55 protein-coding genes (2 of these 55 running past the window's edge) are annotated in these 57,671 nt (G+C 50.1%); 21 read left to right on the forward strand and 34 right to left on the reverse strand.

The features are described 5' to 3' along the window. The 8 genes from ABD836_RS05960 to ABD836_RS05995 all read right to left on the reverse strand — a co-directional run. Nucleotides 1-10 carry the beginning of a DUF1294 domain-containing protein gene (locus ABD836_RS05960; protein ID WP_344933369.1) on the reverse strand. Its footprint begins 446 nt before the window's first position, so only the first 10 of its 456 coding nucleotides appear in the window; it begins with the start codon at nt 8-10; the stop codon falls past the left edge of the window. Further along, nucleotides 7-1,248 (reverse strand): winged helix-turn-helix domain-containing protein, encoded by a 1,242-nt coding sequence (locus ABD836_RS05965; RefSeq protein ID WP_344933371.1) that lies wholly within the window; start codon nt 1,246-1,248, stop codon nt 7-9. Before ABD836_RS05965 ends, ABD836_RS05960 begins: the two co-directional genes overlap by 4 nt. A 389-nt stretch (nt 1,249-1,637) precedes the next feature. Beyond that, nucleotides 1,638-4,751, reverse strand: coding sequence for an efflux RND transporter permease subunit (locus tag ABD836_RS05970; RefSeq protein WP_344933374.1), 3,114 nt, complete (start codon nt 4,749-4,751; stop codon nt 1,638-1,640). Then, nucleotides 4,748-5,836, reverse strand: coding sequence for an efflux RND transporter periplasmic adaptor subunit (locus ABD836_RS05975; RefSeq protein WP_344933376.1), 1,089 nt, complete (start codon nt 5,834-5,836; stop codon nt 4,748-4,750). Before ABD836_RS05975 ends, ABD836_RS05970 begins: the two co-directional genes overlap by 4 nt. A 167-nt stretch (nt 5,837-6,003) precedes the next feature. Further along, entirely contained in the window at nt 6,004-7,557 is a 1,554-nt protein-coding gene (locus ABD836_RS05980; RefSeq protein ID WP_344933378.1) for an acyl-CoA synthetase, read from the reverse strand. Between the two features lie 45 nt (nt 7,558-7,602). Next, nucleotides 7,603-8,730 carry an acyl-CoA dehydrogenase family protein gene (locus tag ABD836_RS05985; RefSeq protein ID WP_344933381.1) on the reverse strand — a complete coding sequence of 376 codons (1,128 nt, stop codon included), beginning with the start codon at nt 8,728-8,730 and terminating at the stop codon, nt 7,603-7,605. Nucleotides 8,731-8,751: 21 nt separating this feature from the next. After that, nucleotides 8,752-9,930, reverse strand: coding sequence for an acyl-CoA dehydrogenase family protein (locus tag ABD836_RS05990; protein ID WP_344933384.1), 1,179 nt, complete (start codon nt 9,928-9,930; stop codon nt 8,752-8,754). 52 nt (nt 9,931-9,982) lie between these two features. Further along, a complete protein-coding gene (locus ABD836_RS05995; protein WP_344933388.1) occupies nt 9,983-11,149 on the reverse strand; it encodes an acyl-CoA dehydrogenase family protein in 1,167 nt (388 codons plus the stop codon). A 320-nt stretch (nt 11,150-11,469) separates the two neighbouring features. Here ABD836_RS05995 and ABD836_RS06000 point away from each other — a divergent pair, with 320 nt between their 5' ends. The 3 genes from ABD836_RS06000 (at nt 11,470) to ABD836_RS06010 (ending at nt 14,007) form a co-directional block, all read left to right on the forward strand. Next, nucleotides 11,470-12,489 carry an AraC family transcriptional regulator gene (locus ABD836_RS06000; protein WP_344933391.1) on the forward strand — a complete coding sequence of 340 codons (1,020 nt, stop codon included), beginning with the start codon at nt 11,470-11,472 and terminating at the stop codon, nt 12,487-12,489. A 133-nt stretch (nt 12,490-12,622) separates the two neighbouring features. Beyond that, complete coding sequence (locus ABD836_RS06005; RefSeq protein WP_344933394.1) at nt 12,623-13,783, forward strand: Na/Pi symporter; 1,161 nt, start codon at nt 12,623-12,625, stop codon at nt 13,781-13,783. Nucleotides 13,784-13,794: 11 nt separating this feature from the next. Continuing rightward, entirely contained in the window at nt 13,795-14,007 is a 213-nt protein-coding gene (locus ABD836_RS06010; protein ID WP_344933397.1) for a DUF948 domain-containing protein, read from the forward strand. 125 nt (nt 14,008-14,132) lie between these two features. Here the strand turns inward: ABD836_RS06010 and ppk2 are convergent, their stop codons facing one another. From ppk2 to ABD836_RS06030, 4 genes are all read right to left on the reverse strand, one after another. Then, on the reverse strand, nt 14,133-15,053 hold the full coding sequence (gene ppk2, locus ABD836_RS06015) for a polyphosphate kinase 2 (protein WP_344933400.1): 921 nt from the start codon (nt 15,051-15,053) through the stop codon (nt 14,133-14,135). Between the two features lie 198 nt (nt 15,054-15,251). Continuing rightward, nucleotides 15,252-15,641 (reverse strand): DUF6285 domain-containing protein, encoded by a 390-nt coding sequence (locus tag ABD836_RS06020; protein ID WP_344933403.1) that lies wholly within the window; start codon nt 15,639-15,641, stop codon nt 15,252-15,254. Beyond that, nucleotides 15,632-16,666: a phosphotransferase family protein gene (locus tag ABD836_RS06025; RefSeq protein WP_344933405.1), complete on the reverse strand. Its 1,035-nt coding sequence runs from the start codon at nt 16,664-16,666 to the stop codon at nt 15,632-15,634. Before ABD836_RS06025 ends, ABD836_RS06020 begins: the two co-directional genes overlap by 10 nt. Continuing rightward, entirely contained in the window at nt 16,666-17,877 is a 1,212-nt protein-coding gene (locus ABD836_RS06030) for an acyl-CoA dehydrogenase family protein (RefSeq protein ID WP_344933407.1), read from the reverse strand. The genes ABD836_RS06025 and ABD836_RS06030 overlap by 1 nt, the downstream gene beginning before the upstream one ends. A 158-nt stretch (nt 17,878-18,035) precedes the next feature. Between ABD836_RS06030 and ABD836_RS06035 the strand changes: the two genes are divergently transcribed. Next, nucleotides 18,036-18,602 carry a VOC family protein gene (locus ABD836_RS06035; protein ID WP_344933409.1) on the forward strand — a complete coding sequence of 189 codons (567 nt, stop codon included), beginning with the start codon at nt 18,036-18,038 and terminating at the stop codon, nt 18,600-18,602. A 17-nt stretch (nt 18,603-18,619) separates the two neighbouring features. On the opposite strand, the gene ABD836_RS06040 is transcribed toward ABD836_RS06035, so the two are convergent. After that, the gene (locus ABD836_RS06040; protein WP_344933411.1) at nt 18,620-19,072 is read right to left on the reverse strand and encodes a MarR family winged helix-turn-helix transcriptional regulator; all 453 of its coding nucleotides are present in this window, start codon (nt 19,070-19,072) and stop codon (nt 18,620-18,622) included. Nucleotides 19,073-19,291: 219 nt separating this feature from the next. Here ABD836_RS06040 and ABD836_RS06045 point away from each other — a divergent pair, with 219 nt between their 5' ends. Continuing rightward, nucleotides 19,292-20,461 carry an alpha/beta hydrolase gene (locus tag ABD836_RS06045; protein WP_344933413.1) on the forward strand — a complete coding sequence of 390 codons (1,170 nt, stop codon included), beginning with the start codon at nt 19,292-19,294 and terminating at the stop codon, nt 20,459-20,461. 60 nt (nt 20,462-20,521) lie between these two features. Here ABD836_RS06045 and ABD836_RS06050 read toward each other — a convergent pair whose 3' ends face one another. Next, complete coding sequence (locus tag ABD836_RS06050) at nt 20,522-22,936, reverse strand: TonB-dependent receptor (protein ID WP_344933415.1); 2,415 nt, start codon at nt 22,934-22,936, stop codon at nt 20,522-20,524. A 220-nt stretch (nt 22,937-23,156) separates the two neighbouring features. Here ABD836_RS06050 and ABD836_RS06055 point away from each other — a divergent pair, with 220 nt between their 5' ends. The 4 genes from ABD836_RS06055 to ABD836_RS06070 all read left to right on the forward strand — a co-directional run bounded on the left by ABD836_RS06055 (nt 23,157) and on the right by ABD836_RS06070 (nt 26,744). Continuing rightward, nucleotides 23,157-23,876 carry a glutathione S-transferase family protein gene (locus ABD836_RS06055; RefSeq protein ID WP_344933417.1) on the forward strand — a complete coding sequence of 240 codons (720 nt, stop codon included), beginning with the start codon at nt 23,157-23,159 and terminating at the stop codon, nt 23,874-23,876. 35 nt (nt 23,877-23,911) lie between these two features. Beyond that, entirely contained in the window at nt 23,912-24,682 is a 771-nt protein-coding gene (locus tag ABD836_RS06060) for an SDR family oxidoreductase (RefSeq protein WP_344933420.1), read from the forward strand. Between the two features lie 556 nt (nt 24,683-25,238). Further along, nucleotides 25,239-26,072 carry an SDR family NAD(P)-dependent oxidoreductase gene (locus ABD836_RS06065; RefSeq protein ID WP_344933423.1) on the forward strand — a complete coding sequence of 278 codons (834 nt, stop codon included), beginning with the start codon at nt 25,239-25,241 and terminating at the stop codon, nt 26,070-26,072. Nucleotides 26,073-26,198: 126 nt separating this feature from the next. Next, the gene (locus ABD836_RS06070; protein ID WP_344933425.1) at nt 26,199-26,744 is read left to right on the forward strand and encodes a GFA family protein; all 546 of its coding nucleotides are present in this window, start codon (nt 26,199-26,201) and stop codon (nt 26,742-26,744) included. Between the two features lie 123 nt (nt 26,745-26,867). On the opposite strand, the gene ABD836_RS06075 is transcribed toward ABD836_RS06070, so the two are convergent. The 4 genes from ABD836_RS06075 to ABD836_RS06090 form a co-directional block, all read right to left on the reverse strand. Further along, nucleotides 26,868-27,281, reverse strand: a complete 414-nt coding sequence (locus ABD836_RS06075) for a hypothetical protein (RefSeq protein ID WP_344933428.1) — start codon at nt 27,279-27,281, stop codon at nt 26,868-26,870. Between the two features lie 180 nt (nt 27,282-27,461). After that, nucleotides 27,462-28,598 (reverse strand): acyl-CoA dehydrogenase family protein, encoded by a 1,137-nt coding sequence (locus tag ABD836_RS06080; protein WP_344933431.1) that lies wholly within the window; start codon nt 28,596-28,598, stop codon nt 27,462-27,464. 24 nt (nt 28,599-28,622) lie between these two features. Next, a complete protein-coding gene (locus ABD836_RS06085; RefSeq protein WP_344933434.1) occupies nt 28,623-29,810 on the reverse strand; it encodes an acyl-CoA dehydrogenase family protein in 1,188 nt (395 codons plus the stop codon). A 92-nt stretch (nt 29,811-29,902) separates the two neighbouring features. After that, complete coding sequence (locus tag ABD836_RS06090) at nt 29,903-30,040, reverse strand: hypothetical protein (protein WP_344933437.1); 138 nt, start codon at nt 30,038-30,040, stop codon at nt 29,903-29,905. 48 nt (nt 30,041-30,088) lie between these two features. On the opposite strand from ABD836_RS06090, the gene ABD836_RS06095 reads away from it, so the two are divergent. Beyond that, the gene (locus ABD836_RS06095; protein ID WP_344933440.1) at nt 30,089-30,523 is read left to right on the forward strand and encodes a Zn-ribbon domain-containing OB-fold protein; all 435 of its coding nucleotides are present in this window, start codon (nt 30,089-30,091) and stop codon (nt 30,521-30,523) included. A 22-nt stretch (nt 30,524-30,545) separates the two neighbouring features. Then, nucleotides 30,546-31,733, forward strand: coding sequence for a lipid-transfer protein (locus ABD836_RS06100; protein WP_344933442.1), 1,188 nt, complete (start codon nt 30,546-30,548; stop codon nt 31,731-31,733). 247 nt (nt 31,734-31,980) lie between these two features. Here ABD836_RS06100 and ABD836_RS06105 read toward each other — a convergent pair whose 3' ends face one another. The 3 genes from ABD836_RS06105 to ABD836_RS06115 all read right to left on the reverse strand — a co-directional run bounded on the left by ABD836_RS06105 (nt 31,981) and on the right by ABD836_RS06115 (nt 34,153). Next, complete coding sequence (locus ABD836_RS06105; protein ID WP_344933445.1) at nt 31,981-32,169, reverse strand: hypothetical protein; 189 nt, start codon at nt 32,167-32,169, stop codon at nt 31,981-31,983. A 52-nt stretch (nt 32,170-32,221) separates the two neighbouring features. Continuing rightward, nucleotides 32,222-33,112 carry a DUF1295 domain-containing protein gene (locus tag ABD836_RS06110; protein ID WP_344933447.1) on the reverse strand — a complete coding sequence of 297 codons (891 nt, stop codon included), beginning with the start codon at nt 33,110-33,112 and terminating at the stop codon, nt 32,222-32,224. A gap of 90 nt (nt 33,113-33,202) precedes the next feature. Beyond that, nucleotides 33,203-34,153, reverse strand: a complete 951-nt coding sequence (locus tag ABD836_RS06115) for a winged helix-turn-helix transcriptional regulator (protein ID WP_344933449.1) — start codon at nt 34,151-34,153, stop codon at nt 33,203-33,205. A gap of 112 nt (nt 34,154-34,265) precedes the next feature. Here ABD836_RS06115 and ABD836_RS06120 point away from each other — a divergent pair, with 112 nt between their 5' ends. Genes ABD836_RS06120 through ABD836_RS06130 form a run of 3 tightly spaced genes read left to right on the forward strand, consistent with a single transcriptional unit; the run spans nt 34,266 to nt 38,250 of the window. Beyond that, on the forward strand, nt 34,266-35,735 hold the full coding sequence (locus ABD836_RS06120; protein WP_344933452.1) for a carotenoid oxygenase family protein: 1,470 nt from the start codon (nt 34,266-34,268) through the stop codon (nt 35,733-35,735). A gap of 30 nt (nt 35,736-35,765) precedes the next feature. Next, the gene (locus ABD836_RS06125; protein ID WP_344933454.1) at nt 35,766-36,965 is read left to right on the forward strand and encodes an acetyl-CoA C-acyltransferase; all 1,200 of its coding nucleotides are present in this window, start codon (nt 35,766-35,768) and stop codon (nt 36,963-36,965) included. 43 nt (nt 36,966-37,008) lie between these two features. Then, nucleotides 37,009-38,250, forward strand: coding sequence for an acetyl-CoA acetyltransferase (locus tag ABD836_RS06130; RefSeq protein ID WP_344933457.1), 1,242 nt, complete (start codon nt 37,009-37,011; stop codon nt 38,248-38,250). Between the two features lie 56 nt (nt 38,251-38,306). On the opposite strand, the gene ABD836_RS06135 is transcribed toward ABD836_RS06130, so the two are convergent. Next, a complete protein-coding gene (locus ABD836_RS06135; RefSeq protein ID WP_344933460.1) occupies nt 38,307-38,525 on the reverse strand; it encodes a DUF2061 domain-containing protein in 219 nt (72 codons plus the stop codon). A gap of 413 nt (nt 38,526-38,938) precedes the next feature. On the opposite strand from ABD836_RS06135, the gene ABD836_RS06140 reads away from it, so the two are divergent. The 4 genes from ABD836_RS06140 to ABD836_RS06155 are packed head-to-tail and all read left to right on the forward strand — an operon-like array spanning nt 38,939 to nt 41,766. After that, nucleotides 38,939-40,243, forward strand: coding sequence for an ammonium transporter (locus ABD836_RS06140; protein WP_344933463.1), 1,305 nt, complete (start codon nt 38,939-38,941; stop codon nt 40,241-40,243). Continuing rightward, the gene (locus tag ABD836_RS06145) at nt 40,240-40,872 is read left to right on the forward strand and encodes a hypothetical protein (RefSeq protein WP_344933466.1); all 633 of its coding nucleotides are present in this window, start codon (nt 40,240-40,242) and stop codon (nt 40,870-40,872) included. The genes ABD836_RS06140 and ABD836_RS06145 overlap by 4 nt, the downstream gene beginning before the upstream one ends. Nucleotides 40,873-40,921: 49 nt before the next feature. Further along, entirely contained in the window at nt 40,922-41,158 is a 237-nt protein-coding gene (locus ABD836_RS06150; RefSeq protein ID WP_344933469.1) for a hypothetical protein, read from the forward strand. 2 nt (nt 41,159-41,160) lie between these two features. After that, nucleotides 41,161-41,766, forward strand: coding sequence for a DUF2238 domain-containing protein (locus tag ABD836_RS06155; protein WP_344933471.1), 606 nt, complete (start codon nt 41,161-41,163; stop codon nt 41,764-41,766). Here ABD836_RS06155 and ABD836_RS06160 read toward each other — a convergent pair. Then, nucleotides 41,741-42,862 (reverse strand): enoyl-CoA hydratase/isomerase family protein, encoded by a 1,122-nt coding sequence (locus ABD836_RS06160; RefSeq protein ID WP_344933474.1) that lies wholly within the window; start codon nt 42,860-42,862, stop codon nt 41,741-41,743. The genes ABD836_RS06155 and ABD836_RS06160 overlap by 26 nt on opposite strands. Nucleotides 42,863-43,167: 305 nt before the next feature. On the opposite strand from ABD836_RS06160, the gene ABD836_RS06165 reads away from it, so the two are divergent. Continuing rightward, nucleotides 43,168-44,970, forward strand: coding sequence for an acyl-CoA dehydrogenase C-terminal domain-containing protein (locus tag ABD836_RS06165; protein WP_344933477.1), 1,803 nt, complete (start codon nt 43,168-43,170; stop codon nt 44,968-44,970). 312 nt (nt 44,971-45,282) lie between these two features. Here ABD836_RS06165 and ABD836_RS06170 read toward each other — a convergent pair whose 3' ends face one another. Next, nucleotides 45,283-45,639: a hypothetical protein gene (locus ABD836_RS06170; protein ID WP_344933479.1), complete on the reverse strand. Its 357-nt coding sequence runs from the start codon at nt 45,637-45,639 to the stop codon at nt 45,283-45,285. A 254-nt stretch (nt 45,640-45,893) separates the two neighbouring features. After that, entirely contained in the window at nt 45,894-48,053 is a 2,160-nt protein-coding gene (locus ABD836_RS06175; protein ID WP_344933482.1) for an acetyl-CoA hydrolase/transferase C-terminal domain-containing protein, read from the reverse strand. A 264-nt stretch (nt 48,054-48,317) separates the two neighbouring features. Here ABD836_RS06175 and ABD836_RS06180 point away from each other — a divergent pair, with 264 nt between their 5' ends. Next, nucleotides 48,318-49,592 carry an NADH:flavin oxidoreductase/NADH oxidase family protein gene (locus ABD836_RS06180; RefSeq protein WP_344933485.1) on the forward strand — a complete coding sequence of 425 codons (1,275 nt, stop codon included), beginning with the start codon at nt 48,318-48,320 and terminating at the stop codon, nt 49,590-49,592. 217 nt (nt 49,593-49,809) lie between these two features. On the opposite strand, the gene ABD836_RS06185 is transcribed toward ABD836_RS06180, so the two are convergent. From ABD836_RS06185 to ABD836_RS06200, 4 genes are all read right to left on the reverse strand, one after another. Next, on the reverse strand, nt 49,810-50,091 hold the full coding sequence (locus ABD836_RS06185) for a DJ-1/PfpI family protein (protein WP_344933488.1): 282 nt from the start codon (nt 50,089-50,091) through the stop codon (nt 49,810-49,812). Between the two features lie 165 nt (nt 50,092-50,256). Next, on the reverse strand, nt 50,257-50,694 hold the full coding sequence (locus ABD836_RS06190; protein ID WP_344933491.1) for a DUF2721 domain-containing protein: 438 nt from the start codon (nt 50,692-50,694) through the stop codon (nt 50,257-50,259). A 30-nt stretch (nt 50,695-50,724) separates the two neighbouring features. Further along, nucleotides 50,725-51,096: a Rieske (2Fe-2S) protein gene (locus tag ABD836_RS06195; protein WP_344933494.1), complete on the reverse strand. Its 372-nt coding sequence runs from the start codon at nt 51,094-51,096 to the stop codon at nt 50,725-50,727. A 56-nt stretch (nt 51,097-51,152) separates the two neighbouring features. Continuing rightward, on the reverse strand, nt 51,153-51,617 hold the full coding sequence (locus ABD836_RS06200; RefSeq protein WP_425583011.1) for an Lrp/AsnC family transcriptional regulator: 465 nt from the start codon (nt 51,615-51,617) through the stop codon (nt 51,153-51,155). Nucleotides 51,618-51,923: 306 nt separating this feature from the next. Between ABD836_RS06200 and leuA the strand changes: the two genes are divergently transcribed. After that, complete coding sequence (gene leuA, locus ABD836_RS06205; protein ID WP_344933496.1) at nt 51,924-53,603, forward strand: 2-isopropylmalate synthase; 1,680 nt, start codon at nt 51,924-51,926, stop codon at nt 53,601-53,603. 58 nt (nt 53,604-53,661) lie between these two features. On the opposite strand, the gene ABD836_RS06210 is transcribed toward leuA, so the two are convergent. From ABD836_RS06210 to flhA, 5 genes are all read right to left on the reverse strand, one after another. Beyond that, complete coding sequence (locus ABD836_RS06210) at nt 53,662-54,102, reverse strand: DUF2802 domain-containing protein (protein WP_344933499.1); 441 nt, start codon at nt 54,100-54,102, stop codon at nt 53,662-53,664. 18 nt (nt 54,103-54,120) lie between these two features. Beyond that, nucleotides 54,121-54,852, reverse strand: coding sequence for an RNA polymerase sigma factor FliA (locus ABD836_RS06215; RefSeq protein ID WP_344933501.1), 732 nt, complete (start codon nt 54,850-54,852; stop codon nt 54,121-54,123). Further along, nucleotides 54,849-55,688 carry a MinD/ParA family protein gene (locus ABD836_RS06220; RefSeq protein ID WP_344933504.1) on the reverse strand — a complete coding sequence of 280 codons (840 nt, stop codon included), beginning with the start codon at nt 55,686-55,688 and terminating at the stop codon, nt 54,849-54,851. Before ABD836_RS06220 ends, ABD836_RS06215 begins: the two co-directional genes overlap by 4 nt. A 117-nt stretch (nt 55,689-55,805) precedes the next feature. Next, nucleotides 55,806-57,200: a flagellar biosynthesis GTPase FlhF gene (gene flhF / locus ABD836_RS06225; RefSeq protein ID WP_344933507.1), complete on the reverse strand. Its 1,395-nt coding sequence runs from the start codon at nt 57,198-57,200 to the stop codon at nt 55,806-55,808. Nucleotides 57,201-57,224: 24 nt separating this feature from the next. Beyond that, nucleotides 57,225-57,671, reverse strand: partial view of a flagellar biosynthesis protein FlhA gene (gene flhA / locus ABD836_RS06230; RefSeq protein ID WP_344933509.1) — the end only. Its footprint extends 1,668 nt past the window's final position; 447 of the gene's 2,115 nt are visible here — the last part of the coding sequence; the start codon falls outside the window, past its right edge; its stop codon occupies nt 57,225-57,227.

Here is a 57,671-nt window from a genome sequence, read left to right on the forward strand (position 1 = left end):
CGATTTTCATAGCGTGTTCGCTTTTTGCATATTCATGTCCAGCGAAGTGAATGCGCGCTGTAAATTATGGTCTAAATTTCTTGGATAAACGTCGATTAAGGCCACGGTGTCGCAGTTTTGAAACTGCTTAAACTGGCTAACGGCGTCGATAAAGGTGGCATTAACGAGTTCCTCATCAAAGCCGTGATTTTCGAAGTGCAGTGATTTGATCTCTAGATGGCGTTCCTTACGGTGGGCCTTACAGTCCATGCGGCCGATGAATTGATCACGGTAAAGCAGCGGCAAGCTAAAATAGCCGTATTTACGTTTGGCTTCGGGCACATAACATTCTATTTGATAGTCGTATTCGAACAACACTTTTAGACGCTCGCGCTGTATCACGCAGTTGTCGAATGGCGAGAGAATCAATAGGCGCTTGCTCAGTCTGGGCAAAGGCCGCTCCAATGCGCCCGCCTCGGCAATAAATACCTCGCCGCTGCTCAGCTGCAACTGCTCTAAACTACCCTGCGCCACGCGCTCATCGACCAAGGTTTTTATCGCGGCACGCAGTGTCTTATCACGGCGCAAATAACTCAAGCCTTTGAGTGACGCAAGACCGTGGCAGCGCAGCTGTTGGTCGAGCATATGGGCAGCAAATTCCTCGGTGCTTGGCATTGCTGTATTTACCTGCGCTGGCAGTACACGCTCAGTTAGATCGTAAGTTTTCTGAAATCCCTCACGATTTCTGACCATAAGATCGCCCTGCATATACAGTTGTTCCAAGGCTTTTTTGGCCGGTTTCCAGTCCCACCAGCCCGCACGTTTAGTGGTAATGGCTTCCAGATCTCGTGACCTTAGCGGGCCATCGCTCGCAATGCGGACCAACAATTCCTTCATTAGTTTTTTGTCTGGTGTTTTAAACCAGTGCGTTTGACCGCTTTTAATCGCGTGTTTGTAAGGCAGGGAAAATCGAAAATCATTAATGGGTATAAACGCCGCCGCGTGCGTCCAATACTCAAAGATATCCCGGTCTAATAGCATTTGATTGTTCATGACCGGGGTAAAGTTAGGAACCCGCGAATGCAAAACATGATGGTGCGCACGCTCGACTACCGAGATGGTATCGATTTGCACATAGCCTAGGTGCCGAATTGCCGCTCGTGCGCCGGCCAAACCACGCCCATACGGCTGGGCTTGCAGCAGACCTTGGGCGTCCAAGGCCATGCGGCGTATACGTTTGAGATCATGAGCACCTTTTATGATGATCATTGTGAGCCTTGGCTTGCTGCAAATTTAATACGGACAGGCTTACTCACTGGTGGCTTCTTTTCGGGTATGTTCATAGTCATCAAAGGAGGTACTGGCTTCCGCCATACATTGGTCATATTGCGACGGCGGTAGCGCTAAACAGGCGTTACGCTTATTCATTTGAATATTTTCATAGGCAGCTTGGTTGCTACACCCGGCTATGAATAAAGCAAATATAATCAGCAGTTTTACTCGCATGTCTTTTCTCCCTGTCGACCTATGCCTCGCTATTCACGCAGCCCTGCGGTGATTGAATTCTACTAGCAATAAAACAGAATGCCAGCAACTCGCTTTGGACAGCAAGTCGCTGGCATTCTATTTAGTGCTATGACTCTCGGGAAATCCGCTGTTTAAGCTTGCGATGATTTCTTTGCCTGAAAGAATTGTTTTAAATCCTGCTCTATGGCGTAGAGACTGGGCAAGTAAAACAAAGTAATAATACTGCCCACAATCACACCCCACAGCATCACCATCGCAATGGGGCCAATCGTCGCGTTTGTGCCAAACAGCCCATAAGCCACTGGAAACAAACCGGCAACTGTTGTCACCGTAGTAATAAAGGTTGGCCGTAACCGTGTGCGAGCCGTTTGAACCAAGGCTTCGCGCTGTAAAACGCCCTCGCTACGTGCTCGGTTAAGCTGGTCAATCATAATCAGTGAGTCGTTAACCAGTATCCCCGTTAGGCCGGTGATTCCAACCAAGGCCGACAAACTCATAGCAATGTTTTGTACCGCAAAGGCAAACATCACTCCCAAAATACCGAGGGGAATCACAAAGAGAATCAAAAGCGGCTGCGTTACCGAGTTAAACAACAAAACCAAAAGCAGGAGAATCCCAACACCAGCGATAAGCGCCGCACTGCCAATATTTCCAACCGCGTCTTGCTGCCGGTCGGCTTCACCACCAACAATGATTTTAACCTGCGGGAAACGCTCGCGTATTTGCATGGCGGTAATCGCCTCTTGCAGTGTTTGATTCACCTCAGCCACAGAGAGCTCGGCCTTATTAATTTCGGCGTAGACCGTAACGGTGCGCTCGCCAAAGTAGTGGAACAAGGTCGCCTGCGCGGGCCTTGTTTCAAATTCAGCGACACTGCGCAGCAATACCGTTTGGCCGCGACTATTAATGAGGCTAAGACCGTAAAGCGTATCGAGCTGCCCTTGCTCCGGCTGACGATACTGCAGACGAAAGCGAATGCGCTCATCGACAGTTTGCATTTCCTCAACCAGCATTCCGTCAAAGGCGACCCGCACTGCTTGAGTCACATCGCTAACGGTAAGCCCGTAATTTGCCAATAATTCGTGTTTGAGCTGCAGATCGATAACGTCTTTACCAGGTTTATAAGACGTCCAGACACGGCTAACACCAGGAATCTGTTCAAGCTCGTGCACAATCTGATCGGACACTAAATAGCGATCATCGGCATTACCAACAATATCAAGCTCGACCGCCTCGCCGGTTGGCGGTGAGTTCTCGACAGGCACCACCCTAATCATCAATAAATCCGCTTGCGTGTCGGCAAAGGCGCGCATGTCATCAATAATATGGAGCGAATCACGCGTTAGTGTCGATTGCGGCTTTAGGTATATGTCGACCAAACCCCAAGAATCCTGGCGACCGTCGGTGACCCCAGACATGTTCACCAAGTCGTGATGGCCAACGGTTATTTTACTTGCCAGTAAATCGGCGCCTACCACCTCCCGCATATCCCGCTCTAATAGCCACAGGCGTTCGCGGGTACGCTCAAACGAACTGCCCAAGGGCATTTCTATTTTTACGGATATGGCGTCGGTATCGCCGTCAGGATAAAGATCAAGCGACAAGCGATGAGCGCTATACACAGAAGCCAAACTTGCGACGAGGCTTATGAATAAAAAACTTATCACGCGGTGACGAAACATGTGCCCCATTATCCATTCATACGCTCGCTCCACAGGTTCAAACCAACGCCGTGACAAGGACTGTCCCTCTTTAGCGTGCGCACTTTCTAGAGCATGGGCAATATGCGCGGGCAGCATGAACTTGCACTCAAGCAGCGACGCCAGTAATACCAGCACCACCACTGCTGGCAACATCCATAAAAACTTACCTTCGGTGCCTGACAAAAACACCAAGGGCATAAACGCCAAGACGGTGGTCGCCGAGCTCGTAATAACCGGCGCCGCCATTGCCGTGGTGCCGTCAATAGCCGCCTGTAACGGCGATTTGCCGCGCTCGGCTTCTCTAAAAATACTTTCGGCGATCACGATCGCGTCATCGACAAGTACGCCGAGCATTAAAATTAGCCCAGAAATACTCAGTTGGTTCATTGAAATATTTAGCATGGGCATTGCGATAAAAGTCAGCATTATCGCGGTGGGAATACCAACCACCACCCAAATCGTAAACCGAAACGGAAAGAATGCCATTAGGGTAATGAACACCAAACCCATCCCCACGAGGGCATTACTGGTTAACATTTCTAATAAGTTACGCGCATAGCGGGTGGTGTCATTGAAGGTGCTAAATTCAACACCGGCGGGCACGAGAGCTTGCTGCTCCTGAACAAAGACACGTAAATCATTGGCGACCGCCAGGCCGTTCGCATTACCGGCCTTTTTAACGAGAATACTGATACCCGGCTCGCCATTGGCCAATGCCTGGACTTGCCAGTCTTCGTAGTCGACAACAACTTGGGCAACATCTTTCACCCGCAAAAAATTATCCCTGCCGACAACGCGCACTATTACATCTTCGACTTCATGGGGTTCATGGAACTGCCCTACCGTCACCACATCGCGCTCCGAGGTGGTCGATTCTAATGAACCTCCTGAGTCCCGCACATTGCGCCCACGTATCGCAGTCGCAATTTCGTCTGGATCAATTCCCAATTGCTGTAGGCGCTGGGGATTAAGTAATATTTTTACTTCCTTGCGGCGATAGCCATTGCGGTTGGAGCCAACCACGCCCGAAATTTGCCGTACATCGACCTGCAGACGGCGCGCTGTTCGCCGTAATACATCTTCGTCGACATTGCCGTGAATGAGAATTTCCATAACGGGTGTGCTATCTGGATTCTCGGCATATAAATCTGGCTTTTCTGGCACGTCGGTGGGCATACGTTGATAAGCCCGATCAACCGCCATTTGCAGATCGTTGCGAAAACTGAGGTTTTGTTCACGATTGTTACTGGGGCTCGATTGCACCAGAATATTCGACACTCCTTCCATGCTAGCCGAACGCAGTACATCAACACCTTCAATCTCGAGAATTTCTTCCTCTAGCGGTACGGTTAACGATAGCTCAACGTCTTCAACACTCGCGCCGGGCCACCCGGTAGTGACAATAAACACACCCATGTCTAGCGAGGGATAGCTACTAAATACTTGGGATCGCGTGGCGACGATACCACCCAAAAACACCATGCCTACCAGCAGGTTTACCAGCAAAGCCCGCCCAGCAAAAAAACTGATCAGCGCCTTCACTTTTGAACTCCGCTCACGCTCAATACACGGCCGTCGACCAGTGAATCTAAATGGCTCACAATTAATTCGTCGCCAGCACTCAATCCCGCTAATACCGGCAACTGATCACCCACTCCTGCGCCAAAACTGGGTTCAACTTCCCGTGCGACACCATCGCGATAGATAAAAATTACCCGGCGCCGATTGCGATCGACTAAATATTTTTTATCCACCACCAAGACGTCTTTGCGGACAATACCCCGCATATTCACCTGCGCCGACATACCTGGCCGTAATAGTCGCTGAGTATTGCTGACCGTAAGTTTAACGGTGAAATTTCCGGTTTCGAGGTCGGCAGCCGAACTCACGAGCTCTACCCGCGCACTCATCAATTTACCGGGGACAGCGGGCGACGATACGCTGGCTTCGTCGCCAAGACGCAATTGATTGACCTCGCGCTCACTCACATAGGTAACCACTCGCAGGGTATCGGCCACTTGCACAATGGCTAAGGGGTTGCCCGGCATTACGGTTTGTCCTAACTCAACCAAGCGTTGTTCGACCACCCCATCAACTGGGCTGATAATGCGCGTTTCACGCAGGTCTTGCTCCGCTAGCGCCAAGGCCGCTTCGGCCTCTTCTACCGAGGCGCGGGCCCGCTCATAATCCGATTCGCCCTGTTTGAGTTGCTCACGCGACAGCGCACCGGTTGTCATCAAGTCTCGATAACGAAAGAAGGTAGTTCGCGATTTTTCAAGTTCAGTGCGCGCCTTCAGCAAGCTGGCCTGCGACTGCCTGACTCTAAGTTGCTGCTTTTGGTCGTCGAGCTCAATGAGTAAGTCCCCCGCGCGAACGTTCTGTCCATCGCGAAACAGCACTTTCTCTACCGTGCCCGAAAAGTCGACACTGATGGTCACCTCCTCCGTGGATTCAAAATGACCGTAGGCGGTGAACTGAAGTTGCCAGTCGCTGGCTTGCAGAGTTTTAGTACTCACTTGCAGTTCAGTTACTTCGCGAGCCAGCGTTGCAGCAGGTTCAACTTGTTCACAGGCAGAGACGAGGATAGCCAGTAAAACAACTATGGCCCCCAAGGCGCGATGCAGCATTAGAGCGTATCCTAAATTCCATTAATACGAGGAGTTTAGAACATACTCAGCAGTGAATGGCCTAGGTTACAAAGTATTAACATTATGTCGTAAATGCCGAGGAGACGTAGAGCGAGGAGCTAGCTAGCCGCCACTGAATCCTATCCGGATTGTGGCGGCTGAGCTGATTAGCTAATTGGCGGGTATTTTTCGGCCATCATTACCCGGATGTCTTTTTTAAGGACTTTACCGGTGGGGTTACGAGGCAAGGCCGCAAGGTATTCTACCTTGCGCGGAATCTTGTAACCGGCCAGTTTTTCGCGACAGAATTCAGTCAGTTCCTCCGCGCTCAATTCTGGCTGACCACCCGAAACCAGCACGGCTAGAGGCACTTCACCCCATTTGGCATCGGGCACACCGATAACCGAGGCGTCTTGAATTTGCGGGTGCGACACAAGATGGTTTTCAATTTCTGCAGGGTAGATATTCTCACCGCCAGAAATAATCATGTCTTTGACACGGTCTTGAATGTAGATATAGCCATCTTCATCCATACGACCGGCATCGCCGGTATGCAGCCAACCATCGACCACTGTCTTGGCCGTAGCCTCAGGGTTTTTCCAGTAGCCCTGCATAATCTGAGGACCCTTGGCGACGATTTCACCGATTTCGCCCACGGCGAGTTCTTGGCCGTCGTTGCCAACAATTTTAATCTCCGAGCCAAACACCGCGCGACCACATGAGCGCAGCAATTCTGGCTGACCAGCCAGGGCCTTGCGATGATCCGAGGCGGTGAGGAAGGTCAGCGCCATGGTCGCTTCGGTTTGGCCGTAGCCCTGCACAAAATCACAACCAAAGGCGTCGATGCATTCTTTTAACAAAGTTTCTGAAATCGGTGAGGCACCATAATTAATGGTGTGCAGCTCCGAGAAATCGTAGTCCTTAATATTCGGCACCATCGCCAATGAGAATTGCAGCATCACTGGAATAACGGCAACTGAATTAATGTGCTCTTTGGCCAATGTTTCAACCATGCCCACCGGATCGTAGTCGCGATGAATAATAAGGGAACAACCGTAGATCACCCCTAGTAAAGCACCAACCAAACCAACAGCGTGAAATGAAGGTGCGATCACAAGCGCGCGATCCCCTTCTCTAAAGCCAATACCGGTGCTCAGCGGCGCCTGGTAAGAATTAGCCAGTACATTGCCGTGGCTGATCAATACGCCTTTTGGCAAACCGGTCGTACCACTGGTGTACATTTGGAAAAGAATATCGTCGCCATTGACCTCGACCTCAGTCAAGCTCGCTGGCGTTGCCAGCCACTCGGCTAAAATCGGCGCGCTTTCGTCGCTATCAAGGCATACGCAATTAATACTATTGAGGTAATCGCCACGCAGGCTATTAAACTCTTGGTCCATAAACAGGAATTTTGCCCCAGCATTGCTGGAGATAAAATCGAGCTCAGAGAGCGTCAGGCGATAATTAAGCCCCACTGCAACTGCGCCAATACGGGCGCAAGCAAGGAAAATACAGATATTGTCGACGGAGTTTTTTGCCAGAATTGCGACTCTGTCGCCCTTGCTAATGCCTTCTGCCTGCATATGGGCGGCGATCGCATTAATATGATCCCACGCCTCTGCGTAACTCAAAGTCTTAATATTATCGCTGACCATCATCACCTCACCACGCCGTTTGGCGTGGTAGGACGTGTGGTCATTGATGTTGTTAAACATCTTCATGACGCTCTCCAAATTATTGTTATTGTTGCCCGCACTGCATTCGCATCAAGCGTAGCTTAATCCGCAAAAGTTGCGACGCTGCGTTGCTGCATTTCCAAAATAGCTGTCGATCATCATCAATCGTTTCAGATAATGACCAATGGGCATTTCATTACTCACGCCCATACCGCCATGCAACTGTACAGCCTCTTCGGCCACCTTACGACCGTATTTCCCGACCATTGATTTAAGCGCCGCGATGTCTTTCTGACGATCACTGCTGTCGTCCAATACCGAGCACTGCGCGCGAATTAGCAGCGACCGGCACAGTTCGGTGGCCATAAACATATCGACCATACGGTGCTGAAGCGCCTGAAACTTACCAATTGCCGTACCAAATTGCTTACGGGTATTGGCGTATTCCGCGGTGGCCTTATACAAGTATTCCATCGCGCCCACTGCCTCGGCGCAAAGTGCGATCAGCGCTTCTTCGACGACATCGGCAATCAGCGAATAGGCCTCGCCTTCTGCTGTTAACATGTCGCTGGCTGGCACGCGCAGATCATTAAAGCGGATATTTACCGCACGCTGACCGTCCATCAAGGACACTTCTTCACGCGCTAGCGCTGGATGCCGCGCATCAATCTTAAACAAACTAATACCTTGTTCGCCATTTACACTACCGCTGCTGCGAGCAGGCAATAGGATAAAATCAGCCGCAGCGTTCAATACCAGCTGTTTTTCACCATTCAGAATGAAGTCGTCACCGTCTTGCTGGGCAGTGGAACTCACGTGGCTTAAATTGAACTCGCCCTGGGCTTCTAACCACGCAAAGCTAGCTTGGGATTCACCCGCCATTATTGCAGGCAATAAGGCTTGGCTCAGTTCAGCATTGCTGCTCCGGGCAAGTAACTGCCCCGCCAATACAATACTCGACCAGTAGGGTTCCACCACCAATACCTTGCCAAATTCTTCCATCAACACACAGGTATCAACAATATTGCCGCCAAAGCCGCCCGCCGCCTCAGAAAACGGCACCGTGAGCCAACCGAGTTCAGCAAAGCTCGCCCAATGGCCAGCACCATCTGCCTTTTTGATAATCTCGCCGCGCTGTTCGGGGCTGTAATTAGCGGCCATAAATTTTGTCACGCTGTCTTTAAGCATGAGCTGTTCTTCACTTAACGAAAAATCCATTACTTACTCTCCTGCGTGAGCTTATAAACCCAATGCGAATTTGGCGATAATATTGCGCTGCACTTCATTGCTGCCGCCGTAAATAGTGCTCGCGCGGCCAAACATATAGCTGCGTCGCGCCATATTGCCGCTGCTTTGCCAAAGGGCTTCAGCGCCGTGTTCAGCGGGTAGCACACCGCCAAAACTCGCGGCCACGTCCCATTGCAGACTCTGCACAGCTTGCTGCATTTCCGTGCCCTTCAGTTTTAACAGCGACGATTCCATACCTGGTGCCGAGCCGCTATCTATCGCGCTCAGTACTCGCAGCTCTAAGAATTCCAGCGCCATAACGTCCATTTCAACATCGGCTAGGCGCGCCTGAAAATCCGGCGAACTAAGCAGCGAAGGCGATTGATTATGACTCTGCGCCGCCATTTCGCGAATGGTGGCCAGCGTGCGTTTACAGTAACCAACACCAGACAGTGCGGTGCGTTCATAGGTCAGCAAAGCCTTAGCGTAGGTCCAACCTTGATTCTCTTCGCCAATGCGATTACTCACAGGAACCCGCACATTGTCGAAACTCACCTCGTTGAGGTGATGCTCGTCATCAATTGAGATAATAGGCGACACTGTCACGCCGGGGCTTTTCATGTCGATCAACAGGAAGCTAATACCCTGCTGCGGCTTGCCTTCATTGCTGGTGCGTACCAAGCAAAATATCCAATCGGCATACTGGGCATAGGTTGTCCAAATTTTGGTACCGGTCACCAAATAGTCATCACCGTCGCGCACGGCCTTAGTTTGCAAGGCGGCCAAATCTGAACCGGCGCCGGGTTCTGAGTAGCCCTGACACCACCAAATATCAGACGCCTTAGTTGGTGGTAAAAAGCGCTGTTTTTGTTCGTCTGAGGCATAGCTGTAAAGCACAGGCGCCACCATTTTTATGCCCATAGGCACAACATCTGGGGCACCAGCAGCAGCCAGCTCAGTGCTATAAATATACTTCTGCGTTGCGGTCCAAGGCTGGCCGCCGTGCTCTACTGGCCAGCCGTGTGCAGCCCAACCTTGGCGATCTAAGCATTTTTGCCATTCAATACTGGCTTCTTTAAACGTGTCCGGGTGATTAATGCGCGCATCGAGTTCCGGGGTGTAGTTGTCCCGCATAAAGCTGCGCACTTCACTTTGAAAGGCCAGTTCGGCGTCACTAAATTTAGCGTACATAGTGTGTGTCTCTTAGCAGTTATTAATATTGTTGGGTGGTAAAACCAAACAATTACTCAAAAAACGACGTAAATTTATCAGAGTACAAATCACGACCAATAATCAGTTTCATGATCTCTGAACTACCAGCAAAGATGCGGGTGATACGCGCATCGGTGTACATGCGGCTAATAGGGTATTCATCCATATAGCCGGCTCCGCCGTGCAGTTGAACGCCTTCATCAACCATTTTGCACAAAAGCTCACTGGTAAATAGCTTGGCTTTCGCCGCGTCTTCAGACGTTAAGGCGCCCTGATTATGGGCCGCTACGCACTGATCAACATAAGCCTGCGCCACATCAAGCTCAGTACGCAGATCGGCCATTTTAAATTCGGTGTTTTGCATTTTAGACAGCGGCTTGCCAAACACTTTGCGCTGCTGAGTAAATTCTCTGGTCACTTCAAACGCTTTATGCGCACCCGACAAAAATCCGCATGCGCCGATCAAACGCTCTTCAGCAAGGCCCTGCATAAGATAAATAAAACCGTGGCTTGGATCTCCCAGCACGTTTTCTTTAGGTACGCGCACATCGGTGAAAAATAGCTCCGCTGTGTCCTGAGCCTTCATGCCCATTTTTTTCAAATTACGTCCGCGCTCAAAACCTTCCATGCCCCGCTCGACCAAGAACAAACCAACGGCGTGGGGATTGTTCTCTGGATCAGTTTTAGCAGCGACAATCACCACATCAGAATTGATACCGTTGGTAATATAAGTTTTGGTACCGTTGAGCAACCAATGATCGCCCTTATCTTTGGCACTGGCGCGCATTCCCGCCAAGTCAGAACCTGCATCAGGCTCGGTCATGGCAATGGCCAGTATGGTCTCGCCACTCACGCACTTCGGCAAAAACCGTGCTTTCTGCTCGTCGTTGCCAAAGCGGTCGATATACGGACCAACCAAACGGCTATGCAAGGTATTAGCCCAATCCCCCGCGTAGACGCGACTGGTCTCTTCAATAATAATTTGCTCAAAACGAAAATCACGATCGCCCATACCGCCGTATTGTTCATCGGGCCAAATCATCAAAAAGCCTTGTTTACCGGCGCGTTGAAACGCTTCGCGATCGACAATACCTTGCTCCCGCCAGTCCTCGATATGAGGTGCAATTTCCTGCTCAAGAAATTTGCGGTAAGCGGTGCGAAACATGACCTGCTCTTCAGTAAAATTACGCGGCAACATGATTTTGAACTCCATTTAAATAGCGTGTTATTTTTGCTGGCAAATATCACTGTCCGCGTCAAAAATAATGACGGCGATTGGTAACAAAGCCCTCTAGCGCACCGGTTTTATATTAACGTTTGGTGCAAACTGAATTCATAGGATTCAGGACTAGCAAATTTTGAGTGTAGAGAGTCGCTTTAATTGCCGGGGTAGGCAATGACAAGCAATGACATCTAATAGACATTATGTTACAAACTGAATCTAATCTCGGCGAACCGCCTGCCAGTGTCAAAATTGCACGCATATACCGCCCCAGCCAAACTAAATAGCGAAAACCCATGGAAAACAGGACCATCTCCATCGCCTTCATCCGCAATATGCTGACGGGCTGCGGCCTCTCGAGCAGCTACTGCGAGAGCCTGCTGCGCCGCGCCGGCGTGGACCCAAAAGCCATCAACAGCACCCAAGCGCGCGTGAGCCCTACCCAATTATCGCAGCTCAATAAATGGATAACTGAGGCCACCGGCGACGAAGCCATGGGGCATTATCTACGCCCGCAAAAATACGGCACTTTCAATATTCTTGCGCGCTATATGCAAACCGCAAGCGACTTACAAGAAGCGCTGGAGCGTAATGTCAGCTTTTATAATTTATTCGACTACGGCTTTAGACTCACCCTGTTACGTCGTGGTGACAGCGTTCACTACAGGATAGAAGCTGAGTACGGTGTGGTACTTAACAATTGGGTATATGAGCAGCTCCTAATGGTGAATCACCGTTTTGTATGCTGGCTTACTGGTAGCCCAATCCCGCTAACGCGCGTGAACCTAAACTACCAAACCCCCGCACACAGCGGTGAGTACCACTACCTTTTCTTTAGCGATACGCGTTTTGAGCAAGCCCACTGCGAAATCATTTTTGACGAGAAACTGCTGAAACTGCCGGTATTACGCTCCAACCAAGAACTTGAAGAATACCTAGCAAAAGTGCCCTATGAGTTTTTGCGCAGCAACACCCGCGCGAGCAGCTACACCGAACAGATACGGCTTATTATCAAGAAATCGCTGCCCAGACTACCCAGCTACGAGGAGCTCGCTGACACGTTGGGCCTTGCCCCACAAACCCTACGCCGCCGACTCAGGCAAGAGGGTTGCGACTACCGTTTGATTAAAAACGAATTGATTCGCGACACCGCAATTGGCTATTTATTACACGACAACAAAGAAGTTAAGACCATTTCCTATGTACTGGGCTTTTCGGAACCCAGCGCATTTATTCGCTCATTTAAAAAATGGACGGGAATGACGCCTAAGCAATACCGTGACAAACACTACAATAACATTTTGACAAATCCTTAAAAACTATCCCTGCGTAGCTCTGCGCTCTCGGCATGATATGCCAACTGCCATACACCTTAAAACATTGTATTGACACATGTTTGTCACACTACTGCCATAGTATCTACTCCTCAATATTTCGAGGATAAAAGGCATGAGTTCCAACGCTTCCAGCCTACCGGCCGATGCAGAAAAATCCGCAACATCACAATGGCTGTCTTGGATACTGGTCGTCACCCTCATTTACTTATTGCTTGCCGCCGTGGGGTCTATCGGCGACGGCTTTAAAATGGCTACCGGCAATAATGCAAAAGAGCTCTTTGCTTTTGCCACCAATCCCTTCATCGGCCTGATGATCGGCCTTACCGCCACCGCCCTCATTCAAAGTTCAAGTACGGTCACGTCAATCATTGTTGGTATGGTCGCAGGCGGCCTGCCTATTAGTATTGCAATCCCTTTAATCATGGGTGCAAATATAGGCACATCGCTAACAAGCACTATTGTCAGCCTCGGACACGTTCGCAATGGCGAAGAATTCCGACGTGCCTTTTCGGCCGCCACCGTGCACGATGCATTTAATATTGTTGCCGTCGCAATATTATTGCCACTCGAACTGGCCTTTAGTCCGCTTCAACACACCGCAGAAGCCTTGGCGGGATTTGTCGCCAGCGATACTGGCGTAGACATGAAAAGTATCAACGTAATGAAAATGATACTGGCACCAGCCGCCGATTTACTCAAAATCAGCGTAAGTTGGATGCCAAATAAAATATGGATGGGCGTGGCACTCATTGTTATTGGCATTGGCATGATTTTGTTTGTGGTATCCGCTATTGGCAAAGTATTGCGCACTGTTATGGTCGGCAAAGCCAAAGTTATTATGCATCGCAGTATTGGTCGCGGCCCCATATCAGGTATGGCTTCAGGCATGGCAATTACCGTACTTGTACAATCATCATCAACAACCACATCATTGATTGTGCCGCTTGCAGGTTCAGGGGTATTTAGCTTAAAACAAGTTTATCCCTTTACCCTAGGCACCAATATTGGCACATGTATAACGGCGTTATTGGCGGCAACCGCCATAAGTGGCCCAACCGCCATACTGGCTATGCAAATTGCACTGGTGCATTTGTTTTTCAATATCTTCGGGATTGTTATTATTTATATGCTGCCCTTTTTACGTGGCATTCCCCCCGCCATTGCCACCAAGTTAGCCGTACTAGCTCAACGCAACAAACTCTATGTTGTTGCCTATATGGGTGGAATATTTTTTGCGCTCCCACTGCTTATGATTGGCGCAACACAGCTTTAAGGAGTTCGACCATGGCCCCAAACAAACATATTGAAACTGAAAAACGCATCCGTGAACTTCGTCAATCTATAGATGAATTAGAGAAACATTTACACGAAACCAAAAGACTTGAAAATGCCCAACACAAGAAATTGGATCACCTCGACGAATACATTAATGCCGTCGATACAAAGGTAAGTAGCTTGAAACTATTCTGGCATGAACTTAAGCGCGACTGGTCATAAGCACAAGACAGCACTGCCAATAAACCCCTGTTTAAGATAGAAGTCATGGATATCCGGCCTAGGCCGGGTATCCAAACAAGCCCAAATATTATTTTTCACAATCAGCCAATGAATGCGAAAATTACTCAGAACAGCTCGGGTATAAACATATCTTTAGGTACGGGTTGGCGGATGTAATCGGCATTGTTTTCGCGAGCTGGCAGCTCTATTAGCGGTCGACTTACATCCTGATAAGGTATCTGGCTTAGCAAATGGCTTATGCAATTTAACCGTGCTTTCTTCTTATTCACGGCTTCCACAACCCACCAGGGTGCCTCGTCTATATGAGTACGTGCCAACATTATTTCCTTGGCTTTGGTGTATTGTTCCCAGCGACGCCGTGATTCCAAGTCCATAGGACTCAGCTTCCACTGTTTTAGCGGATCGTGCACACGACTCAAAAAACGCGAATATTGCTCGTCATCAGAAATAGAAAACCAGTATTTAATAACTTGAATTCCGGAGCGCGTTAGCATGCGCTCGAAGTCTGGTACAGTCTGAAAAAACTCGTGGTACTCATCGTCACTACAAAAGCCCATAACCCGCTCTACACCTGCACGGTTATACCAACTGCGATCAAATAAAACGATTTCGCCCGCCGCAGGCAAATGCGACACATAGCGCTGAAAATACCATTGTGTGCGCTCACGCTCGTTGGGTGCCGGTAGCGCGGCAATCCGGCAGATACGCGGATTCAGACGCTGAGTAATTCTCTTAATCACACCGCCCTTACCAGCGGCATCGCGGCCCTCAAAAATAACCACAACTTTATGACCACTATCGGCAACCCAATCTTGTAGCTTTACCAACTCAGTTTGCAGGCGAAATAATTCTTTAAAATAAACTCTGCGGGCTAATCTTCGCTCCTCTAGTGCGCGGGCATCACGATCACCAGCCGCCAAGCCATCACCAAAATGATCATCAAACTCTAATTCTAACTCCTCGTCGTAACTGTCCAGCAAATCGTCCTTGATTCGCTCCATTACGATATGCTCGTTTAAATTCATATAGGTGTCGTTCCACAGTAAAAAAGGATTCGACAAGTTTATGGATTTTTTATGACAGTTTCATACAAGGCCTGAGTATTCAGTACATTTGGCCTAGCAGAAATAGTTCTCGGCTATGGTAATCTCTATCATCGAACTCCGACTAATCTTTAGTCAGCATTAAGAATGCCGTCTTAACGATTACAGCATGTTGCAATATTATGATTTCTGCCGCTGTACATAGCTCGAATACCGCGGGTTATCAATTGCCATTTTACCTAGCGTAATGCCTTCCAACATGGACAACAATCCCACAGACTCAGTGCCAATATCTGCATTAGCGATATACTCGCTCAGCTGGGCATTTAAATCTTCGGCACTACTGCCGTTGCCGGTTTCATCTCCAAGGTAGGCCGATAATGAACGCTGTTCAAGCGTCGCCAATGCCGCCCCTTGCTGAGATTCTCTGGCAATAATGCTGAGCATATTGAGCGCAATTTTTAATTTGTATTGCAGTTCACTGCTCGCGATCTGCGGTTTAATTTCATCGGTAAGAAACTCACCTAGGGTTTGGCACATTTCCGCCACGTCGGGACTGCTTAACGGCATGATGCACCCGCACTTTGCAAAAGATCTAAGATGTCTAATTCACACTCAGAAACACGTCGCCCAATTGCCGCGCGCTCCAGAGAGCGCTCGCGCCCACTAAGGTGGATTTCGCATTGATACAGACAAATTACTCCCCATTTCAACACGCCAAATACCTCCCAGAATTTAACTGCAGACTCGTCAACTTGACGACCACTCGCATTAGCATAGGCCGCGTACAAGTCCCTCCGCTCACCAAAGCCGCCTACTGGTTTATCAATATTGCCAAAGCGCCAAGAGTTCACGCACAGCCACGCAAGATCCTCCATAGGATCGCCGATGTGAGCCAGCTCCCAATCCAACACGGCGCGCACACCCTCTTCGCCAATCATTAAATTGCCATTGCGAAAATCGCCGTGCACCAGTCGCTCGCCCACGGCTTGCGGGCAGTGCTCGGCTAGCCAGCGAAAGGCGTAGTCGAACACGGGCAAAACCTGCTGATAGGATTTATAGGCGTGGTGATAAAATTTGATTTGCTTGATTGCCGAAGCGCGAAGTAAGCCTGCTACAGATTCTACTGGCACGGCATGGATGGCGGCCAAAATCTCGCCGCACTGCGCTGCCATTCGCGCTCTGGCATCGGCATAACGCGGGTCTCTGAGAATTTTAGTGGGCAGCGTTTCACCGTAAATACGCTGCATAATAAAACCTTCCCCGAGCCCATCCACTTTTGCCAGTTCTACCACCACCGCGGGCGCGGGCACGCCAGCCGCCACCGCCGCGCGAATTACCGCAGCCTCCTCAGTTTTACTTAGTGCCCCGCCAAATTGATTGGCATCTTGACCACGTCGCAGTATTAGCTCGGTCTCGCCGCGCGCAGACGACGCCTCAAATGCCCAGGTCTGCGCCGCAGCGCCAGCCGTTATTCGCCGCAGACTATGCACGGCTACCGCTTCACCGTAAGTTTGGGTCATTAGGCTTTGTAGCGGTGCAATAAGCGCTTCTGCACTGTTTATAGAAAATGGCGAGTCTGTTGATATAGCCATTACTTGGCTGCCCACTCGGCATCGCGCTCGCCGAAATCCCAGCCAGGACCGTCATTGCGATAGCGTTTTAAAACCTGGCGCGCCACAGATTGAATATGAACCTCGTCTGGGCCGTCGTAGATGCGCGCTTCGCGCGCATGGCGGTACATGCGGCTTAATGGGGTATCGTCGGTAAGCCCCTCCGCGCCATAAACCTGAATAGCGCGATCCACCACATTGTGAAGCATGCGTGCACCCACCACTTTAATCGCGCCAATTTCCACCCGCGCCGCGTCGCCGCTATCGATGCAACGCGCGGCATGCAAAGTGAGCTGGCGGCAAGCTTGAATTTCAGCGAGACTGTCAAATACATGTTGTTGCAGCAGCTGCTTATCTGCCAGCGACGAGCCAAACGCGCTGCGCGCATGCAAACGATCACACATTAAATCAAAGGCACGCTGAGCTTGACCCAGCCAGCGCATGCAGTGAAATATGCGTCCGGGGCCCAAACGGCGTTGGGCAATTAAAAAGCCCTCACCACGGCCGCCAAGAATATTGCTTTCGGGCACCCGAATATCATTATATTTAACTTCAAAATGCCCGCTATTTAAGCCGAGTAATGGCGTGTCGCGCAGAATATCGTAGCCCTCGGTATCCGTTGGCACCAAAATCATACTAAACGCACTATGGTCGGGAGCATCAAATTCTGTGCGGCACATAATCGTGGTATAGGTCGCGATATCGGCGCCAGTGGTAAACCATTTATGGCCGTTAATTCGCCAGTAGTCGCCATCGAGCTCCGCGCGCGTCTGCAGCTGAGTGGGGTCAGAGCTAGACAGTGCCGGTTCGGTCATGGCAAAACTTGGAATAATCTCGCCAGCAACCAGCGGCCACAGATATTCATCACGCTGCTTAGCTGACGCGTATTTATGCAGCATTATTGAGTCTTGCAGTGAGTAGGTACCAAACACGCGCTGTGCGTATTCAGAGCGACCAATGACCTCGTTAATATAAACATACTCAAGAAATGGCATGCCCTGACCGCCAATTTCAACAGGATGACCCAGCGCCCACAAACCCTCCGCTTTGGCTTCGGCGATAAGACTCGCCAACTGACGCTCGGCGGCGGTTTTATCTGTGCCTTGTAGCACCGCCTCAGCGGGGTAAATACGCGCTTCCAGAAACTCTTTAAGGCGTTGCCGAACTTCAAACCAATCTGTGGCCACACTCACTGCGCTCTCCTCTCATTATTATTTTTATCACTATTAGCAATACAAACAAGATCGCTTTTTATTGTCAAGTTAATTGACTTTATATATGATGCAAAATATCGCTATCCCAGCATCGCACTGCTGTGATCATAAAGACAATAAAATAAGGTAGCCCGACCATGGTGAAACCGTCACTGAACGCATTGCACAATATTCATCACGCCGCCTACCGTTGTCGCGATGCTGAGCAAACTCGTTGGTTTTACGAAGATATTCTCGGATTAAAACTCGCCGCCGCCTTTGAAGAAGACATCGACTTTGGCGAAGGGCTTGGCCGCAATCGCAATTTTTTGCATATATTTTTCGAAATGGGCGACGGCAACTATCTCGCCTTCTTTGATGAACCAGGCATATCCAAGGCAGAGGACTTCAAACGCAAAGACAGCTTCGATATGCACATCGCCCTAGAAACAGACACCATGGAAGATTTATTGGCGTGGCATAAGCACATCAATGACGCGGGCAAGACCTGCCTCGGCCCCATCGACCACGGCTTTGTTCACTCAATGTATATGTATGACCCCAATGGCATTCAAGTAGAAATCACATGCCGCGCCAGTGACCAAAAGCTAATGAAACACCAAAACGACACGGCGCGCAGCTCACTGGCGACGTGGACGAAAAAAACACGAGAAATAAAAGAGAAAACCTTTGGCGCGGCAACACTAGACAAACGCGCGCGTTAATTTATTGCGCCAGCGCATCACGCTGGCGGAACCACAACAACCGGCCCCCAGCCTTTGTGCAAAGTTTGCTTAAGCTGTTTTAATTGCGGCTTGCCAATGCGACTGGCCAGTTCCGCCTCAATACCAATAATCGCTTTTTCTGCATCCCCACGAATTTTGTCGGCGCTGGCACTAAATTGAACAATCTTAGCGCGGCGATCAGCAGGATCAGGCACTAGCTCCAACAAACCATCGTCGCGCATACCCTGTAATAACTGATGAATCGCCTGGCGACTCACACCAAGATTGCGCGCTAAATGCGCTGGCCGATTAATACCCACCGTGACACTAATCATAATCATCGACTTGGTTCGGTTCATACGTTCCCAACCGGCAGCCTCCAAGCTTGCTTGCAAACTCTCGTCCATCCAAAACAAGGCATAAGCTAAGGTACCAATCAGAAAATCTTGGTGTTCCGCTATTTTTTTCATTCAATCGCCCATATAAATACTCAGTATAACCGAGCGTGTAATGTCATTTTTAAACTGAACTCCGCGCACGGTCTGTTCGTTTAAGCGCATAAAACAACAGCCAATCGGCAGAAATTACTCGCCGAAAAGCCTTTAAATTTAGTAAAGATAATTGACATATTATAAGGGAATTGCTCTACTGCTCCTAGTTTTTATTATCGCCTTACAGTGAGTATTGCCATGACCAATAAAAATAAAGCTTACGAGCGCATTCCCTATCTCATCTTTTACCAAGACAAAAGCCCGTTCAAAGAAACCTACGGCGGGCCAATGGATTTCGGCGCGTTAAAGTCGCATTTACTACGGCCAGCAGAACCAAAAACGAATAATGTCATTGTGTTTATGCACCCCGTTGGCGGCGGCGAATACCTGCCGATGATTACGACGTTGGCCAAAGCCGGCTACCCAGTAATTTATTGCCAGAGCCGCTACCCCGGCAACGATACAGCGTTGATCATGGAAAAAGTCGCCATTGATCTTGGCAATTGCATACGCCATGCCAAAGAAAAATTTGGCTTCGACAAAGTCATTTTAGCGGGCTGGAGCGGCGGTGGATCGCTGTCGATGTTTTACCAAAGCCAAGCAGAAAATCCGACCATTACCCATACCCCCGCGGGTGACGTGGTCGACTTAACAGTGCAAGACTTAATCCCCGCTGACGGTATTATGCTATTGGCCGCGCACATTAGCCGCAGCCACACCCTCACTGAGTGGATTGACGCGTCAATACTCGACGAACAAAACCCAAACCTGCGCGACCCAGAACTAGATTTATATAATCCAAGCAATCCCAACCAAGCACCGTATAGCGAAGATTTTTTAACACGTTACCGCGCAGCGCAAATTGCCCGCAACCGTAAAATCACCCAATGGGTCAAAAACAAGCTTGCCGAGCTAAAAACCGGCGGCCGCCCCAATGACGAATTCGCCTTTGTGGTACACGGCACCATGGCCGACCCGCGCTGGTTAGACCCCACCATTGACGCCAACGACCGTAAACCGCGATGGTGCTATTTAGGCGACCCCGAGGTTGTGAACAACGGCCCTGTGGGCCTCGCCCGTTTCTGTACGCTTCGTAGTTGGCTATCGCAGTGGAGTTACGACGACACCAATGCCGACGGCCTAAAGTGTGCAGAAACCATTACAGTGCCAGCACTGGTCATTGGCAATAGCGCCGATGATGCCTGCACCCCAAGCCATACCTGGCGCCTATTTAACGCCATTGGCCACCAAGACAAAGAGATCCACGAGATCAAAGGCGCAACGCACTATTACTTTGGTCAAGCGGAACAGCTCGATGAAGCGATAAGCCTTTGCACCAACTGGCTTGAGCGCAAGGGGCTGGTGTAAGAAAGTCGCCGCCTTAAACGCTCACCGCGAGTAGTATTGCGGTGAGCGCCCTCCTCCACATTACCAAGCCAGTGACAAAGCCCCAAAGACCTTACGCCCAGACTTTTGCCGTGCATTGTAAGTACCGGGAAAAAACACCGTATCCAATACCTGATTTAACACCCGCTCATCCGTTAAGTTGCTTACCCCCAAACTCAATGCCCAGCGTTGATCCGGCGCGCCAAGACTAATCCGTGCCGACACCTGAGTGAATCCCGGTAGGTAGCTGTTGGGGTCAAGATCACCGTCGGTATATTGATCACCCTGGTAGAGCAAATCGACACTGGTCTGCATGGCCAAACCAAATACCGGCAAAATTAACGTTGGCGTTATACTCGCGCTTTGCTCCGGCGCAAAGGCAATGCGCTTGCCGCTGAGATCCTGATTACTGTTTACACCAGCCGAAACCGGCGCTGGCGCATTCGGGTAACTGTCGTATCGCGCATCAAGCAGACCTAAAGAACCCATCACACTGAGCGGCTCGAACGGCGTCAGCCAGACAAAGTCCATTTCAAGTCCACGGGAAATTGCCGACGCCGCGTTGGTCACATCAAAGAACGCGCCATTAAAGGCCAGCACCTGCAAATTGTCGAATTGGGTTTGGTAAATCGCGGCGTTTAAACGCAGGGTATTGTCAAAATATTCTCCTTTAAAACCCGCCTCAATGGTCGCCGCCTCTTCTGGCTCAAAGGCGAGATCTTCACCACCAAACGACGAGGCATTAAAACCGCCGCTTTTAAATCCGCGTGCATAGGTTAAGAAAACATTGCTATCGGTATTTAGGTAATACTGTAGCGATAGCTTGGGCGACACATCATCTTCGCTGCGTTTTAAACCGCGCTCGTCGTAATCTTCCGCACTAAGCGCTAGCGCCATAATACAAGGGGTACCCAGCGCTGCCGTTTGGCAGACACCGGCGCCGCTGGCATCCGCCACTTTGTTCTCGCGGTTAAAGCGTATTCCCGGCGTTACAACAAATCTTTCACTGAGTGACCAGCTCATTTGCGCAAAAATCGCCTGGGCCTCAACGTTCAGCAAATAGTCTAACCGCACGTAGTCGTCGCCGATGGCAGCAGCCGTAAGATCGCTAATCAAGCCGATACCGGCTAAATTCAAAGCACCTAAAACACCACTGCCCGGCGGCGCGCTGCCCGCAATCAACTGGAAGGCATCTTCTGTGGTGAGGTAGGCGCCAAAATCCTCGCCCACCGCGATCTCTACATTTTGGCGAAAGCGGGAGTCAAACACATAAGCACCCACCACAAATTCAACGCCGGTACCAAGCCCAAACAAACTTTCTGCAGAGCCGGTAAAGCGCCATTCTAACGACTGCTGTTCATAATCTGACACCACTTTTAACGTTGCAAGGTCAGCTGGCGAAGCATCCAGATCAACAAGACTATCGATAGTCAGTTCGGTATCACCTACTACGACAGCCATACTCAAATTAGACAACGCACCAACGGGACCGATATTCCATTCAGTCTTTAAACCAAGGATATCGGAGGTTTTCCCAATAAATCCGGGCTGATTATACGAGCTCGTGAAATTATAGGGGTCGTCTTCAATATTGGCATCGTAGTTTTCAAGAAACGACCGCGTGCCATTATCTAACTTAGCAAGCTGCAGACCCCAGTAATTTGCCGAGGTTTCAGAACGCACGCCCATTAGCTCAACCGACAGCTGTTCCGTTGGGGTGAACAAAAGCTTTATACGCTGACCGTTTTGATCATGCTCGTCGTCTTGGCGATTTAAGAATTGGTTTTCTAACTGACCATCGCGACTGACATCTGAGGCGGCAACGCGTATTCCCAACCAGTCGGTGATTGCGCCCCCAACGCCCAACTCGACATTTTGCTCAGCTGGGTCTGTACGCTTAAATCGAACATCGCCGGAGAACTCCTCGCTTGGCCCCTTGGTGGTGACGTTAAACACCCCAGCAATGGTGTTTTTGCCGAACAAGGTTCCCTGCGGGCCACGAAGCACTTCAACCCGGGCAATATCAAACATCGCCTCGTTGTAATACGACGGCCGATTAAAAAATATATCGTCCTGAACAAAGCCCACCGAGCTATCGAAGGCGGAATTAAGGGGATTAGAACCAAAGCCACGAATATTGATCTGGGCGAGCGCTGGATCAGTGTCAGAGGAAAATCGCACATTGGGAATATACGGCGCTATATCTTGCAAGCCCGTGGCGCCAACCTCACGCATAAAGTCGCCACTGACGATGGTTAATGATATGGGAACGTCTTGCGACGACTGATCAACTTTTTGAGCGCTAACCACCACCTCTTCCAAGATTCGGCGTTCAACCTTCAGTTCTTGATATTCGGCATTGTCTTCTGCCAAGGCTAAATGGGGCGAAGCCAAAACAATAGCCGAACTCAAACCAAACCCCAAACTCACTGCCCGCGAGCTTTTTCGTCTAAGCATGATATGCACCTGACTTATTATTATGTTCAAATAACGCGCTTATATATACGACCGTTTGCAGCATCACATTGTCAATATAATTTACATTAATACCCCGTCAATTCGCCGTCGTCAAGTGCTCATTATTTCCTCATATAAATCCACGTGACTATAAATTTCACTGGACAGCCCAACAACACAAATGTCAATATAATTGACATATAATAAGAGAGATCTCAGCATGATAGACCTGCATACCGTACCAACCCCTAATGGTCATAAAATCTCAATTGCCTTAGAAGAGCTCGGCCTAGAGTACCGCGTAATTCCTTATGACATTAGTGTCGGCGATCAATTCAAACCGGAGCTGCTCGCCTTAAATCCCAACAATAAATTACCCGTTCTGGTCGATCACGACCTTCTCGACAGCAACCAGCAGCCAATCAGCATTTTTGAAACCGGCGCCATTCTCATCTACCTAGCCGAAAAATGCGGTAAATTGCTCGCCAGCGAACCGGTGCTGCGCTACCGACAACTACAGTGGCTTATGTTTCAAGTAGCCGGTATCGGCCCCATGCAAGGCCAGGCACACCACTTTGTTCGCTATGCGAGAGTTCAGCAGGACTACGCAAGGGAACGCTATTTGAACGAAAGCCTGCGCCAGTGTCGCGTCTTAGAAGGGCATCTACAGAACCGTGAGTATCTCGCAGGGGACTATTCCATTGCCGATATCGCTTGCTGGCCATGGATACGCTGCTTACCACTTATTGATATCCACCTCGAAAAAAATTATCCAAATTTATTCAATTGGTTTAAGCGAATCGAACAGCGCCCCGCCGTGGAGCGCGGAAAAGACCTTATTCACGGCTGGGTATACAAACTCCCGCCGAATTACAAAATGGAATTAGACGAAAAAACCTGGTCTTATTCCTTTGGCGAAGAACAATTTCGAGCACGCTAAACCCATCTCATCACGTCACGCGCAGGGACAATATTATGCAGGATCTCTTTTCTATTAAAGGCAAAGTCGCCTTAGTCACCGGCGGCTCCCGCGGAATCGGTGCCATGATTGCAGAGGGCTTTTTGCGCGCTGGCGCCAAAGTCTACATCACCGCCCGTAAGCGGCAAGAGCTAGACGCGACCTGCGCCCGCTTGTCGGAATTTGGCGAGTGCATTGCGATTGTCGCCGACCTCGCCGAACTTGAGGGTGTTAAGCAATGCGCCGCCGAGATCGCCAAACATGAAAACAGCCTCGATATTCTCGTTAATAACGCCGGTGCCACCTGGGGCGCACCCATTGACGAGTTCCCCGAGCACGGCTGGGACAAAGTCATGGACCTCAATGTTAAATCGGTTTTTTTCCTGAGCCAGCAGTTATTGCCACAACTACGCGCAGCGGCACGCACCGGAGACCCCGCCCGCATCATTAACCTGTCTTCGGTTTATGCCCTGCGCTACTCACATCAAAACACATTCTCATATTCTGCGAGCAAAGCAGCCGTCCTTCAGCTGACCCAGCAATTAGCGGCGAGCTTGGTAAAAGACAATATAAACGTCAATGCCATTGCTCCCGGCTTCTTTCCCAGCAATATGACTGCATTTCTAATGGAAGACGAAGAAGCACTCAATAGCAGCATTCCCATGGGACGCGTCGGCGCACTTGAAGATGCCGCTGGCACCGCCATTTATTTATGTTCGCGAGCGGCCGCATATATGACCGGCGGGCTACTCGTCATTGACGGCGGCTCCGTCGTTAGTGCTGGTTAATATAGCCGCACAAAAACAAGCCGCAAACTAGCATAAGGGTTAAATAAACCCAGGAGGTCAATCTGCGGGGGTTGGAGCGAAAGTCACAGCAGATATTACTTCCTATACGCCATCATTCTGAACTTAATTCAGAGTCCAATACCATCTACACAGCGCCCGAACCCCCCCTAGATGCTGGAGCAAGTCCAGCATTGCGGCTTTACCACAACAACGAACATACCAAATCTCATACACCAGTATCACTTTGGGCTGTATAAACGGTATATTTTCTCATCGCGAGGATTTATGCTCAGATTGCGGGAATTGAGTGTTTGTTGTGTTGCAGCCTTCCCCAAAAATGGATTTTGAGATCGACCAAATAGGAGCGTGAGCCCAGACAGATGAGACCCGAGTAAAAGCACCTGTATTAACGCATTTTTTGCCTAAACACGACTCGGCATTGATTTTCATTATAAATTCGATGAGTTACACCAGTTTTATTGTAGTGCAGCAATTTAGGTAAACTGAGCGAAATTGACATACTAATATTAGACCTCATCAATAGTCCGGAGATTTTATGGAACACATTGTAATTACTGGAGCAACTTCAGGCTTCGGCGTGAACTGGATTTACGAACTCGACAAAACGAGAGAAGCTGTTTTTTTCGTTTTAGGACGTGATGAGAAAAAATTTAATGACATGGTGAAAAAATCACCATTAAAGAACACCATTCACTTTATCAATTGTGAGTTAGATTCATTTTTCTCAATCAATAATGCTGTCAATGAAATCAAGGGCATAACAGATAAAGTTGACTTCCTTATAAATAACGCAGGCGTATGGTCAAGCGAAACAATTTCAATGTCTCAGGATAATATTGAAATGACTTTAGCGGTTAACCAGCTAGCGCCGTACGTTTTATCAGGAAAGCTACTTCCTCTGCTTAAAGCCTCAGAAAACGCGAGCATCATCAACACGGCTTCATTTAGACACAGCGATGCAAAAATCGATCTCAATGATATTGAGTTGAAGAATAGCTTTGATGCTGAAAAAGCCTATTGTAATAGCAAGCTTTACTCTATTTTGTTTACTAAAAAGCTTGCTGGGATGCTTAGCAATACACAAGTATCAGTCAATTGTTTTGACCCTGGGATAGTTGATACACCAATGTTATCTCAGGCCTTTCCTAAATCGCTTAATGTTATTTTCCCATTATTTCGGCGAGTGGTTGCTAGAGCACCAGATAAAGGCGCAGAAACCGGCGTTTTCCTTACCAAGAATTTGAATATTACGGGCGGCTATTTTAAAGATTGCAAGCCTAAGAAGGTCAGCAAACAAGCCATGAGCGCGTCAATATCTGACTGGTTGTGGTCAGAGAGTGAAAGACTGACTGGCTTTAAGTACGTTTGAGTTCAGAGACAATTACTTAGAATGAATAGAACTTAAACTGGGATGGAAACACGGCTGCATCATGCGATTAGGTACGTCCCACTCCCCCGTTAAGTCAATTTAGGTACACCGATATTAGGTCAAAAAATGACTGAGACTAGAACCACACTAGAATGTGGCTGCGGAGAAGTGACACTCGCTGTGATTGGGAAACCCATCATTAATGCAGAGTGTTTGTGCACCGATTGTCAGGAAGCAGGTGCTTTCCTTCAGACTCTCGATGGCGCACCAAAAATTCTTGATCAAAACCAAGCAACAAGATTTGTTCTTTATCGAAAAGACAAAGTAAAGTTTCATTCAGGCTCAAATCAACTTAAACAATATTCTCTAGAAAAAGACTTACCAACACGCCGAGTAATCGCAACTTGTTGCAATACCCCCATCTTTCTTGAATTTAGCAACGGACATTGGCTCAGCATTTACGGGCTTCTTTGGCGCTCTGAGGCACTACCAGCGTTGGATTTAAGAACAATGACACGGAGTCGTCCTGTTGGAGTTGAACTAGCTGATAATGTCCCTAACCCAAATACCCATACATTCATTTTTTATATTAAATTATTCAAAGCATGGCTCGCCATGGGATTTCGGTCTCCCAAAATTGACGTCGTATCAGGAGAATTAAATGACCAGTAAAGGCGATGAAATGGACTTAAAAGCCAAAAGGATCATCAGCCTAAAAAAGTAAGTATTTAAGATTCAAGCCTGACAAGGCACCATGCAAAGGGCCTCCCCCTATACAGGCATAGACCAATCTATTTAATGATTGTGCAATAAGCCTCGGTCGTGATCTTTGAAGTAAATACGAAACGGCCAGTCTTTATTTTTCCCAATATAGATATACAGGCCATAGCGGTCGGCATTGTTGTAATCGCTTACAAATTCATAGCGACTAGGTTTGGGAATATCGTCTTGGTCGATTCTGGGCGCGCTGACAAGTACTTCTTCAATTTCTACTGGCGCTGCGTCGTCTTTACCCGGAATGGAGATTAGTACGCGATACTCCCCCGATTGCTCGCCACGCTCAACAGCCTCAACCTTAGCACCGGTGCTTTCGTCGATAAAACCCACACGGCTTTCAATATCACCGCTTTCAATAGCAAAGGAGCTTGTTGTAACGCCAACTAATACTGCCATCAGCCCAGCTTTCTTAAGCAAGGTATTACGGTTCATTATTCTCGCCTCGTTATTATTGCCTTGGCTTTGATGCTAACACTGTGGTCGAGGAATAACACCCGCCTTTCGTCGGAACGCTGTGCTGCGCGTTACGCGGCTAGCTCTTACCTTGCCAAAACTAAAAACCGCCGCAAAAGCGACGGTTTTTAGTTATACGTAAAGCAAAGCAGGTCAGCGCTAACGGCAGAAAGCCTCCCCTGCCGCTATGCGCTTACCCAGGCTGGCGAGATTCTTGGCGGAACTCCCCAAGGTCATTTCGTTATAACGTAGCCAAGTACAGTAACGCCACAGCGGGTAGTCGCGGTCGATGCCAGTACCGCCATGCAAATGCTGCGCAGCATAACTGACTCGGTGACCCACATCGCCAGCCCAGATTTTTGCGATATGCACTTCGTTAACCGCATCTAAGCCGCCATCTAAACGGCTTACGGCTTGGTAGGTGTTTAAGCGCAAACACTCAACGTCGATAAAGCAATTGGCAGCGCGATGACCAACGGCCTGAAAGGTGGAGATTAACACCCCAAATTGCTTCCGCTCGGCGGTATACGACGCGGTCATGCGCATGGCCTTATCACTGGCACCCAGCTGGTGAGCACACAATGCAACCGTGGTTCGCTCTGTTAGCCATTGCATTACAGCACGACCATTTTCTGGACCAGCCAAAATATCTTCTGGCGCAATGCGGACCTTGTCCAGACTCAGGGCAAACTGAGGTTCATAGGTGGTTACTTGCATTGGCGTTAAGCTGACGCCAGCTGCTTTGGGGTCGAGTAACACCACTGCCACGCCGTCGGCCATTTTCACTGAAAGTAGGATGCGATCAGCAAGATGGGCAAAGGGCACAGCGGTTTTGTCACCGCTAAGCACCAAGCTCTCACCGTCTGCGGTCGCCGTGGTCAAGATTGGCTGCGTAGGGTCTTCGTTATATGGCTCCGCGAGCGCGGCACTAAGGATGATCTCCCCGCTGCTAACACCAGGTAAGTAACGCTGCTTTTGCTCAGCACTGCCAAACTGCTGTATCGGCAGCGCAGCGGATACCAAATGTGATATCAGGGGCAAGGGCGCAATGCTACGGCCAGCCTCTTCAATCAATAGCGCAATCTCAAAATAACCAAAGCCCATACCGCCCTGCTCTTCGGCAATAGCCAGCCCCAGCAAACCGGCCTCCGCTAATTTCGCCCACAATTCCCGGTCAAAGCGATCAGCTTTATAGGCGTCATACTGCGCTAAGCTCTCTGGGCAAACATTGTCACCCAAAATTTGGCGCGCCAAGTTTTGTACGTCGCGCTGCTGTTCAGAAAATCCAAAATCCATAATTAGCTCCTAATTTGATGCCCACTAGCGTGAAGCGCGAGGCATCCACAGGCCTGCGGCGGAAATAATATCGCGTTGAATTTCGTTGGTGCCGCCACCAAAGGTGATGATTGATGCGGTGCGGTACAAACGTTCAATGCGCGACGCCATCGCATTCGCGCCCTCGGTTTTGCGGTTGACCAAACTGGCTTGGCCAATGATCTCGCCGAGTAGACGATAGACCTCTATAAAAAACTCAGAACCATAGACTTTGGCTGCTGATGCGTCTGCCATTTCTAGCTTGCCCTCGGTCATTGCCCAGGCTTGTTTATAGCAAACCAATTTCAAGGCTTCGACACCGGTACGCACCTTGGCTAAATTCATTTGCACCCAAGGTTCGTCGATTAATTTACCACCGGCTGGCATGTCCATTTGCTGCGCCCAACGCACAACGTTATTAAACATTTCAGCAGTGGGGCCAAAATTAACCAGACTCAGGCGCTCGCGATTGAGCTGGCTGGTAATCAGTTTCCAGCCGCCGTTGAGCTCGCCCACCATAGCGTCGGCAGGCACTCTGATATTGTCGTAAAAGGTGGCATTGGTGCGCACACCGCCCAAGGTGACCACAGGGCTGCAACTCCAGCCGGGGTCACTGGTAGGCACCATGAACATTGAAATGCCCTTATGGGGTTTGGCTGCGTCGGGGTCAGTGCGGCAGGCTAGCCACACGTAGTCGCAGAAATGCGCCAAGCTCGTCCACATTTTTTGACCGTTAATCACCCACTCGTCGCCATCTTTAACAGCGGTGGTTTTCAAACTGGCTAAATCCGTGCCGGCACCGGGTTCGGAATAGCCAATGGCAATAAGGCACTCGCCTGCCAATATTTTAGGGACGATATCGCGTTTTTGACTTTCGTTACCAAACTCCGCGAGCTGCGGACCAACTGACTCAGTTGTGAGAAAGGGGAAGGGATAACCTGCGCGCATCACCTCTTCGACAAAAATAAACTGCTCGATGGGGCTCATCCCTCGGCCACCTAACTCTTTAGGCCAACCGACACCGATCCAGCCGTCTTTGCCCATTTGGCGCAGCGCTTCGCGCCACAGCGGCCCGCCACCCTCGCCCATGGCTTCGTCGCATTCGGCCTTTAGCGCTGGTGTCATTAATTGCTCAAAATAGCTGCGCAATTCTTTGCGCAGCGCATCTTGCGCTGCAGTAAATTCAACTTTCATTTCTGGCCCCTGTAAACGCCACACGTGGCTTTCATTCTTATGAGGCAATCATAAGCCCTGAGTTAACCCCGACAATTGCAAATTCACTCACCCTAGTGACAATAGCGGTCAAGCAATTGAGCACCGCTGCCAATGATCAATGCCGTGTTCTCAGCCATATAGACGATAGTGCCAAGCACCCGATCTTGCGATGATTCCCCTGTTAACTTGATACAAATCACGCGGGCCATAAGCAAAACTTCCCGTGTTAGTAATCGTCCACCCGGTGGAGACAGACCATGAGCAACAAACCCGTGCAGGCCGCTATTGACGGCTGGTTTACCCTTAACACGGATACCCCGCATTTAATCGGCGCCTGCTGTGATCACTGCGGCACCTACTATTTCCCCAAGACCTTAAGCTTTTGCAAAAATCCCGCCTGTGACAGCAGCGAGTTTAGCGAAGTTGAACTCAGTCGCAGGGGCAAAATCTGGTCATACACCAATGCTTGCTACAAACCGCCAGAGCCCTTTGTAGCCGAAGACCCTTACGTGCCCTATGCCATTGCGGCAGTAGAGCTAGAGAAAGAACAAATGATCATTCTTGGCCAAGTTGTTAAAGGCGTGGATGTTGATCAATTAAAAGTGGGGCAGTCTGCAGAGCTGGTTTTAGAAACGCTGCACGAAGACGACGATGCCATTAAAGTCACCTGGAAATGGCAGCCAGTGCGCTAAGCACCCCAAGGAGAAGCAAAGAATGAGTCAAGATATTGCAGTATTGGGCGTTGGTATGCATCCCTGGGGTAAATGGGGTAAGAATTTTAGTGAATACGGTGTCTACGCCGCGCGCGCTGCGTTAAAAGACGCCGGTATTCCGTGGCAAGACGTTGGCTTTGTGTCTGGCGCCGCAACAATGCGCTGCGGCTACCCTGGCTATGTCGCCGGGGCGACCATTGCACAAGCACTGGGTTGGCAGGGCGCGCAGGTAAACACCTCTTACGCGGCCTGTGCCTCAGGCTCGCAAGCACTGGCGGCCGCCCGCGCAAAAATACTGGCTGGCGAATGCGAAGTCGCCCTCGTGGTTGGTGCCGACACCACACCGAAAGGGTTTTTAGCCCCCGCCAAAGGCTACCGTCCTGAAGATCCGGATTGGCTACGTTTTTATCTGGGCATTACCAACCCCACTTACTTTGCCCTATACGCCCGCCGCCGCATGGATTTATACGGCGACACCGAGCAGGATTTTGGTCTGGTGAAGATCAAAAACAGCGAGCACGGTTTTACCAACCCCAATGCCCGCTATAAAAAGAAATTCACCATGGAAGAGATCATGAACTCGGCGATGGTGGCTGATCCCCTGCGTCTCTTACAGATTTGCGCCACATCAGACGGTGGCGCCGCAATGATTGTTACCAGCATGGATTACGCCAAGCGCATGGGTAAGGCCGACGCTGTAAAGGTTGCCGCGGTATCTACCGTCACCCCGACCTTTGCTAGCGCCGTTGTTGAGATGCCAGATATTGCCACCGACTCTGCGGCCGCCGCCGGTGTAGAAGCCCACAGTTTTCGTGCAGCCCTGCCCAAACAGGCCTACGAACAGGCAGGTATCGGCCCAGAGGATGTCAGCCTAGCCGAGGTTTACGATCTATCTTCGGCACTGGAACTAGACTGGTACGAAGATCTGCAATTTTGCGCCCGAGGCGAAGCCGCCCAATTAGTGCGCGAAGGCGTTACCCGTATTGGCGGCCGCTTGCCAGTAAATGCCTCCGGCGGTTTAGCCTGTTTTGGTGAAGCGGTGCCCGCACAAGCCCTAGCCCAAGTATGTGAGCTAACCTGGCAGCTGCGTGGCCAAGCCGGTGAACGCCAAGTCGCTAATGCCAAAGTCGGCATTACTGCGAATCAGGGGCTCTTCGGACACGGTTCCTCAGTCATTCTTAAAAAATAAGACCTACAGGGCGCTCACCGAGCGCCCTTTCTATCTATGCTACTCTAGTTAGGCTAATCAAATTCCTATAATCAGTGATGGCCATCTATGTCGACCTTGCTCAGCTTACTCGCGGTGTTATTTATCGCTTTAATTATCATTATTCCAGTGATCGAACGTTACGCACCCAAAGCTAACGCAGAACAGCAAGCTAAGCTAAGTCGCTGGATTCTTCCTTTGGTGGGGATATCCCTTGTGTTCGCTTTATTCAAAACGTTTTTATCTTAGGTAATTGCTTGGACTGCAACTTAATTGGCACCAATGAAATTGGCACATCCTGCAAGCTTTCCTCGCGCTTTTGAACGGTTATTATTACCTCTTCGAGCACCGGTGCGCCCCGTGCAAACACATCCTGCGCCGCCAACATTAAGGCGAAAACGCCCAATCGCTTTATCATAAAAACTTCATATCTATTATTATTTTGTGGGTATCACCGACACCGCAAAGAGTTAAACTGCGCCCTTGGGCGGCCGCGGGATTAAAGTCGCGGTTGCGGCTTTATAGTTTTCATAATCTGTTTGCCCCCCCCATTTCGCGTCGGCACGCTTTTCCAGTAGTGGCACGCCGCTGACCCTCGTCAGTAAAAAAATAACAAATAGGGGTGAAATCAGGCTCAACCATTGCCAACCTTGAAATACAGGTACTGCTATCAACGCAACACCAAACCACAGCACAATTTCACCAAAGTAGTTTGGGTGTCTGGACCAACGCCACAACCCAACATTGATAAATTTCCCTTTATTTTCTGACCGTTTGTTAAAGGCTGATTTTTGGGCATCGGCAACGACTTCGAGGGCAAAGCCCAGAAGCCATACACCCGCGCCGAGTAAGGAAATCACGCCTAAAGGCGCCTGATACTGGCTGGTCATGGCGGTCAAAGCCGCAACTAGCGTGACAAAAACCCACAGCCCTTGCAGTGTCCACGTCAATAAAAAGCCAGGTATCGATACCTTAATTTCATCAAAGCGGCCATCTTTTCCCGCTTGTTTAACCCGTCGAAATAAAAATGGTCCGAGGCGAGCGGCCCATATCACGACTAATGCGGCGAGTAAGAGCCCTCGATTGTCAAAACCCTGCTCCGAGCCAGAACTGAGCATGAGTGCCAATAGAACAACAATCACGTAAGTGCTACTGCCAATGAGATCAAAATAATGTTCTGTTTGAAAAATATAGGCTGGAATAAACGCTAGCCATTGGATAGCTATTGCGATTACAGCGCAGATTAGCAGCGCAGGATAGCCTCCATAATGCAGCCCACCATCGCCTCCGGCGAAGGACAATCCAACGGCAATGACTACGCAAAGTACGATTAACCCTGCACAAATAATTGTTTTTTTCATCTCTATGCCCTCTAGTTACTGCAGCCTTCAAGCAAATTAGCCACTTTATTTTTGTTTTTTTATGGTCACTTTCCAGTAAAAACCTACGTGTTACTCTGTATTATCGTCAGGCAATGCATACTCAATATCCTCACGTGCCACTATCTCGCCGCAGCTACCACACTTCACCTTGATACCTAACAGCGCACCACAACTACCGTGCAGTAAACCGGCCACTGCATCGGGATCGGCTTCCCACTCTACCGCCCATTGGCGCATAGCAATCACAATGGCAAAAAGCGATACCCCTTTCGCCGTGAGTTTATATTCCTCGCGCGGTGGCGAGTCTTGGTAGCTTTGGCGCTGCAAAACGGCGTTGTCGACCAGCAGGTTCAAACGCGAACTCAGAATGTTAGAGGCAATTTGCAGCTGCTTGGCAAAAGCCTCATAACGCTTGGTACCGAAAAAAGCAGATATCAGTAACAGCAGGGTCCAACGATCACCAATCAAGTCGCTTATGCCAGCCAATCGTAGATCCGCACTTTCTGGGGCGGATGCCGACCGGACCCGCCGCTGCCCGCTTAAGGACTTAATCTCGTTTATATGTTTACCGCTTTTAACTGCTGATGTCGCAAGCTGAATTTCATCAAGTGATACACCTTGCTCACAATGACCGCACACCGCTTGCGGTGCTATTGGCCGTTTACAACAACGGTGAATAAGTTCATTGGGCAAACTGATCGAGGCGTTCGGCAACCATTCATGTTCCCACTGCCACGCCAGCAGAGAAACGGGAAACAAACCGGACCCCTTCGCGCTTAGGCAATACTCTTGGCGACGAGAAGACGGTGACGTAGCGCGCTTAACCATAAGCCCCTGCGCAATCAACGCCGCCAAACGTCTCGTCAGCGTCGCTTTGCTTGCGCCGGTGTAACGCCGAAACTCTTCAAAACGACGACGCCCCAAAAATGCATCGCGCAAAATCAGTAGCGACCAGCGATCACCAATCACGTCTAAGCTCTCGGCAATAGCGCTGTTAACGACCAGATGATTGCTACTCATTTCTCATTTCCGAAATTCCAATGCCCAGATCAATATTGACAAAATATAGATTAGTCTCATAATGCAAGCAACTAATAATTACTAACGTACAACAGATTTCTAGGACAAACCCATGCCAGTCACTTACAAAAACATCGTTAAATCCAGCCTTAAAGCCAGCCATCACCCCTACCTTAATGGCGCTTGGACACCGAATTTTACTGAGTACACTGCGACCGATATGGAGGTTATTGGCCAAATTCCGGATGACATCGACGGCGTATACATCCGAAATACCGAAAACCCCGTGCAAGAACCCATTGGTCACTACCACCCATTTGATGGTGACGGCATGATTCACAGCATGTCCTTTAAGGACGGCAAAGCGGAATACCGCAATCGATTTGTACGAACCAAAGGTTTTAATGCCGAGCAAGAGGCCGGAGAAGCACTTTGGGCAGGTATTGCCAACCAGCCCAGCATGTCAGTGAGACCAGGCTGGGGTGCACAGGGCGGCGTAAAAGACGCGTCTTCAACGGACGTCGTCATTCATGCCGGTGAGGTCGTCTCGACTTTTTGGCAATGCGGTGATGGCTATCGCTTGGACCCGTACACCCTTGAGCAATTAGGAACGGAAAGCTGGACACCAATAGACGGCATTTCAGCGCACCCTAAGGTAGATGAACGCACAGGAGAAATGCTGTTCTTTAACTACTCCACTTACCCACCCTACCAGCATTACGGCGTAGTAGATCGTAATAATAAACTGGTGCATTACACGCCGGTTCCGCTGCCGGGACCTCGGCTACCCCACGATATGGCGTTCTCAGAAAACTATTCCATACTTGCCGATTTGCCGATGTTCTGGGATCCAGAACTCTTAAAAAGTGGGCGCTATCACGCGGGCTATCACCCGGATATGCCTACACGATTTGCCATATTGCCACGCTATGGCAACAGCGAGGATATACAGTGGTTCGAAGCCTCAGCCACGTTTGTACTGCACTGGATGAATGCCTATGAGGAAGGTGACGAAATCGTCTTAGATGGCTATTTTCAAGATAATCCCGACCCTGAACCACTACCAGGCCTACCACGTGCTGCGGGTAAGATGATGGCGAATATCGACATTCATTCCTTTCAGTCAAAATTGCATCGTTGGCGTTTTAACTTAAAAACGGGGGCCGTGAATGAGCAGCGTTTAGATGACCGCGCACTTGAGTTTGGCACCATCAATCAGCAATACGCGGGTCGCAAACACCGCTACATATACTCAGTATCGGGCGAACCTAATTGGTTTTTGTTCTCCGGCATGGTCAAGCACGACTTAGACACAGGCGAATCGTGGAGCCTGGCCTTTGGTGAGCAGCGCTTTGGCAGCGAAGCACCCTTTGCCCCGCGTATTAACGCCAAGGATGAGGACGACGGCTACTTGGTTAGCTTTATTACTGACATGAAGGAAAATCGCTCTGAGTGTGTACTCATTGACGCCAAGGACATTGAAGCGGGGCCCGTTTGCCGCATCATACTCCCGCATCGAATTTGTAGTGGCACGCATGCCACGTGGGCAAGTGGCGAAAGTATTCGCCGCTATCAAAAATAAAATTCCAATTGAGATTGAAAAGGAATACCCATGCCCAGCGCCATGATAGTCGATGCCGTCAGAATTCCCCGCGCCAGTATCCGCGGCGAAGCGGCGTACGCAGCACTCAAGCCCGTTGACCTGTTGCGGCCATTATTTAACGCCATTGCCGAGCGCAATCAGCTCGACAGTGCCGAGGTTGAAGATGTACTGCTGGGTTGCTCTACCCAAACCGGCGACCAAGGTGCCAATATCGCCAAAATTGCTGCACTCTACGCGGGATGGTCAGACCGCGTTTCTGGCGTGACTTTAAATCGCTTTTGTTGCTCTGGTCTAGATGCCATCAATCTCGCTGCGAGTAAAATCATGTCTGGTATGGAATCGGTATTAATTGCCGGCGGAGTCGAACAACTCAGTGCCGTGCCGATGTTTTCTGACCGAGGCCCTTGGTATAGCGACCCGAAGGTAATGAAAGCAACGCGTTTTATGCACATGGGTTTGTCCGCCGATTTAATTGCAAGCCAGCAGGACTTTAGCCGCGAACAGCTCGACGCCTGCGCGCTGCAATCTCATCAGCGCGCTGCTAGTGCCACAGACAAAGCTTACTTTGCACGTTCGCTAATTCCAATATGCGATCAGAATGGTCAGCCATTATTAGCCCGTGACAATGCCCTGCGCCCACAATTAAACCGCGATAAGTTAGCGGCACTGCCCTCTAGCTTCGCCGACTTTGTCGAACAGGGTCAGCGTCTTGTCAATCAGGTTTACCCCGCAAGCATTCTTACCCCGCTGCACACCGCGGGCAATTCTCCCGCGCTGGTTGATGGTGCTTCACTACTTTTACTCGCCAGCAAGGACGCCTGCAAGCGCCTGTCTCTGACGCCCCGTGCGCGTATTACTCACTATGCAAATGGCAGCGACGAACCGGTCAGAATGCTCACCGGGCATTTACGGGCTACCGAAAAACTCTTCTCGGCTACCGGATTAAAAGCGGCCGATATTGACCTCTGGGAAGTGAATGAATCTTTTGCAGCCAGCGTTTTGTACTTTCAAAAACATTTTAATATTGCCAGTGAGAAGTTAAATGTTAATGGTGGCGCTATTGCCCTTGGCCACCCGCTGGGTGCGACAGGCGGCAACCTGATGGGAACACTGCTCGATGAAATGGAACGGCAAGACTTGCAGCGGGGCATCGTCAGTATCTGTGGCGGCGCCGGTGTCGGTGTTAGCACACTGATTGAACGTTTATAAAGCCGAAGACCGCGCCGAATTAGATAAATAACTAGGACACGCCATGAACGCACAAAAAATTTATATTCTAGGTGGGTATCAAAGCGATTTTGCCCAAAATATTATCCGCGCGAATCAGGCTGTTTCTGACTTATTTGTTGATACGGTGCGCTCAGGTCTTGCAGCGTGCAAACTCAACGCCGCTGAGATAGAGGTCGGCCACGTTGGCAATTTTGTGTCATCACTTTTTTCCGGCCAAGCTCACCTCGGCGGTTTTTTCGGTCACGTCGACCCGGCTATGCATTATATGCCCGCTTCCGCTCATGAAGCAGCGTGCGCCTCCGGTTCGATGGCGATCCTTGCCGCCATGGCAGATCTTGAGGCTGGCCGTTACGAGACAGCGTGCGTGCTCGGCATTGAAATCATGCGTAATGTCAGTGGTGACCAAGCCGCCGCCAACTTACGCCCCGCAGCGTGGGCCAGCCAAGAGTGGACCGAAACAGATTTTGTCTGGCCATGCGCGTTCAATAATATGCTCTCGTTATATGAAGAGCGTTACTCGTTAAACAAAGATTACCTCTACGCTATCTCGAAACAAAACTTTGCCAGCGCGCGCCTCAACCCCAATGCCCAGACCCGGCAATGGCAATTCAACGAAGACAGTTTCAGCAATAATGAGAGCGCCAACCCAATTGTTAGCGGCGATATTCGCAAACAAGATTGCGGCCAAATCACCGACGGTGCCGCCGTGGTTTTCTTGGCAACGGAGCGCAAGGCAGCCCAATACGCGGCCCGACATAACATCGCATTAAGCGCTATCCCGACGATCAACGGCTGGGGCCATGTCAACGCGCCAATCTCATTCAAGGAAAAATTACGCCTGAGCGAGCCCGAAGGATTTCTTTTCCCCCATATAAACGCATTATTCCAACAGACATTAAAACGCGCACGCATGAATAGCCTCAGCAGCATTGACGGGTTAGAGGTCCATGACTGCTTCAATATTACAGAATATATGATTCTTGATCACAGCGGTCTCTACCCACCCGGCGACGCATGGAAAGCCATTGAAAATGGCGATATAAGCCGCAGTGGAAAATTGCCCGTAAATATAAGCGGTGGTCTCATGGGCCTAGGACACCCCGTGGGTGCTACCGGTGTAAGAATGCTACTCGACAGCTACAAGCAAATTTCAGGTAGCGCCGGTGATTACCAGATCGACAACGCACAAAATGTAATGACGTTTAATTTAGGCGGTAGCGCAACCACTTGCGCGAGCTTTATTGTTGGCAAGGCGCACACCTAGGGCTCGCAACGGCGCAGGTATTGACGATCTTCTCAGCGACCTAGCGTCAATACCAGTCAAGCATTCGCGACCATACTTCCAGCATTATCCTGTAATCGTCGTCGTGGCTTATCCCACTTCCCCCACGCTTTCTCGTGAAAGTAAAACACGACAGTATTCACTGCGGGTTCTATTAACGCCAATGCGCCCCCCATCACCGCACTACCGGTAAGCAGGTAGGCCACCGAAAATGCAACGCAAAAATGCATCATGGCAAAACTAATTGTCTTTCTCATTGTGGCCTCCAAAGCTCCCAAGTTAGTCGATACTGGCTCCCGAAACGTTTCATTCACTGGCGACTAACGATAAGCAGCCATTAAACGCGATAGTTTTCCGGAACACGCCAATAATAGCCCCGCCCAACAAATACTCAAAAACAATTAAACCCATGATATTAATTAATAATAACTATAGCCAATCCAGCACCAGCGTTACGCACGCTACCGCACCAAACTTAAACAATGTTTGCAATTTCGCACCAATTAATTACCTCGCAACGCTCTGTTCTCGTCGCATTGCTGCACATCACCCCATTTCCGCGAATTAGAATTTACGTTTTCCCCGAAATAAATGGCATAGCTGTTGCTACCCCTTAATTCACGGGTTGCGCCAATTCAGTGCGCTACCACCATAGAAGCAAAGGTAGCCAATGAAAAAAATGCACCGCGTTTTTGCATTATTCATCTTAGTATTCTCCTCATCGGCTTTTGCGGATGAGCCAAGTCCCGCTACTGATATGGTCTGGCTAGTCACCGCGAGCGCCTTGGTATTCTTGATGCAAGCCGGATTCGCTCTCCTTGAATGCGGCATGTCACGAAGTAAAAACGCCCTGAATGTTGTGATGAAAAATTACATGGATGTCTGCCTTGGCACCATCGTATTTTGGGCGCTGGGCTATGGCTTGATGTTTGGCAGCAACCCGAGCGGATTTATAGGAACCGATTTATTTTTCATTAATGACAGCGACCCAAGCACCTACGGCGTATTGCTCTTCCAAACCATGTTTGCTGCCACGGCAGTCACCATCGCCAGTGGCGCCATGGCTGAGCGCACTCGCTTTGACGGCTACTTGATTGGCGCCTTGTTTATTACTGCGGTGATCTACCCTATTTTTGGTAGCTGGGTGTGGAACGCCGACGGCTGGTTAGCGCAATTAGGCTTTATCGATTTTGCTGGGTCGACGGTTGTTCACTCGGTAGGCGCGTGGACGGCCTTGGCGGGCATTATCATACTGGGGCCTCGCCTAGGGCGATTTAACAAGCACGGCGCAGTTCGCGAGTTACGCGGCCACAATCTTAGCTATGTAGCCTTGGGCGGCTTCATTCTATGGTTTGGCTGGTTCGGTTTTAATGGTGGCTCCACGCTCAGCGCCAGTGTTGATATCGGCCTTATCAACTTAAACACTCAGTTGGCCGCCGCTGCAGGCGCCAGTGCCAGTATGCTATTGGCGGTTATTACTCGCCGACCAATACTGCTGACCGAAACGGTTAACGGCAGTATCGCCGGTCTAGTGGCGATTACCGCTGGCTGCGCGACCATGCTACCCGCCTACGCCGTACTCACCGGCGCAGTGGGCGGCGTGGTTTGTAGCCTCGGCAGTAAACTCTTATTGCGCATGCAGTTAGATGACGTAGTGGGCGCCGTATCTGCTCACGGCTTTGCTGGCGCTTGGGGAACCCTTGCGGCAGGCATGTTTTACACCGGTAATCTTTTTGACACCCATCTGATCAGTGTGCAATTAATTGGTATTGCCGCCTGCTTTATCTGGACATTCTGCTGCGCCTTAATCATGTATTTTGCTATTGACCTTGTGATGGGCCTACGGGCACCCAGTCAACATGAACAGCGCGGTTTGGATTTAAGTGAACACGCCGAGATTGGCTACCCGGAATTCAATTCTGGCAATGTCGCCTATACCGCTGACCGCGCAAGTAATCTAGGCCAACGCGTATGAGCAAACGCAGCCTCAGCGATCGCCGCCGCGCCATCTATACTGGCCTTCAACCCTTTTTTGACGAAGCTGGCGCCATGAAAGCGGTCACCCACTGGGAAAACCGTTACGCCGATCAACCCAGTCTGGCACTGCAGCGCTACGTTGCCGACATCTGCCAGAACAATGGCCTAAAAGACAAGCGTGCCAGCATACTGCGCAGTCTATTACATGCCATGACCCAGGAAAGCACGGAGTTACTGGCCGATCCGCGCGGACCAGATCACCATGAATCCGACCGCCCCGAGGCCGCATCGCCGAGTCAAGCCTACGCCGAATTAATGCTCGCCATGATGAATCAAATTGATGATTCCCTGCAGCATAAATTACGTATTGAGCTCTTCGCGGCGCTGCGCCAACGGCAGCTACCGTTAGCGATTCTTGAAGCGCTGCAAAATTGGCTAGGCACACGCCAAGCATTAAGACTAAACAATGCCCCCACCGCCCTTCTACAGAAGCTACTGAACCAGTACTATGTCTTGCTCTGCGAAAACTTCGGTCCAGTGCGCGCAGACAGAATTCTGGCTCAAGGTGTTAATGAGGTGCAGCGCCAACACCCCGAACTCGACCAATTTATCGACAGCCTGCTGTAAATCGCCAATATTGCGTGGCGATCGGCGCCACACAAAATTGGAGTTTACCTTGCAAAAATATCACTCCACCGCCACCGCCATTTTGTCACGTCCTACTTCCTTACTGTTTTTAATTACCTGTTTGTTCATTGCGGCGTGCAGCGAAAAGCCCAGCAGCACGGCAAGCAGCAAAACCGTGCTAACGACACCTCAACAGCAGGGCTTGGGCGCAGCAAAAAGCATGAAGCAGCAATTGCAGCAGGATCTCGACCGCCGCAACCAGAAAATGCACGACGAGGGAATTTAAGTATGGCGGTATTTTGGTGGTTGGGAATATTCAGCGGCACGCTTATTTGGTCGGGCATCAATCCCAAAGACAGCTTTACCTGGGGACTTGAAGTCGCACCCGCGATTATTGCGCTTGGCATCATGGCGGCGACTCGCCGGCGTTTCCGCTTAACGCCATTGCTCTACATTTTAGTTTTGATTCACAGCGTTATACTCATGATTGGCGGCCACTATACCTACGCCGAAGTCCCCGCCTTTGATTGGCTCGCCGAACAGTTTCACTGGCAACGCAACCACTACGACAAACTTGGGCACTTCGCCCAAGGGTTTATCCCCGCTCTGGTCTGCCGAGAGTTGTTCATTAGACAACAAGTGATTAGCAATCCCAAATGGCTAAACAGCATTATTGTGTTTATTTGCCTTGGTATTAGTGCATTTTACGAATTAATAGAATGGTGGGTTGCCGAACTGAGTGGCGAAGACGCTGAGGCCTTCCTTGGCACCCAAGGCTATGTTTGGGACACCCAATCCGACATGGCGATGGCGATGATCGGCGCTTTTGTTGCACTAATAAGCTTAAGCCGATTACACCAGCGCCAAGTTACAGTAATGCGTCGAGGGGACTAATCGCCCAGGGAGCCTTGAACATCGCGTCCAGCTCCAGATCGGGAACCTCGTCGATACAGCGATAACACCACCGGGGGTCGCAATCGCGATCAATTAATCGCGCCCGCACGCCTTCAGCGAACTCTGGGTCGCGCACGCGATTAGCAGACAAAATTAACTCCATACGAAACACATCAAGCAGGCTCAGCTTGCGACCTGACTCCAACTGGCGAAAGATCAACTTGGCGGTACTCGCCGCGCCTCGCGCATGGCCTTGGCTAGCCTTCAGCAACCATGCATCAGCACCACGATACTGACGAATAAGCTTACTGACGTCGGCAGCATTGGCCCGACTGCAAATATCGTCAATCCAGCCACGGTAATTCTTTAAAGACGCCGCACCTAGCGTTGCGCCCTGATCCGCTTCGATATCAGTTAAGCACTCAGTAAGACACTCTGTATTCCACTGCGGATCATCACACCATTCCAATGACAGTAATTTACGCAATACTTCAGTTTTACTGCTGTCCGTCAGACAATAGTCGGCCAAGCCTGTATAAAGCGCGTCCGCCGGTGATAATTCCACACCGGTTAAGGCGGTAAACAAACCGCAATGGCCAGGCATTTGGCCTAAAAACCAACTTGCCCCAACATTTGGGAATAAACCGATACTGATCTCAGGCATCGCTATCTGACTACTATCCGTCACTATGCGGTGACTTGCCCCCACCATTAGCCCCAGTCCTGCGCCCATCACAATTCCAGCACCCCAACACACCACCGGTTTTGGGAACGTATGAATAAGGTAAGCGGCGGCGTATTCACGGGCAAAAAATGCCTCGGCCTCAACCGCCGCACCACCGGGATTACCGAGCGCCGAAGCACGCATACGCAGGGCATCAGCACCCACACAAAAACCGCGGCTACCGGCACCATCAAGAAATACGGCCACCGCCTCGTTATCGTCTCGCAACTCCAGCAATAGGCGATGGAGTAGCGTAACCATTTCTAAGGTCAGGGCATTCATTCGTGCTGGAGCGTTCAAGGTAAGTTGCGCGAGGTAACCTCCCGCGGGCAGGGGATGGCGTTCTAGACATACTGCATATTCAATTTGCAAGGCTAAATCTCCACACAAACCACATGAATTTAGTTAGAGTCGAGCGAGTTTCAACGAACAGTATCCTCCTAGAAGAAAGCGGTCTCAAGCCCAGTATTGCACAGCACAAAAATCCAAATCCTAGCCAGTAGGTGTAATTCCCTAGGCATTACTGCACACCGTACCTGCTATGACATTACGCGCCATATTGACCGCAGCGTCACCGCCTGAAGACAAAGCGGCCAATTGCCCACCTACGTGCATCCGTTATGCTCCACCGCGTTGATCGTTACCCCGTATCCTGGGAATAAGTGCAGAGGCTCCAAATGACTATATTTAAAGCGCCAGTTAGAGACATCGACTTCGTCCTTAATGAAGTCTTAGATTACCAGAATCACTACAAAACCATTTCCGCGGGTGCAGAAGCCACACCGGATATGGTCGAAGCCATCACCGCTGAAGCCGCAAAATTTGCTGAAGAAGTACTCGCGCCACTGAATAAAGTGGGTGATGAGGAAGGCTGCACCTGGAACGACAGCGAAGTCACAACCCCCACCGGTTTCAAAGAAGCTTACCAAATGTGGGTAGATGGTGGCTGGCAGGGATTGTCTCACCCAACGGAATACGGCGGCCAAGGCCTGCCAATGTCACTAGGACTGATTAAATCAGAACTCATTGGCACCGCGAACTGGTCCTGGGGCATGTACCCCGGCCTAAGCTTGGGCGCAATGAACACAGTATATGTTCACGGCACCGAAGAGCAGAAAAACCAATATATGCCTAAACTCTGTGAAGGCACGTGGACAGGCACCATGTGCTTAACTGAAGCGCATTGCGGCTCAGACCTTGGTCAAATGAAAAGTAAAGCCGAACTAAATGAAGACGGCAGTTACCGACTCACTGGTAGTAAAATCTTCATTTCAGCTGGCGAGCACGATCTCACCGAAAACATTATTCATATCGTTTTGGCACGTACCCCTGGCGCCCCTGAAGGCACCAAAGGTATCTCGTTATTTATCGTACCCAAGGTTAACGTTAACGCCGACGGTACTCTTGGCGAACGCAACAACGTTAAGTGCGGCAGCATCGAGCACAAAATGGGTATTCACGGTAACTCAACGTGCGTAATCAACTTTGACGAAGCCACCGGCTACTTACTCGGTAAAGAAAATGAAGGCCTGAACGCCATGTTCACCTTTATGAACACCGCGCGAATTGGTACGGCAATTCAAGGTCTTGCTGCGTCAGAACTGGCTTACCAAAATGCCCTGCCTTACGCTATGGACCGCTATTCCATGCGTTCTTTGTCTGGCACTAAAAACCCAGACAAACCAGGCGATGCAATCATTCATCACCCTGATGTGCGCCGTATGCTGCTCACCGCCAAAGCCTTTGCTGAAGGTGGCCGTGCAATGATCTATGACGCAGCAAAATATTCAGACCACATGGTACAGGCCGACACTCAGGCCGAGCGCGATGCCGCTGAAAACGAACTGGGCTTTTTAACCCCTATTTTGAAAGCATTCTTGACCGAAACCGGTTTAGAGTCAGCGAGCAATGCCATGCAGGTTTTTGGTGGTCACGGCTACATTAAAGAGCACGGTATGGAACAGATATACCGCGATGCCCGTATTTCTACTTTGTACGAAGGCACCACTGGTATTCAAGCCATGGATTTAATTGGTCGTAAAGTTGTACTAGACGGCTTTAAACTCTACGGCGGTTTCTGCAAAAAGCTCTATAAGTTTGGCTTTAAAAACTTAATCGGTGGCAAGCGTCGCGGCTACTCAGCCAAACTCATTGGCTACACCTTGGCGTGGAACTGGCACACCGTGAAAATGGTTGCTCGCGCCTCCAAAAATCGCGATGCCGTCGGTGCAGCGTCGTACGACTTCTTGATGTACAGCGGTTACCTATCAATGGCTTACTACTGGGCTAGAATGGCAGAAGTTGCAGCGACTAAGCTAGCCAGCGGCGAAGGTGATCCTGCTTTCTACCAAGCCAAATTAGAAACTGCTGAGTTCTACTTCTCTCGCTTGCTACCCCGTGCCAAAGCTCACGGTGGCTCTATGGGCAGCAGCACTGATAGCGTAATGGGCATGGATCTGGAACGCTTTACCGTTCGCTAATCCAGCTGACCAAAAATCAGTAACTCGGTGTAAAAAATCCCCGCAGTGCGAACTGCGGGGATTTTGCGTTATAGCAAGCCTAATTAGAAACTAAAGCGATCTACTTCTCACGCCTACTCCACGCCAAAATTCACTACGACGCTATGAACAGCACACGGAAAACCTGATGGGTATTGATCGAAGACGACTTACCCTTCACTAATCCAGCTGACCGAAAGGCAGTAATTCGGCGCAAAAAAATCCCCGCAGTGCGAACTGCAAGGATTTTACATTCGAGGGCATAGACGCCGCTATGCAGCGCAGCTATATCACTTAATAACTTACTTGGGATACGTGGTAGGCACTGTTCGTTTGAATATCGCAGGGATTTGCCACTTCTTCAGTCTCACCCGGATCAACACTAAACGACTGCACACTCATAATCGGCTTTTTCGCCAAATCATCTTTGTAGTAGGTAAATACACCATTGATTTTGCTATCGCAGCTGTTTCTAACCAAAAAGCGCGTCGACACTTTGTTTTGATTAAAGTAAGCACAGCTTGATTGTTCTGAATTTGCAGGAAAATCCTGCACATCCCAATCTAAACAATTCTCTGGCGCCGCAATAGCAACGGGTGCTGTAGTGCACAACAGACAAGATAAAAAGCTAGGAAGTAATATCTTATTCATGGTTTTCTCGCTTCTATGTTAACCATACTGCAGTTTAGATATATATCCTTTTACAACAGCGGTGATCCTGAGATGTACAATAGTTAATAATTGAGCAGAATGGCAGTGAGTATTTACGCTTAAAGACGTAAAAAAGTCATATGAATGTTTATGAAAATCATTGACTTAGTAATTATTTAAAGGCTAACCAAGCAGCTATAAAAGCTTCATAATTGTGACTTATATCGCAATTAATCATAGTCGTTAGACGCTAATCAATCGGATTTATACGCAATAACAGCCAATACCAACCGCCGCAAAAGCCGGTCCTTCACTCCAGTTACTGTCGTTAACCCCAAACAGCTCAATATCTTGGCTGCCGACCCATCGTATTTCTTAGGACTTACTAAAAGCGTTAGACCTTTCCACCATGTTAGGCTTGAAAGTGTTTTTAAGGCCTTTGCGGCGCGTAATTCATCGCTACTGAAATCACAACCAAAAGGATAACTGGGCAGCATATCGCGGCTTCTTGCCCACGCCACATCACGACTAATGCGCTCCGGCGTGTTGTCGCTAAACGCAGTAGGAAACTGATAGTCAGCAGCGAGTTTACCGGACGCTTTCGCACTGCGAAGCAAAGCTCGCTGAAATCGAGAGTCAGTAATATTTATGAGCGCTTGAATCACTTCGGCATCACTTTTGGAACGTAAATCAGCAATACCGTATTCGGTAATCACAATATCGCGCAAATGCCGTGGGATAGTGCAACTGCCATAATTTTCAACGATATTCGAAACAACTTTACCGCCTTGCATTCGCGTTGATCGAATCATTAAGATCGACCGCCCCTCGGCCAACTGATGCGCCATAGCAACAAAGTTATACTGACCACCTACGCCTGACACCACCTGCCCAGACGCCAATGTATCGGAAGCCACTGCGCCCTGCAGACTGACATTTAAGCCGGTGTTTATGAAGCGCGCGCGACGTCGCTGCGCTTGATATAAGCGTGGATTGAAATCCAGCTGATTTATTTTTTCAACACCGCACATTGCCAACTTACCGCGATTTGCCGCACTCAGCTCGCGCAGGCCGCGATAAAACGCCTCGCTACCTAAGAAAAACCCACCGTGCAAAACTTTACCGTTACGCAAACTGTCGCCTAGGCATTTCTCTGCAATAAAACGCTGGCTCTCAGGATTCGCCATATTCGCCGAGGCCGACTCCCCATCGGCAGCAATGATATAGCCCTCACAATAATGGCATTGTTCATTAAAATAACCGTGGTATTGCAAGGTATCGAAATCTTTACCACGCAACTCTCTAACCCCGAGATCGGCCATTGCGGAAATCGTTTTTGCATCAATGGATTGCGGCTGACAAACTCCGTCATTAATCAAAATCTGCAAAGCCCAAAAATCATAGACCTCTCGCTTTAAAATACCGCTGCCAAAAAGATGCCAGAAGCCTTCAACAAACATTTCAGTGGCGCCGTATAAACCCTCAACGAATTCGCTCAGGCCTCCGTACTGCCCAATCAAATTCGACCAGTGCTTATCGATATTGAATCGGCTAAGCAAAGCCCGGTAGTCAGTATTACGGCTGTGTCGCAGCTGCAAGCCATGAACAATGGCATCACTCATGGCGCCAATACCAAGCTGCAGAGTTCCGCCATCGGCGACCAAACAACTCGCGTGTAAACCTATTGCATAATCGCTGGCTGAAACGGGTGGCAATTTTGGCATGGTAAACAAACCATGATGCTGAACATTGGTGTCGAGCACAAAGTCGTATTGCGAGCCCCTTACCTCTGCATCGCCATACATATAGGGCAAATCTGGGTGGACCACAGCAACACTGACAAAGTCACGCCCTAGTTCAGTAAGACGCTGTACCACCTCCGCAGAGGTATCCGGATTGCAACTCATGCTTAGCCGCTGACTATCCGCGGGATCGCGGGCCACCAGCTGCATAACAAGATTACAGCCTTGGGCAACAACGTCCCGTGCAGCATGGGTGTAATTCGAGCTGGTGTAATTCTGTTGAGCCGCAGCATTTTTTAGACGGCTTCCAGGTTTAAAATAAAACTCGCGAACACGAATATTTGCGGGCAAACGCTCTTCCCTGACGGCTGTCGCATAACCTGCTTCGGTGTAATTTGCGTAGAGCCGGTCGAACACAGGGTTAAGTAGGCGACCTCGGATTGGATGTTTTTCACGGGGACGCTCAAGGCTAAGCGCGGTAAGAATCGTCAAGGAAATACTGGGGTCTTGGCATGCACGATCATATATGGCATTTACCAGCTCTATGGGTTTACCCAAGCCTAAGGGCAAGGCCATCACCAAGGTTTTACCAAGCCGTGCAATAATCGCGTCTATGCACGCCTCACGGCTAACTTGATTTAACTCGACATCGCTGCCACTGGAATTTTGCATAGTTACCCAAACCCATTTCGCTATGTTTACCGCGACGCGGCCAATCGTCTATAGCGCAGATCAAATTCCGCCTGACTAGCGCCCATGATATAAACTTGCTGTTTGCGGCAGCATACGCAAAAAATGGCGTATCAGGGCAATATTAATGCAAGAATTATCGCTACAGTATTACCGACCTACATTTACAAACGGCGATAGCAGGCCACGCCTACCTAGATTAGCTTCGCCGACTGAACTAAAACCATATTAGGATTCGACAATAGTATGCCAATGCTCAATGACCCACTAGAGTTGCCCTGTGGAGTAATACTCCCCAATCGCCTATTAAAATCGGCGATGACCGAAGGTCTGGCCAATGTGAACGATCAAGCAACGCCGCGGCTGTCGACGCTCTATCGGCGTTGGGCTGAAGGCGGCACCGGAACCTTGGTTACTGGCAACGTGATGGTCGACCGCCGTTTTTTGGAGCGCCCCGGCAATGTGGTGATTGATGGCAATGGTGGCGAAGCAGCCTTAAACGACTGGGCTGCAGCGGGAACCTCCGCAAACAACCAATTGTGGATGCAGATCAATCATCCAGGACGCCAGTGCCAACGTCAGGTATCTGCCCAGCCACTTGCGCCATCGGACGTTGGCATTGATCTTATCGGCATGTTTGGCAGACCCAAGCCAATGACCGAGATTGATATTCGGCAAACAATTAACAGCTACGCCAAAGTTGCATCTACCGCCAAGGCCGCTGGCTTTACCGGCGTACAAATACATGCGGCCCACGGCTACCTAATCAGCCAATTCCTGTCCCCGCTGGCCAATACACGGAGCGATCAATGGGGCGGTTCTCTTGAGAATCGCGCGCGTTTTTTACTGGAAACCGTTTCTGCAGTGCGCGAAGCCGTTGGCCCGCGCTTTGCGATTTCGGTCAAGCTAAACTCGGCTGACTTTTCTAAAGGTGGCTTTAGTCACGAAGACAGCTTACAGGTCGCCCAATGGCTGTCGGACGCCAAAATTGATTTACTCGAGGTTTCTGGTGGCACCTACGAAAAACTCGCGCTCATGGGCGACGAAAACGACAGTGAACGCGCCGACACCAGCCAGCATCGCGAAGCGTATTTTTTGAAATATGCCGAAGGAATACGCCAAGTTACCAGTATTCCCTTAGCGATAACCGGTGGTTTTCGCAGCCACGCGGCTATGCAGCAAGCACTCGACAGTGGCGCGCTCGATGTTGTCGGCATAGGTCGGCCACTGTGTTCGCAGGCCAATATTCGCCCGCTACTCACAGGCGAACAAGCGAGCCTGCCAAGCTGGGAAAAAGAGCTGCGCCTTGGTCCCGGCTGGCTTGGACCCAATAGCGCCAATCAGAAAATTCGCACGCTCAACTTTGGCGCGGCCACGCAATGGTATTACCGCCAGATCATCGATTTAGCCGAGAGCCGGGAGCCAAATACCCACACTGGTTTACTCCGAGTAATGCTCAAGCACATGTTGGCAGAACGACGCATGGCGACCCGACGCGCTAAAACGCTCAGAAAAAGCTAAGCACTGTCGAAATGTGAGGTCGCCTTTTCTACGTTCAGGAGTCTAGGCGCCAATCAAAATCCATTTGTTTGGCTGTTTTTACAGCCAACTCGCGGCTGCGTAAGCGCGACACCAAGTACAGGCTCATATCGATTCCCGCAGAAATTCCCGCAGAACTCAGCACCGGGCCACAGTCAATCCAACGTGGTCCTGCACAAACATCGAGGGCGGGAAACTGCTACTTTAAATCATCGAGGTCTTCCCAGTAGGTGGTGACGCGATGATCGGTTATCACTCCCGCCGCCGCCAAAAGAAAAACCGCAGTGCAAACCGAGGAGGTACTCTGCGCGCAAATTAACTGGCCGGCAATCCATGCCAATACCGCAGACTTCGTCATTTCTGCTTCGTGCACGCCACCGACAATAATCAGCACATCAAAGCGCGGATAATCGGCAAAACTGCAGTGGGGTAGAATTTGCAAGCCGCCACTTGTATCAAGCGGCCCAGGCAACTCACTCACTAGCAAAACAGAGAACTCATCACCCGGCTCGCAGAGCCGGCTTGCCGTTGAAAAACTTCATAGGGCCTAGCGAAGTCCAAAACCTCAGCACTGCGGTATACATAAATCCCAATATTCATATGGAATCTCTTTCTCTAGTGCAGCCGGTCTAGGCACAATGAAACATTAAGGCCCGTTAAGCATTATCCGTGTTGCCAATTGAATTTCACGTAAGAAACCCACTAGCGCCCCAATCAAGCAAGCCATTGCCAATACAAATAGACCCGCCACCAGCAAGCTGCTATTCCAAGCCAACACAGCGCTGATAAACAACATTGCGATAACAACACAGACCAATAGCGCACTGGTTGTGCTGTAGCCGATTGAGCGATGAACCACTCGAGCACGGCGAGTCAGCATAGCTAACTCCTCGTGGACACCCGCAGTGCGCTCGTCTGGCAGGTTCTCTAAACGTCGATGTAAGGTCCGGCTACGATCTATAATCCGCGCTAAGCGATTAGTCAATACATTGAGAATGGCACCAATACCCGCAAGTAAAAACACCGGTGCGACCGCCTGCTGGATCGCGTGGGTAATGGTGATAACTTCGATCTCTACTGCCATGAAGGTCCTTATTTACACGAGTAGTTAAAATCACATATTCAAAAAAACTTGTTCACCTTCGCACTCAACCATGAAGGTCGTCAGCGCTTGAGGTAATTTTCCGAGGGCGATTAGCTTATGTGTCCAGCCCGGCATTGGCATACCGATAAAAGCATTTGTCCAATCGATATTCTCGCCGCTTAACAAATTAAAACTAGAGCCATGAAACGGGCAAGTCACTGCACCATCACAAATTTTACCCTTTGCCAGTGGCAGCCCAAGGTGCGGGCAGCGGTTTTCTACCGCACAAACCTGACCGTTGACCTTGGTTAATAGTACTTTGCTGCCACCGAGGGTTTTCGTTAAAAATTTCCCCTCTTCAACTTCATCAAGATTTGCCGCGAAGATTCTTTCCATTTTCATATACTCTCGATTAACCCAAAAGGCGGCGTTGCAATACCAACGCCACGTAAAAGTGACTACAACAAAGGCAAGGCGGTTTTACTCACAGGAGACTTCATTACAAAGCTGGAGTGTACCCCTGTGACGCCATCAATTCGAGTGATCTTATTTAATAGCAGTGCCTGAAAACCGTCCATGTCGGCAACAATCACTTTAAGTAAATAGTCGGCCGCCTGACCGGTAATTAGGTGGCATTCTAAGACCTCAGCACACTCGCCAACATGACGTTCAAAGTTTTCAAAACGCTCCGGCGTGTGTCGGTCCATACTGATATGAATAAAGGCCATAAGATTCAATCCCAAGGCCCTCGCATTGAGCAAGGCCCGGTAGCCCGCCAATAAGCCGCTTTCTTCTAATCTGCGCACCCGACGCAAACACGGTGACGGAGACAAACCAATGCGGTCTGCCAACTCTTGGTTGCTGAGGCGGCCGTCTTCCTGCAAAGCATCCAAAATACGCTTATCATAATTATCTAACTTCACAAATAAATCACCTATTCGACATCTATTAGCATAATATTCCACCATTAAACTTAAACAAGCAATTTATGCGCATTTTAATTCTATTTTCCAGCTAAGTTCGCAATCCCCTGCTACAGCCATATCCCTATACTGGGAACCATGGAGTTACCGCTCCGCAAACATCGTTAGTCAGACAGCAACACCCCGCTGCTTGAACACGCGACCAAGCTCTTTCACAACGAGAGCCAGTGAAAACGCCCGGTATCGCCGGGCTTCACCACCTAAATGCATTAGCACCCATTTAAGCTCAAGGAAGCGAATTCTGCCATGACCGACTTTAATCACAGCAAATACCGCGCGACGCCCGCCATCGCGATGCCCGACCGCCAGTGGCCAAACAACCGTATTAACCATGCGCCGCAGTGGTGTTCGGTTGATCTCCGCGACGGCAACCAAGCCCTTGTCGAACCCATGACGGTTGAACAAAAATTGCGGATGTGGGATTTGCTGATCAAACTCGGATTCACTCAGATTGAAGTGGGCTTTCCCGCTGCGTCCCAACCCGATTTCGACTTTGTGCGCGCGCTGATCGATGGCGATCGGATTCCGGACAACGTTACTGTACAAGTACTAACACAAGCGCGAGAAGCGCTTATTGCCCGCAGCTACGAAGCGCTCAAAGGCGCAAAAAAGGCGATAATCCACGTTTACAATTCCACCAGTCCAGTGCAGCGCGAGCGCGTATTTGGCCTGGACAAAGATGGGATAAAAGCCATTGCCGTGCAGGGCGCGCGCTGGGTTAAAGAATATGCAGAAAGGAACCCAGAAACTGCTTGGTCCTTCCAGTATTCACCCGAAAGCTTCAGTAGCACCGAGATCGAGTACGCGGTAGAAATCAGCGACGCGGTTATTGCTGAGTGGCGCGATACTGGCGCGCCCATCATCATCAATTTACCCGCCACCGTCGAGTGCGCCAGCCCCAATGTGTTTGCCGATCAAGTGGAGTGGTTTTGCCGACACACCCAATACCGCAGCGATATTACCGTCTCGGTTCACACCCACAACGACCGCGGCTGTGGCGTTGCCGCCGGTGAACTGGCCGTTATGGCGGGTGCGGACCGTGTTGAAGGTACGCTGCTGGGGAATGGCGAGCGCACCGGCAATATGGACATTGTGACCATGGCCATGAACCTGTACAGCCAAGGCGTAGACCCTGAGCTCAATTTGGCCGATATGGACGAAATTATTGCCGTTGTTGAACACTGCACGGCAATACCACTGCACCCACGCCACCCCTATGCAGGCGAATTCGTGTTTACTGCTTTTTCTGGTAGTCACCAGGACGCGATTCGTAAGTGCTTAGCTAAGCAGGGCGAGGATGAGCATTGGCAGGTTGCTTATCTACCAATAGACCCGGCTGACCTCGGGCGCAGCTACGAAGCGGTAATTCGCATTAACAGCCAGTCAGGCAAAGGCGGCGTGAGCTGGGTACTGGAAAACGATTACGGCCTGCAACTGCCCCGCTGGCTGCAAATTGATGCGAGCCGCGCGGTGCAAGCCAAGGCCGAAGAAATTGCCGGTGAAGTGAGCGCCGCACAAATTTGGACGCTGTTTGACGAACACTATCTGCAGGCGGCGCGACGTACCGAACTGAGCAATTTTACGATCAGCCAAAACAACGCCGAAAACCAAGGCCAAGATCAACTCAGCCTCAGTTTCCATCACAACGATGAAGAAATTAGCCTACAAGGCCATGGTGACGGCGCCATAAGCGCCCTCGTTAATGCCTGGCAACAGGAGTTTGGCGATAAAGTTGAAATACTCGACTACCGCGAACACGCACTAGCAACCGGCACCGCCTCACAAGCTATAGCCTATGTTCACCTGTCGATCAACAACCAGCGCTACATCGGCGTAGCCATGCACCGCGATGTAATCACAGCGTCATTGCAAGCGGTACTGAGCGCAGCCAGTCAGGCGGTGGTGCAAGTCAGGAAGGTGGGATAGAAATTGTGTCGGGTGTCTGACGTTTGGCGTCGGACACCCTGCGCCAGACGCCAAAAACTTAATTCGCTTTTTGGTACAACATGGTAATCAAGTCGGCTTCAGAGCTAGAGATACCACAGCGCTGAGCTAGCTCTTCGGCGCTGAGACCTTGGTCCGCTAGACCAATCGCCTGCTGGTAAAAGCGGACATCTTTTTTATCAGTGTTTTGGCGTTCTTGGCGTATACCAATCATTTCTAAATATTCTTCTAAGGCAGTAACTCGCTCACCTAGCAAGCTCATTGCGGAATTCTGTTGTTCAATTTTTTTCTCGAGCAAGGCAATTTTTTCGTCGGCAGTTGGGATATGTGGGCCGTCTTCTTGGTGTGCACGTCGCGACTTTAGTGCGAATAATAATAGCCCTACGCCAACAACGCTGAGCAATAAACCCAGCAGTGATGCCTCGCCTAGGCTATTAAACCAATTGCCAATGAGCGACGGTAACTGATTACTAGTCTCCATAGTATTTACTCCGCACGCTTAGCTCGCCGTCCAATCAGTCAGTCGACTTTTTAAGCGCACAATCGCCTGACTGTGAATCTGACATACCCGCGATTCACTGACTTCCATCACCTCGCCAACTTCTTTGAGGTTTAAGCCGCTGTCGTAATAAAGGGCCATGACCAACTTTTCTCGCTCTGGCAAGCTGTTAATGTGACTCGCTAGAGCGTGTTGAAAATCATCTTCCAATACATTTTCTAAGGGGGCGTAGCGATCATCACCACCGCCAATATCGGCTGGCTCCTGCTCGCCATCACCCAATTGCTCTAAGCTAAATAAGCGCACTGAACTAGTATCACGCAATAGCTCGTGATATTCGGAGAGGGAAACCCCCATTTCGGCGGCGATATCAGCACTACCTGCTTCACGGCCCAAACGCGACTCAGTGCGCCGCACTGCTTCGGATACTTCACGAAGCTGCCGGGTGACCGAGCGCGGTGCCCAACCACTCTGCCGCATTTGATCGATCATCGCACCACGAATTCGAATACTGGCGTAGGTTTCAAAACTAGCACCTTTATCCGCTTGATAATTGCTGCCCGCTTCAAGGAGACCGATCATGCCCGCTTGAATTAAATCGTCTACCTCAACGCTGGCCGGCAAACGACTCACCAAATGATAGGCAATTCGCTTGACCAAAGGCGCATGTCGACTCACCAGCTCTTCGCGGCTGCCGTTTTGCACATCAAGGTAAGCGGCGTGACCGTTCACATTTCGACTCCGGCAGCTGTGTTTTCTGCGCTGTCGGCGCTAAACATGCGGTCAACAAAGAATTCAATATTGCCACTTGGGCCAGATGGCCCTTCCCACTTATCAACCGTTTCTGCCAACTTGCGGAACGCCAGCGACGATTCAGCCCCAGGGTACAAATCACTTACGGCCATTTGCCGCGAATCGGCTTTGATCAAATAAGGGTCGCGGGGGATAAAACCGGCAAATTCTAGACTTACATCTAAAAAGCGCTGAGCGACTTCATTGAGCCGCTCAAAACCATCACGCGCTTGGTCGTGACTGTCGACCATATTACGAAGCACTTTAAAACGACGAATTCCCGCATCGCGGTTCATTACTTTAATCAATGCATAAGCGTCAGCCATGGAAGTGAGTTCATCCGTTACCACAACCATTACATACTGACTGGCCCGGCAAAAGGTCACCACGCTGTCGGAGATGCCTGCAGCCGTATCAACAATTAAAACGTCGTAATCGTCTTTTAATTCACTGAGCGAGCGCACAATTGCTGCGTGTTGATCGGTGCCCAAGTCCGCCATTTTTTGGACGCCCGACGCGGCTGGAATAATGGTGATTCCCACCGGCCCGGGAACGAGAATATCTTGTATCGCGCACTTTCCATCCAATACATGAGACAAATTCCATTTTGGTCGTAAGCCCAGCATGATATCTACGTTCGCCAAGCCAAGATCAGCGTCCATCAACAGTACACGACGACCACGCCGTGCCAGCTGGCAAGCAAGATTAACCGAGACATTGGTTTTACCCACCCCGCCTTTGCCGCTGCTTACTGCTATTACTTTTACTGCGCTCATCTAGTTATCATTCTCCGTTAATCAACTTCGCAGCATATTCTAGGCTCAGGCGCCCAAAAATGCTCTACGCATATGCACGCACTCAATCTGGAAATCTCCACCCGAACTTCAGCCCAGTCACACTCGTATATTCAGGCCGCCGCTTACCTTCGCTGGTGGCGGCGCCATAGTCTGCTGTGCAGCCTGCGTCACCGCTGGCTGAGGAGCAATTTCTGGCCCACGCTTAAGTTCAAATGCACGGGCCATGCGCACTGCCATATTCACCAGTTTAGCAGCATCTGCAGCAGACAGATTTTGCGGTACTTTAGGGCCGTTAGCACACCATGCCACAGGCAAACGATGCTGGATTAAATTGGAGATCACTCCGCCCAAGCGCATGGCTTCGTCGATGCGTGTTACAACCGCCCCTTGGGGCGCCAGTGGCGCATAGGCGTCAATAATCTCACTCTGGACATAGGCCTCCGCGTCGGCTGGCACCGTAATAAACACCTGCACATCCTGCATCGCCGCCGTTAATTGCTGCAATTCGCTAATGCCACGACTATCTCGAAAAGACATACCAGCGGTATCGATTAGTACCAGTTTCTTCTTACGTAAGATACGGTAGGTTTTCACCGCTTCTTCTAGGTCGACCGCAGTGTGCACCGGTATCTGTAAAATTCGGCCATAGGCCCGCAATTGCTCTTGAGCCCCGACTCTAGCTACATCGGTTGTCAGTATAGCAATACCATCGCGGCCGTGATTCAGTACATGCTGGGCGGCAATCTTTGCAATAGTGGTGGTTTTCCCCGCGCCCTGTGGGCCAACAAGACAAACCGCACCTGAGGTCGGCGGCGTCATAACCGGCAATTGTTTAATAAGCAACATTTTGAGCATTTCACGCTGCAGCGATTCACTCTCGTCACTGGGTATCTCGGCACTGAGACGCCGCCCCAAGCTAGGATCGAGATCTAAACTTGCTAAAAAGGTATTCAGCTCTAGCTGTTCCGGCGCTTTAAAACTCGCCTGCTGCCAGTTGTGACCCTTGAGCTGATCCATTAGCATCGATTTCATTGAGGACAGTTCTTGCTTGAGCGTTAGCATTTCGTCTTGCTGCGACCACGCTAGCTGCGGACTTTGGCCCTGCACCGGTGTTTGTGTTAACTGACCTACTGCGCGTGTATTGTCACTAACGCCAAGATTTTGGCGTTCACTGGCGAGCTCCGCCGCCGCTTCAGCATTTTTCTTCTGCCGGTCTAACAGTGCATCTAAAGCCGTGCGTTCACGGCGTGGCGCTGAAGCCGGCGAAAACTGTTGTGTAATTTGTCTGGCCATTTGCTGCGCCGCAGATTCCGTCACTGCGATTTCCGCCTGCGCACCAACTGGCTCAGCGCTGTCGTCGAGGCTAACCACCACCTCGACACCACCATCAATAGTATGAAAATCCAGAATCACCGCATCGGGGCCGTGAGCAGCCCGCACTAAGCGCATGGCTTGCTGGCTGTCGGCAGCACGATATTTCTTAACTTGCATACTCATTCTCCTACAGCTCGCGCCTTAAGCTAATCGCGCTTGCTGACCAATGGTAGATAGTAAACGCACCTGCTTACTATCGGGTACTTCGTTATATGACAACACCGATAAGCCAGGCACGCTGCGCCGAGTAAAGCGCGACAACCATGCCCGTATTGACGGTGACACCAGCACTACCGCAGGTTGACCAGATAATTCCTGACGATGACTAAAATCGGCCAATTCATTTTGTAGTCGCTCTGCAATTCCAGGCTCCAAACCGACCGCGCCAGAACTGCCTCTAAGCATATCTTGCAACAACTGTTCCAGATCAGCGTCGAGTGCGGAAACTGGTAATTCGTCATCTAAGCCATTGATTTCCTGAACAATCATTCGACCCAAAGCAACCCGCACCCCCTCCAATAATTCGTCAGGATTTTTGCTACGCGGCGCTTGCTCCGCCAAACTTTCGGCGATCATACGTATGCTGCG

This window comes from Zhongshania borealis (assembly GCF_039539625.1).
GTDB lineage: Bacteria > Pseudomonadota > Gammaproteobacteria > Pseudomonadales > Spongiibacteraceae > Spongiibacter > Spongiibacter borealis.

Coding starts and splice junctions, on each gene's coding strand:
- ABD836_RS06090 (WP_344933437.1), bottom strand. CDS start 30,040: ATGGCCCGCGTGATTTGTATCAAGTTAACAGGGGAATCATCGCAAGAT.
- ABD836_RS06135 (WP_344933460.1), bottom strand. CDS start 38,525: ATGAGAAAGACAATTAGTTTTGCCATGATGCATTTTTGCGTTGCATTT.
- ABD836_RS06050 (WP_344933415.1), bottom strand. CDS start 22,936: ATGCTTAGACGAAAAAGCTCGCGGGCAGTGAGTTTGGGGTTTGGTTTG.
- ABD836_RS06190 (WP_344933491.1), bottom strand. CDS start 50,694: ATGGCAGTAGAGATCGAAGTTATCACCATTACCCACGCGATCCAGCAG.
- ABD836_RS05995 (WP_344933388.1), bottom strand. CDS start 11,149: ATGTTGCCGCGTAATTTTACTGAAGAGCAGGTCATGTTTCGCACCGCT.
- ABD836_RS06110 (WP_344933447.1), bottom strand. CDS start 33,112: ATGAAAAAAACAATTATTTGTGCAGGGTTAATCGTACTTTGCGTAGTC.
- ABD836_RS06140 (WP_344933463.1), top strand. CDS start 38,939: ATGAAAAAAATGCACCGCGTTTTTGCATTATTCATCTTAGTATTCTCC.
- ABD836_RS06035 (WP_344933409.1), top strand. CDS start 18,036: ATGGTGAAACCGTCACTGAACGCATTGCACAATATTCATCACGCCGCC.
- ABD836_RS06175 (WP_344933482.1), bottom strand. CDS start 48,053: ATGCAAAATTCCAGTGGCAGCGATGTCGAGTTAAATCAAGTTAGCCGT.
- ABD836_RS06005 (WP_344933394.1), top strand. CDS start 12,623: ATGAGTTCCAACGCTTCCAGCCTACCGGCCGATGCAGAAAAATCCGCA.
- ABD836_RS06075 (WP_344933428.1), bottom strand. CDS start 27,281: ATGAACCGTAATACCTTGCTTAAGAAAGCTGGGCTGATGGCAGTATTA.
- ABD836_RS06025 (WP_344933405.1), bottom strand. CDS start 16,666: ATGGCTATATCAACAGACTCGCCATTTTCTATAAACAGTGCAGAAGCG.
- ABD836_RS06055 (WP_344933417.1), top strand. CDS start 23,157: ATGATAGACCTGCATACCGTACCAACCCCTAATGGTCATAAAATCTCA.
- ABD836_RS06145 (WP_344933466.1), top strand. CDS start 40,240: ATGAGCAAACGCAGCCTCAGCGATCGCCGCCGCGCCATCTATACTGGC.
- ABD836_RS05965 (WP_344933371.1), bottom strand. CDS start 1,248: ATGATCATCATAAAAGGTGCTCATGATCTCAAACGTATACGCCGCATG.
- ABD836_RS06180 (WP_344933485.1), top strand. CDS start 48,318: ATGCCAATGCTCAATGACCCACTAGAGTTGCCCTGTGGAGTAATACTC.
- ABD836_RS06115 (WP_344933449.1), bottom strand. CDS start 34,153: ATGAGTAGCAATCATCTGGTCGTTAACAGCGCTATTGCCGAGAGCTTA.
- ABD836_RS06105 (WP_344933445.1), bottom strand. CDS start 32,169: ATGATAAAGCGATTGGGCGTTTTCGCCTTAATGTTGGCGGCGCAGGAT.
- ABD836_RS06130 (WP_344933457.1), top strand. CDS start 37,009: ATGAACGCACAAAAAATTTATATTCTAGGTGGGTATCAAAGCGATTTT.
- ABD836_RS06045 (WP_344933413.1), top strand. CDS start 19,292: ATGACCAATAAAAATAAAGCTTACGAGCGCATTCCCTATCTCATCTTT.
- ABD836_RS06080 (WP_344933431.1), bottom strand. CDS start 28,598: ATGGATTTTGGATTTTCTGAACAGCAGCGCGACGTACAAAACTTGGCG.
- ABD836_RS06165 (WP_344933477.1), top strand. CDS start 43,168: ATGACTATATTTAAAGCGCCAGTTAGAGACATCGACTTCGTCCTTAAT.
- ABD836_RS06065 (WP_344933423.1), top strand. CDS start 25,239: ATGGAACACATTGTAATTACTGGAGCAACTTCAGGCTTCGGCGTGAAC.
- ABD836_RS06125 (WP_344933454.1), top strand. CDS start 35,766: ATGCCCAGCGCCATGATAGTCGATGCCGTCAGAATTCCCCGCGCCAGT.
- ABD836_RS06085 (WP_344933434.1), bottom strand. CDS start 29,810: ATGAAAGTTGAATTTACTGCAGCGCAAGATGCGCTGCGCAAAGAATTG.
- ABD836_RS06070 (WP_344933425.1), top strand. CDS start 26,199: ATGACTGAGACTAGAACCACACTAGAATGTGGCTGCGGAGAAGTGACA.
- ABD836_RS06220 (WP_344933504.1), bottom strand. CDS start 55,688: ATGAGCGCAGTAAAAGTAATAGCAGTAAGCAGCGGCAAAGGCGGGGTG.
- ABD836_RS06195 (WP_344933494.1), bottom strand. CDS start 51,096: ATGAAAATGGAAAGAATCTTCGCGGCAAATCTTGATGAAGTTGAAGAG.
- ABD836_RS06010 (WP_344933397.1), top strand. CDS start 13,795: ATGGCCCCAAACAAACATATTGAAACTGAAAAACGCATCCGTGAACTT.
- ABD836_RS06095 (WP_344933440.1), top strand. CDS start 30,089: ATGAGCAACAAACCCGTGCAGGCCGCTATTGACGGCTGGTTTACCCTT.
- ABD836_RS05980 (WP_344933378.1), bottom strand. CDS start 7,557: ATGAAGATGTTTAACAACATCAATGACCACACGTCCTACCACGCCAAA.
- ABD836_RS05975 (WP_344933376.1), bottom strand. CDS start 5,836: ATGCTGCATCGCGCCTTGGGGGCCATAGTTGTTTTACTGGCTATCCTC.
- ABD836_RS06000 (WP_344933391.1), top strand. CDS start 11,470: ATGGAAAACAGGACCATCTCCATCGCCTTCATCCGCAATATGCTGACG.
- ABD836_RS06155 (WP_344933471.1), top strand. CDS start 41,161: ATGGCGGTATTTTGGTGGTTGGGAATATTCAGCGGCACGCTTATTTGG.
- ABD836_RS06040 (WP_344933411.1), bottom strand. CDS start 19,072: ATGAAAAAAATAGCGGAACACCAAGATTTTCTGATTGGTACCTTAGCT.
- ABD836_RS05990 (WP_344933384.1), bottom strand. CDS start 9,930: ATGTACGCTAAATTTAGTGACGCCGAACTGGCCTTTCAAAGTGAAGTG.
- ppk2 (WP_344933400.1), bottom strand. CDS start 15,053: ATGAATTTAAACGAGCATATCGTAATGGAGCGAATCAAGGACGATTTG.
- ABD836_RS06210 (WP_344933499.1), bottom strand. CDS start 54,102: ATGGAGACTAGTAATCAGTTACCGTCGCTCATTGGCAATTGGTTTAAT.
- ABD836_RS06060 (WP_344933420.1), top strand. CDS start 23,912: ATGCAGGATCTCTTTTCTATTAAAGGCAAAGTCGCCTTAGTCACCGGC.
- flhF (WP_344933507.1), bottom strand. CDS start 57,200: ATGCAAGTTAAGAAATATCGTGCTGCCGACAGCCAGCAAGCCATGCGC.
- ABD836_RS06170 (WP_344933479.1), bottom strand. CDS start 45,639: ATGAATAAGATATTACTTCCTAGCTTTTTATCTTGTCTGTTGTGCACT.
- ABD836_RS06120 (WP_344933452.1), top strand. CDS start 34,266: ATGCCAGTCACTTACAAAAACATCGTTAAATCCAGCCTTAAAGCCAGC.
- leuA (WP_344933496.1), top strand. CDS start 51,924: ATGACCGACTTTAATCACAGCAAATACCGCGCGACGCCCGCCATCGCG.
- ABD836_RS06100 (WP_344933442.1), top strand. CDS start 30,546: ATGAGTCAAGATATTGCAGTATTGGGCGTTGGTATGCATCCCTGGGGT.
- ABD836_RS05985 (WP_344933381.1), bottom strand. CDS start 8,730: ATGGATTTTTCGTTAAGTGAAGAACAGCTCATGCTTAAAGACAGCGTG.
- ABD836_RS06020 (WP_344933403.1), bottom strand. CDS start 15,641: ATGCCGTTAAGCAGTCCCGACGTGGCGGAAATGTGCCAAACCCTAGGT.